The 57,671-nt window shown below is 47.6% G+C and carries 53 protein-coding genes (2 of these 53 cut by a window edge); 34 read left to right on the top strand and 19 right to left on the bottom strand.

What is annotated here, in order from left to right; translation table 11 throughout:
• On the bottom strand, nt 1-1,323 hold the 5' portion of the coding sequence (ftsY, locus tag M0413_RS09430) for a signal recognition particle-docking protein FtsY (RefSeq protein ID WP_249553924.1). The gene continues 198 nt to the left of window position 1, outside the view; the window shows 1,323 of its 1,521 coding nt (coding positions 1-1,323); the start codon lies at nt 1,321-1,323; its stop codon lies beyond the left edge, outside the window.
• Nucleotides 1,324-1,536: 213 nt separating this feature from the next.
• Here ftsY and rsmD point away from each other — a divergent pair, with 213 nt between their 5' ends.
• The gene (gene rsmD, locus M0413_RS09425; protein ID WP_249553923.1) at nt 1,537-2,184 is read left to right on the top strand and encodes a 16S rRNA (guanine(966)-N(2))-methyltransferase RsmD; all 648 of its coding nucleotides are present in this window, start codon (nt 1,537-1,539) and stop codon (nt 2,182-2,184) included.
• Nucleotide 2,185: 1 nt separating this feature from the next.
• Nucleotides 2,186-2,467: a DUF1145 domain-containing protein gene (locus M0413_RS09420; RefSeq protein ID WP_249553922.1), complete on the top strand. Its 282-nt coding sequence runs from the start codon at nt 2,186-2,188 to the stop codon at nt 2,465-2,467.
• Here M0413_RS09420 and M0413_RS09415 read toward each other — a convergent pair.
• Complete coding sequence (locus M0413_RS09415) at nt 2,415-3,416, bottom strand: GlxA family transcriptional regulator (protein WP_249553931.1); 1,002 nt, start codon at nt 3,414-3,416, stop codon at nt 2,415-2,417. The two genes, M0413_RS09420 and M0413_RS09415, sit on opposite strands and share 53 nt — an antisense overlap.
• A 97-nt stretch (nt 3,417-3,513) precedes the next feature.
• Between M0413_RS09415 and M0413_RS09410 the strand changes: the two genes are divergently transcribed.
• Nucleotides 3,514-4,050, top strand: a complete 537-nt coding sequence (locus M0413_RS09410) for a cysteine hydrolase family protein (RefSeq protein ID WP_144345301.1) — start codon at nt 3,514-3,516, stop codon at nt 4,048-4,050.
• Between the two features lie 69 nt (nt 4,051-4,119).
• On the opposite strand, the gene cymA is transcribed toward M0413_RS09410, so the two are convergent.
• The gene (cymA, locus tag M0413_RS09405; RefSeq protein ID WP_037423641.1) at nt 4,120-4,683 is read right to left on the bottom strand and encodes a NapC/NirT family cytochrome c CymA; all 564 of its coding nucleotides are present in this window, start codon (nt 4,681-4,683) and stop codon (nt 4,120-4,122) included.
• A 410-nt stretch (nt 4,684-5,093) separates the two neighbouring features.
• On the opposite strand from cymA, the gene M0413_RS09400 reads away from it, so the two are divergent.
• The 6 genes from M0413_RS09400 (at nt 5,094) to M0413_RS09375 (ending at nt 11,695) form a co-directional block, all read left to right on the top strand.
• Entirely contained in the window at nt 5,094-5,456 is a 363-nt protein-coding gene (locus M0413_RS09400; protein WP_047537921.1) for a hypothetical protein, read from the top strand.
• Nucleotides 5,457-5,546: 90 nt separating this feature from the next.
• The gene (locus M0413_RS09395; protein ID WP_249553920.1) at nt 5,547-6,002 is read left to right on the top strand and encodes a DUF2057 family protein; all 456 of its coding nucleotides are present in this window, start codon (nt 5,547-5,549) and stop codon (nt 6,000-6,002) included.
• 107 nt (nt 6,003-6,109) lie between these two features.
• Nucleotides 6,110-6,550 carry a hypothetical protein gene (locus M0413_RS09390; protein ID WP_047537915.1) on the top strand — a complete coding sequence of 147 codons (441 nt, stop codon included), beginning with the start codon at nt 6,110-6,112 and terminating at the stop codon, nt 6,548-6,550.
• A 219-nt stretch (nt 6,551-6,769) separates the two neighbouring features.
• Nucleotides 6,770-7,030 carry a heavy metal-binding domain-containing protein gene (locus M0413_RS09385; RefSeq protein ID WP_037423654.1) on the top strand — a complete coding sequence of 87 codons (261 nt, stop codon included), beginning with the start codon at nt 6,770-6,772 and terminating at the stop codon, nt 7,028-7,030.
• 21 nt (nt 7,031-7,051) lie between these two features.
• Nucleotides 7,052-8,542, top strand: a complete 1,491-nt coding sequence (locus tag M0413_RS09380) for an efflux RND transporter periplasmic adaptor subunit (protein WP_249553918.1) — start codon at nt 7,052-7,054, stop codon at nt 8,540-8,542.
• Between the two features lie 9 nt (nt 8,543-8,551).
• The gene (locus M0413_RS09375) at nt 8,552-11,695 is read left to right on the top strand and encodes an efflux RND transporter permease subunit (RefSeq protein ID WP_037423668.1); all 3,144 of its coding nucleotides are present in this window, start codon (nt 8,552-8,554) and stop codon (nt 11,693-11,695) included.
• A 72-nt stretch (nt 11,696-11,767) separates the two neighbouring features.
• On the opposite strand, the gene M0413_RS09370 is transcribed toward M0413_RS09375, so the two are convergent.
• Nucleotides 11,768-13,342 (bottom strand): CehA/McbA family metallohydrolase domain-containing protein, encoded by a 1,575-nt coding sequence (locus M0413_RS09370; protein ID WP_055647314.1) that lies wholly within the window; start codon nt 13,340-13,342, stop codon nt 11,768-11,770.
• A 189-nt stretch (nt 13,343-13,531) separates the two neighbouring features.
• Here M0413_RS09370 and M0413_RS09365 point away from each other — a divergent pair, with 189 nt between their 5' ends.
• Nucleotides 13,532-14,701 (top strand): ribonuclease T2, encoded by a 1,170-nt coding sequence (locus tag M0413_RS09365; RefSeq protein ID WP_249553916.1) that lies wholly within the window; start codon nt 13,532-13,534, stop codon nt 14,699-14,701.
• Between the two features lie 232 nt (nt 14,702-14,933).
• On the opposite strand, the gene M0413_RS09360 is transcribed toward M0413_RS09365, so the two are convergent.
• The 3 genes from M0413_RS09360 to plsB form a co-directional block, all read right to left on the bottom strand.
• Nucleotides 14,934-15,716 (bottom strand): VOC family protein, encoded by a 783-nt coding sequence (locus tag M0413_RS09360; RefSeq protein WP_037423677.1) that lies wholly within the window; start codon nt 15,714-15,716, stop codon nt 14,934-14,936.
• Nucleotides 15,717-15,848: 132 nt separating this feature from the next.
• The gene (mtr, locus tag M0413_RS09355) at nt 15,849-17,105 is read right to left on the bottom strand and encodes a tryptophan permease (protein ID WP_172588227.1); all 1,257 of its coding nucleotides are present in this window, start codon (nt 17,103-17,105) and stop codon (nt 15,849-15,851) included.
• A complete protein-coding gene (gene plsB / locus M0413_RS09350; protein WP_037423683.1) occupies nt 17,105-19,528 on the bottom strand; it encodes a glycerol-3-phosphate 1-O-acyltransferase PlsB in 2,424 nt (807 codons plus the stop codon). The genes mtr and plsB overlap by 1 nt, the downstream gene beginning before the upstream one ends.
• A 285-nt stretch (nt 19,529-19,813) precedes the next feature.
• Between plsB and lexA the strand changes: the two genes are divergently transcribed.
• The 6 genes from lexA to M0413_RS09320 all read left to right on the top strand — a co-directional run bounded on the left by lexA (nt 19,814) and on the right by M0413_RS09320 (nt 25,947).
• Nucleotides 19,814-20,434 carry a transcriptional repressor LexA gene (lexA, locus tag M0413_RS09345; RefSeq protein WP_037423686.1) on the top strand — a complete coding sequence of 207 codons (621 nt, stop codon included), beginning with the start codon at nt 19,814-19,816 and terminating at the stop codon, nt 20,432-20,434.
• Entirely contained in the window at nt 20,431-20,943 is a 513-nt protein-coding gene (locus tag M0413_RS09340) for a cell division inhibitor SulA (protein WP_037426610.1), read from the top strand. Before lexA ends, M0413_RS09340 begins: the two co-directional genes overlap by 4 nt.
• Nucleotides 20,944-21,348: 405 nt before the next feature.
• Nucleotides 21,349-22,890 carry a cytochrome c oxidase subunit II gene (gene coxB, locus M0413_RS09335; RefSeq protein WP_249553914.1) on the top strand — a complete coding sequence of 514 codons (1,542 nt, stop codon included), beginning with the start codon at nt 21,349-21,351 and terminating at the stop codon, nt 22,888-22,890.
• 9 nt (nt 22,891-22,899) lie between these two features.
• Nucleotides 22,900-24,492, top strand: a complete 1,593-nt coding sequence (ctaD, locus tag M0413_RS09330; protein WP_011624513.1) for a cytochrome c oxidase subunit I — start codon at nt 22,900-22,902, stop codon at nt 24,490-24,492.
• A gap of 1 nt (nt 24,493) precedes the next feature.
• Nucleotides 24,494-25,075 (top strand): cytochrome c oxidase assembly protein, encoded by a 582-nt coding sequence (locus M0413_RS09325; protein WP_011624514.1) that lies wholly within the window; start codon nt 24,494-24,496, stop codon nt 25,073-25,075.
• On the top strand, nt 25,072-25,947 hold the full coding sequence (locus M0413_RS09320; RefSeq protein ID WP_249553912.1) for a cytochrome c oxidase subunit 3: 876 nt from the start codon (nt 25,072-25,074) through the stop codon (nt 25,945-25,947). Before M0413_RS09325 ends, M0413_RS09320 begins: the two co-directional genes overlap by 4 nt.
• Before the next feature lie 28 nt (nt 25,948-25,975).
• On the opposite strand, the gene M0413_RS09315 is transcribed toward M0413_RS09320, so the two are convergent.
• Nucleotides 25,976-26,206 (bottom strand): DUF2909 family protein, encoded by a 231-nt coding sequence (locus M0413_RS09315; protein WP_037423704.1) that lies wholly within the window; start codon nt 26,204-26,206, stop codon nt 25,976-25,978.
• Between M0413_RS09315 and M0413_RS09310 the strand changes: the two genes are divergently transcribed.
• The 5 genes from M0413_RS09310 (at nt 26,151) to M0413_RS09290 (ending at nt 30,343) form a co-directional block, all read left to right on the top strand.
• Entirely contained in the window at nt 26,151-27,062 is a 912-nt protein-coding gene (locus M0413_RS09310; RefSeq protein WP_249553910.1) for an SURF1 family protein, read from the top strand. The two genes, M0413_RS09315 and M0413_RS09310, sit on opposite strands and share 56 nt — an antisense overlap.
• 67 nt (nt 27,063-27,129) lie before the next feature.
• Nucleotides 27,130-27,675, top strand: coding sequence for a redox-active disulfide-containing membrane protein (locus tag M0413_RS09305; RefSeq protein WP_089068793.1), 546 nt, complete (start codon nt 27,130-27,132; stop codon nt 27,673-27,675).
• Nucleotides 27,675-28,748: a COX15/CtaA family protein gene (locus M0413_RS09300; RefSeq protein WP_249553908.1), complete on the top strand. Its 1,074-nt coding sequence runs from the start codon at nt 27,675-27,677 to the stop codon at nt 28,746-28,748. The genes M0413_RS09305 and M0413_RS09300 overlap by 1 nt, the downstream gene beginning before the upstream one ends.
• 2 nt (nt 28,749-28,750) lie before the next feature.
• On the top strand, nt 28,751-29,653 hold the full coding sequence (cyoE, locus tag M0413_RS09295; protein ID WP_249553906.1) for a heme o synthase: 903 nt from the start codon (nt 28,751-28,753) through the stop codon (nt 29,651-29,653).
• Between the two features lie 60 nt (nt 29,654-29,713).
• Nucleotides 29,714-30,343, top strand: coding sequence for an SCO family protein (locus M0413_RS09290; RefSeq protein WP_249553929.1), 630 nt, complete (start codon nt 29,714-29,716; stop codon nt 30,341-30,343).
• A gap of 15 nt (nt 30,344-30,358) precedes the next feature.
• On the opposite strand, the gene M0413_RS09285 is transcribed toward M0413_RS09290, so the two are convergent.
• Entirely contained in the window at nt 30,359-31,405 is a 1,047-nt protein-coding gene (locus M0413_RS09285; protein ID WP_249553904.1) for a polysaccharide deacetylase family protein, read from the bottom strand.
• 22 nt (nt 31,406-31,427) lie between these two features.
• Here M0413_RS09285 and M0413_RS09280 point away from each other — a divergent pair, with 22 nt between their 5' ends.
• Nucleotides 31,428-32,801 (top strand): MATE family efflux transporter, encoded by a 1,374-nt coding sequence (locus M0413_RS09280; RefSeq protein WP_249553902.1) that lies wholly within the window; start codon nt 31,428-31,430, stop codon nt 32,799-32,801.
• Nucleotides 32,802-33,153: 352 nt separating this feature from the next.
• Nucleotides 33,154-35,091, top strand: coding sequence for an alpha/beta hydrolase family protein (locus M0413_RS09275; protein ID WP_144345314.1), 1,938 nt, complete (start codon nt 33,154-33,156; stop codon nt 35,089-35,091).
• A 66-nt stretch (nt 35,092-35,157) separates the two neighbouring features.
• On the opposite strand, the gene nfuA is transcribed toward M0413_RS09275, so the two are convergent.
• Together nfuA and M0413_RS09265 are read right to left on the bottom strand one after the other, a co-directional pair.
• Nucleotides 35,158-35,736, bottom strand: a complete 579-nt coding sequence (gene nfuA, locus M0413_RS09270; protein WP_037423725.1) for a Fe-S biogenesis protein NfuA — start codon at nt 35,734-35,736, stop codon at nt 35,158-35,160.
• Nucleotides 35,737-35,903: 167 nt separating this feature from the next.
• Complete coding sequence (locus M0413_RS09265; RefSeq protein ID WP_249553900.1) at nt 35,904-36,710, bottom strand: ComFC family protein; 807 nt, start codon at nt 36,708-36,710, stop codon at nt 35,904-35,906.
• 25 nt (nt 36,711-36,735) lie between these two features.
• On the opposite strand from M0413_RS09265, the gene bioH reads away from it, so the two are divergent.
• On the top strand, nt 36,736-37,527 hold the full coding sequence (gene bioH, locus M0413_RS09260) for a pimeloyl-ACP methyl ester esterase BioH (RefSeq protein ID WP_218737780.1): 792 nt from the start codon (nt 36,736-36,738) through the stop codon (nt 37,525-37,527).
• Nucleotides 37,528-37,588: 61 nt separating this feature from the next.
• Nucleotides 37,589-38,143, top strand: coding sequence for a hypothetical protein (locus M0413_RS09255; RefSeq protein ID WP_047537845.1), 555 nt, complete (start codon nt 37,589-37,591; stop codon nt 38,141-38,143).
• Nucleotides 38,144-38,200: 57 nt separating this feature from the next.
• Here the strand turns inward: M0413_RS09255 and M0413_RS09250 are convergent, their stop codons facing one another.
• The 3 genes from M0413_RS09250 to greB form a co-directional block, all read right to left on the bottom strand.
• Entirely contained in the window at nt 38,201-40,174 is a 1,974-nt protein-coding gene (locus tag M0413_RS09250) for an LTA synthase family protein (protein ID WP_218737779.1), read from the bottom strand.
• Nucleotides 40,175-40,389: 215 nt separating this feature from the next.
• Nucleotides 40,390-42,756: a Tex family protein gene (locus M0413_RS09245; RefSeq protein WP_218737778.1), complete on the bottom strand. Its 2,367-nt coding sequence runs from the start codon at nt 42,754-42,756 to the stop codon at nt 40,390-40,392.
• Between the two features lie 129 nt (nt 42,757-42,885).
• The gene (gene greB / locus M0413_RS09240; protein WP_037423740.1) at nt 42,886-43,401 is read right to left on the bottom strand and encodes a transcription elongation factor GreB; all 516 of its coding nucleotides are present in this window, start codon (nt 43,399-43,401) and stop codon (nt 42,886-42,888) included.
• Between the two features lie 376 nt (nt 43,402-43,777).
• Between greB and ompR the strand changes: the two genes are divergently transcribed.
• From ompR to M0413_RS09225, 3 genes are all read left to right on the top strand, one after another.
• The gene (gene ompR / locus M0413_RS09235; protein WP_037423742.1) at nt 43,778-44,503 is read left to right on the top strand and encodes an osmolarity response regulator transcription factor OmpR; all 726 of its coding nucleotides are present in this window, start codon (nt 43,778-43,780) and stop codon (nt 44,501-44,503) included.
• A gap of 40 nt (nt 44,504-44,543) precedes the next feature.
• The gene (envZ, locus tag M0413_RS09230) at nt 44,544-45,860 is read left to right on the top strand and encodes a two-component system sensor histidine kinase EnvZ (protein ID WP_037427393.1); all 1,317 of its coding nucleotides are present in this window, start codon (nt 44,544-44,546) and stop codon (nt 45,858-45,860) included.
• A gap of 116 nt (nt 45,861-45,976) precedes the next feature.
• The gene (locus M0413_RS09225; RefSeq protein WP_218737777.1) at nt 45,977-47,953 is read left to right on the top strand and encodes a methyl-accepting chemotaxis protein; all 1,977 of its coding nucleotides are present in this window, start codon (nt 45,977-45,979) and stop codon (nt 47,951-47,953) included.
• 68 nt (nt 47,954-48,021) lie between these two features.
• Here the strand turns inward: M0413_RS09225 and M0413_RS09220 are convergent, their stop codons facing one another.
• Nucleotides 48,022-49,299 (bottom strand): DUF5666 domain-containing protein, encoded by a 1,278-nt coding sequence (locus M0413_RS09220; RefSeq protein ID WP_249553898.1) that lies wholly within the window; start codon nt 49,297-49,299, stop codon nt 48,022-48,024.
• An 89-nt stretch (nt 49,300-49,388) separates the two neighbouring features.
• Between M0413_RS09220 and M0413_RS09215 the strand changes: the two genes are divergently transcribed.
• The 3 genes from M0413_RS09215 (at nt 49,389) to M0413_RS09205 (ending at nt 51,801) form a co-directional block, all read left to right on the top strand.
• On the top strand, nt 49,389-50,057 hold the full coding sequence (locus M0413_RS09215) for a response regulator transcription factor (RefSeq protein ID WP_037423754.1): 669 nt from the start codon (nt 49,389-49,391) through the stop codon (nt 50,055-50,057).
• Nucleotides 50,029-51,321 carry a sensor histidine kinase gene (locus M0413_RS09210; protein ID WP_249553894.1) on the top strand — a complete coding sequence of 431 codons (1,293 nt, stop codon included), beginning with the start codon at nt 50,029-50,031 and terminating at the stop codon, nt 51,319-51,321. Before M0413_RS09215 ends, M0413_RS09210 begins: the two co-directional genes overlap by 29 nt.
• Before the next feature lie 90 nt (nt 51,322-51,411).
• Nucleotides 51,412-51,801, top strand: a complete 390-nt coding sequence (locus M0413_RS09205) for a YgiW/YdeI family stress tolerance OB fold protein (RefSeq protein WP_037423760.1) — start codon at nt 51,412-51,414, stop codon at nt 51,799-51,801.
• Between the two features lie 97 nt (nt 51,802-51,898).
• Here M0413_RS09205 and M0413_RS09200 read toward each other — a convergent pair whose 3' ends face one another.
• From M0413_RS09200 to M0413_RS09185, 4 genes are all read right to left on the bottom strand, one after another.
• Nucleotides 51,899-52,375 carry a peroxiredoxin gene (locus M0413_RS09200; RefSeq protein WP_037423763.1) on the bottom strand — a complete coding sequence of 159 codons (477 nt, stop codon included), beginning with the start codon at nt 52,373-52,375 and terminating at the stop codon, nt 51,899-51,901.
• A gap of 90 nt (nt 52,376-52,465) precedes the next feature.
• Nucleotides 52,466-53,065: a hypothetical protein gene (locus M0413_RS09195; RefSeq protein ID WP_249553892.1), complete on the bottom strand. Its 600-nt coding sequence runs from the start codon at nt 53,063-53,065 to the stop codon at nt 52,466-52,468.
• A gap of 156 nt (nt 53,066-53,221) precedes the next feature.
• Nucleotides 53,222-53,971, bottom strand: a complete 750-nt coding sequence (locus M0413_RS09190; protein ID WP_037423769.1) for a competence protein CoiA — start codon at nt 53,969-53,971, stop codon at nt 53,222-53,224.
• A gap of 303 nt (nt 53,972-54,274) precedes the next feature.
• Nucleotides 54,275-55,195: a choice-of-anchor H family protein gene (locus M0413_RS09185; RefSeq protein WP_249553888.1), complete on the bottom strand. Its 921-nt coding sequence runs from the start codon at nt 55,193-55,195 to the stop codon at nt 54,275-54,277.
• 360 nt (nt 55,196-55,555) lie between these two features.
• On the opposite strand from M0413_RS09185, the gene M0413_RS09180 reads away from it, so the two are divergent.
• The 3 genes in view from M0413_RS09180 to M0413_RS09170 are tightly spaced (at most 1 nt apart) and all read left to right on the top strand, a layout consistent with a single transcriptional unit that may run on beyond the window.
• Nucleotides 55,556-55,858 (top strand): PepSY domain-containing protein, encoded by a 303-nt coding sequence (locus M0413_RS09180; protein WP_037423775.1) that lies wholly within the window; start codon nt 55,556-55,558, stop codon nt 55,856-55,858.
• Between the two features lies 1 nt (nt 55,859).
• A complete protein-coding gene (locus M0413_RS09175; protein ID WP_144345330.1) occupies nt 55,860-56,555 on the top strand; it encodes a response regulator transcription factor in 696 nt (231 codons plus the stop codon).
• Nucleotides 56,548-57,671, top strand: partial view of an ATP-binding protein gene (locus M0413_RS09170; protein ID WP_249553886.1) — the 5' portion only. Its footprint extends 241 nt past the window's final position; the window shows 1,124 of its 1,365 coding nt (coding positions 1-1,124); its start codon is at nt 56,548-56,550; the stop codon falls past the right edge of the window. Before M0413_RS09175 ends, M0413_RS09170 begins: the two co-directional genes overlap by 8 nt.

Raw genomic sequence — 57,671 nt, 5'->3', positions numbered from 1 at the left:
TTGGAATAGCTGCGCCTGGCTAATAGCATTTTGGCCAGTACTCGCATCTAAGGTCAGCATCACTTCGTGCGGCGCTTCTGGGTCGAGTTTCTTCATCACTCGCACTACTTTCTTTAACTCTTCCATCAGATGCGACTTGTTTTGTAAGCGACCCGCTGTATCAGCAATTAATACATCAATTTTTCGGGCTTTAGCCGCTTGCAGCGCATCAAAAAGTACCGAGGCACTGTCGGCGCCGGTATGTTGGGCTATCACAGGGATATTATTGCGTTGGCCCCAAACCTGTAATTGCTCCACCGCTGCTGCGCGGAAGGTATCGCCCGCGGCTAACATCACAGACTTACCTTGGCGCTGGTATTGCTTTGCCAGTTTGCCAATCGTGGTGGTTTTACCCACACCGTTAACACCGACCATAAGAATCACAAAAGGACCATGGGTATTTTCAGGCACTAATGGGATTGCCACAGGATCGAGTGTCTTTTGCATTTCATCGCGCAGCAGATCGTAGAGTGCTTCGGCATCCTTTAATTGCTTGCGCGACGCGTGTTCAGTCAGGCTCTGGATAAGGCGTGAAGTGGTTTCGACACCCACGTCGGCGATTAAAAGCTGTTCTTCCAACTCTTCAAACAGTTCATCATCGATTTTTTTACCACGGAATAAACCGATGAAACCGCTACCAATATTTTCGCTAGTACGCATTAAGCCGCGTTTTAGACGCGCGAAGAAGCTTTCTTTGGCGGGTTTGGCCTGAGGTTCGGGTTGTTGCTCAAGGGGTTGTTCAGCTTGGACCTGTGCAGCGGCAATTCGCTCTGCTTCTGCTTGGGCTTCAGCAGCCTGCTCTGCGGCAACTCTTTCGGCTTGGGCTTTTTCTGCGGCTAAACGCGCAGCTTGCTCTTCGGCAACACGCTGTGCCTCTGCTTGGGCTTTTGCGGCTTGTTCTGCGGCAACTCTTTCCGCTTGGGCATTTTCAGCGGCTAACTGCTCTGCCTGCGCTTGCTCCGCCGCTAAACGCGCGGTTTCGGCCGCCTGTTGTTCGGCTAAATGTGCAGCTTGTTCTTCGGCAACACGCTGTGCCTCTGCTTGGACTTTTGCGGCTTGTTCTGCGGCAACTCTTTCCGCTTCTGCTTTTTCGGCTGCTAATTTATCGGCTAACGCCTGTTCGGCTGCGGCTTTTTCAGCCGCGAGACGGGCTTCTTCAGCTTGCTGCTTTGCTAATGCTTCGGCTTGCTCGGTTTGCGATGGAGTAGAGACTGGGGTTTGCTCGACAACCTCATCTTGTGATTTATCTTTACGAAACCAGGAGAAAAAACCTTTCTTTGCCATGTGTAATTCCAGCGCTCTACTTCAGTGTTGAATTTAAAATAAGACCCTGCCGTTATACCAGATTACCGCGGCAATTACGCCCAAAAAGTCGGCAATTAGTTCTGCTCTATCAGCCTTCTCACCTTTTACTAGGAGTTTGATATAAAATAGTGGCCTTTATAAAGGTGGCATAGTCTACCACTTTCTTTCTTCAGGCAAAATCACGGGGGCACTTTGGCTAATAATCGTGCAAACAACAAGCAAGTGACCAAGAGTCAAACGGCCAACAAGAAAGCCGGTAGTGGCCAGGTGCGGATCATTGCTGGGCAATGGCGTTCGCGCAAACTGCCCATCCATGATTTAGACGGCCTGCGGCCGACCACAGATAGAGTCCGTGAAACCCTGTTTAACTGGCTTGCCAATGATATTGCCCACGCAAGGGTGCTCGACTGCTTTGGTGGCAGCGGCGCCTTGGCGCTTGAGTCCCTCTCACGCTATGCCAGTTACGCCAAGATTATCGAGTTGCAACGTCCAGCTGCCATGCAACTTAAAGCGAATCTCAATACCCTCAAGTGCGACAATGCCGAGGTACTCAACGCCGATACCTTAGTCGTACTGCAAAATGGCTGCGAGCAAGGGTTTGATGTGGTATTTATCGATCCGCCTTTCCGCAAAGGCTTAGCAGAAAAAACCATTCAACTGTTGGACAGCCAAGGTTGGCTTAATGATGGTGCGCTCATTTATGTGGAGTTTGAGTCGGAATTAACCCAAATGGCAGTCCCTGCGACTTGGCAACCGCTCAAAGACAAAACCGCAGGGCAAGTTAGCTATCGCTTATATCAATACCAAGCCGAAGACTCTCCGGCTAACACCAAGGAATAGCATGTCGTTACTGATCAATATGGGCAAAGCCATCACCCTAATAGCGTGGCTGATGATGGCTTATAACCTTGTTATGCCTTTTGCTGGCAATATCGGCATTATTCTCAATATCTTGCTCGGCATTACTTGCTTGATGCATTGCTTCCAAGTTGCCATCTTCCATATACTGTTTAAAAACCTGCTGACACTGCGCAAACAAGATTATCTGCAAGTGTTTATCTTCGGCGTATTTAGTTTATTGAGCTATCGTCGACAGGTGTTGGCGCAGGCGAAAGCGCACTAAACCTTTGCCGAAACGCGCTCGGGGTTAGGCCGGTAATACGGGTAAACGCTTTGCGACAGGCGCTCACATCCTCATAGCCAACTTGATGCGCTATGGTCTCGAAACTCAGAGAACTATTTTCGAGTAAGTCGCAGGCCTTTTGGATCCTGAGTTTTTGTAGGTATTCATTAGGCTTATGCCCTGTCGCTTTCACAAAACGTCGCAAAAAAGTTCGCTCGCCCATACAGCACTGCTGCGCCAAAACCGCAACACTCATCGGCTCACCATAGTCGGTTTGTAGGCGATTTTGCAGACCCAAGATCACAGCATCCCCATGATCTCGTTTAGGTAAAAACTGTTGGTAATAACGCTGTTCACGCCCACCGGTATCGATAACAAGGTACTTGCCCAGTTGGCGCATGACTTTCACATGACAAAACTGCGCGACTAACTCTAGCCCCAAGTCGAGCCACGACATCATGCCAGCAGCCGTGATGATATCGCCCTCGTTAACCATGATTTTTTCGATCTCGAGTTTCACCTGTGGATATTGGGTTTCAAACGTTTCCACTAATCCCCAATGGGTTGTCGCCTTGCGGCCATTGAGTAAACCCGCTGCGGCCAGCACAAATGCTCCCGCACAGGCAGAACAGAGAATAGCTCCTCGGGCATGTTGCTGCTGTAACCATAATCGCAATGAAGGCACTGCATTGAAGTAAAGCTCAGTCTCGATGCTCGGCGGGATAATCACTAACTGATAGCGATCTTCGAGATTCATCTCCTCTAGGGATAATCGAGTCACTGCAAAACTGCTTGAGCTTAGGGATTTATTTTCGTCAGCTAACATCAGCTTATTAGCCACCAGCAACATCTCTTCTAAGCCAAATACGGCTGAAGTTAAACAACCGGGTATGGCTAATATCGCCACTTTTAATGGGGATGGCTCGGCAAAATTTGTCAATTTAAGCACCATAGATGTCATTTCTGCCACTCTTAATGGCAATGAATCTACCGCAAACTCTCCTTCGAAGACATCTTTTGCAAGAGAAAACGAACAGGAGAAAAATATGTCGAGCTTAAACCAGATCCCAGAGAACAGCGCCTTAGTAATTATTGATGTGCAGAATGACTACTTTCCCCATGGGGCTTACCCACAATGGCAAGTCGATGAGACATTAGCGCGCACCTTGCACTCAGTGCAATGTGCCCAGCAACAGGCGATACCGATTATTCTCGTGCAGCATATAGCCGATACTGCTCAGGGTGACGCCCCCTTTTTTAACCCACACACTCAAGGAGTTGAAATCCATCCTGCGCTTTTAGCTGAGCTACCCAATGCCCCAATTGTGGTAAAACAATTTGCCGACAGTTTCGATGGCACAGAGCTAGCCAACTTACTCCAAGATATGCAAATCAAGCATTTACTCTTATGCGGTATCATGACTCAAAACTGCGTGACCCATACAGCGCTATCACCCGCGGCACAAGCCTATTCAGTGCAAGTGATTGCCGATGCCTGCACAGCTCCCACACAAATGGTGCATCAAATTTCGCTAAGCGCCTTGTCCCGCAGAGTGGCATTAATCAATAGCCAAGACTTATAAGACGAGAAAGCAAAAAGCCCTCGAAAGAGGGCTTTTTATTTGAATATCAAGCTATTGAAGCGCTAAACCTTATCCTTTTGGATAGGGGTGAGCAACACCTTTGTGGCAGTCCACGCAGGTCTTTCTTGCTTCAGGATCTTTCTTGAAGTTGTTGGTGTGCATTCTCACAGCCATTGGCTTCATTGTTTCAGGTTGATTTTCATAAATACGAGTATGGCAATGTTGACAGTTAGCAGAGTCATTACCACGGAAGTAAGCTAAAGCTTTGTCAGCTTGCTCTTTGCGGTTTTCGTCTAACCAAGCTTGAGTGTTAAAACCATCGATAGTTAAGAAACCATATAAGTCTTTAGATACGATGATTTTCTTGATCAAGTAATCCACTGGAGCATGTGGTAAGTGGCAGTCTTGACATTGTACGGTCACACCAGCACGGCCACCGCCATGGGCAGAAGCTAACACTTCATTTTTCAATGAGTGGTTGCTATGGCAGCTCATACAGAATGCGTCTTCACTCGTCGCATGTAAGGTTTGTTGGGTTGCAAAGTAGCCCACAACACCAATAACGATACCAACAACCAGTAGCGCTAGGATGGAATATTTCGCGCTGGGTTTAAATAGTGCACGCCAGTTCATCACTCTATCTCCGAAAATATGGTCAAAATTAGTTTTTATAAGACTATTTTATATTTTTTCATTTATTAGAAATTTGATTTCAAGCCTAAAATGCCGATTAATGTAAACTTAAAAGCGCAAAATGAGACTTAGCTCTAACTCTGAATAATACGACTCGCTAAAACCAGCTTAGCAGAGCATTAGGGTACTTCAACTCTCACTAATACATTCATCATTATGCTAAGCGACAAATGATTAAGTACTACCTTAAGAAGCTAAGGCAATGAAATCATTTTTAGAATACAAAAATGTGATCAAGACGACATTTAACCTTTGCTATAAAAGCCTGACGCCTAAAACTAAACTCAAAATGAAACTTTTTATGCAATTTGTTGGTCTTTAAGAGTAGGTACATTGGCAACGGTTTTTTTATGGCTAAGTTTTGGATTACCATAGCACTGTTATTTTCACTTATCGCTCAGTCGGCGATGGTGAATGCTATGCCAACTTCAGCGATGAATGACTTTCACGATATATCCAGCATGCAAATGGTTGATGGCAAAATAAATTGCACTATGCCCGATTGCCCCCCAGACGAATGCATGTTGCATTGCCAAGACTCTCTTACCAACCATTGCAAAACTCATTGCGTTGCACAGCTTTACCTCTCAACATCACAACCACAACTCGCGTTGATGAGTCATGCTAGTAATCGTATTACGAACAAAAGCTGGGCGATTCAAACCGCCGACCTTGGGTTGACCACACCACCACCCAACTCCGATTTGCTGTAACCGATCTTAATCATTAAATCGATTCAATCGCTCGCGAAGCTGCCACCACGATTTGGCGCTCACGCGAACACGCAAATTTTGGAGTTTATTATGAAAACGACCTTATTTAGTAAAATTTTCGTTGGCGTTACATTCATCATCAGTACTATTGCTATCAGCATGACGGCGAGTGCTGCGACCTTGAAAGGCACTGATACACTCAATGTGGTCAGCATTAATGGCCAAGCTACTAAATCCTTTAAACCAGTACAACTACCTGAAGGTAAAGTGCTAATTGAAGTAAAATATCAAGATCTATTCAGTTATCGCGCCGATGACAGTGGCACTTGGGTGAAGTCTGAGCCTCTATTCTTTACCCTGGATGTTGCACCGCAGTCGAATTACCAGATCAGCACTCCAACATTAACTAGCGAGGCTGATGCCAAACGTTTTATCAATAACCCTCATATACAGCTCAGTGTAGATGGTGCCACACCACTGCCACTCGTATTGCAAAATCACAGTCAGTTAATGGCAGAGATCTTGCGAAATCAAGTCGCTAGATAATCCAACCTTAGGAGCGATGAGCTGAGGCATTAACTAAAATGTGAGTTAACGCATTGCAGCATAATGCCTCTGTGCTAGAATCCAAGCGTTCATTATCTGGAATTATTATGCATCAAACACTTAGTCGTTATTTATTAGTCATATTCACTTTACTCGCATTGGTCGGGCAAGGTGTTGTGTCTAATGGACACGCTATGGTGATGCGCTCAATGGAAATGGGCGCTATGGTTCATAGCCTTTCCAACCAAGGAATGGATCACGCGGCAATGATGCAAATGAACACCGAGCACCACGCTGACGCCAGTGCAATGGCCAATACAAATTGCTGTAACGATCAAATGCTTCCCGGCGCAAAACAGCATTGTTGTAATGGCACCACGTCCTGTCTTAACGATTGTGGACATTGCTTGACGATCTCAGTTGCTGGTACGCTTTTCAGTCCACATCTTTGGCCCAGTGTGAGTCTGAGTGATACCCCTATGGCCACTCCTATGCCTCATTTCCACTCTATCTCTTTATCGTCGGCCTTCAAGCCACCGATAGCCTAGTCCTAGCCTCATTGTGCCCTTTTTTCAGGGCGAACCAAGCTAACTATTTATTTTGCCGTTTATTGTGGTGCCCTCTTCTCAAGCACCCAGAGTAAAGCTAAAACGTTGACTGTGCGCGATGCTACCCATGGCATCAATTTTGAGTATGCACTCAAGAAATAAGCTCAATCACGTTTTATGCACTCATATTCGGCCCTAAAACCCGATGGAGTGAATAATATGAAAACCTTAACTAATCTTGCCTTAGTTGCATTTTTAATGACCAGCACCAGTGTGTTTGCTACAGCAACACCCCATGAGCATCACCACAACAATGCCGCGCCACAGGAACAAGCTGTAGCCTATGTTTGCCCAATGCATCCCGAAGTTACAGGTAACAAAGACGATACTTGCCCTAAATGTGGCATGAATTTAGAGCCTAAAGCGACGACAGAAAAAATGGCTGACGGTGCAATGCACAAAGATCACGCGCACCACTAAGCTAGGCTGGAGATGAGGCATATGAACCAATTTTACAAAGTAAAAAAACCGTGCACTAAGGCTGTATTGATACTCAGTAGCCTTCTGCTGGGCACTCCTTGGTTAACCCAGGCTCAGCTTGTTGATCCTGCGGCTCAATCAGAGGCGGGGCATCAGCATAACAGCAATAGCGCCAATCAAGTCAAAACATATACTTGCCCTATGCACCCTGAAGTAGAAAGCCATGAACCCGGCCGCTGCCCTAAGTGCAATATGTTCCTCGTTGAGAAGGAAGAAACAAGCAATACTGCACAACATGAGGAACATCAAGCACATACACAAAATACCAACGCGGCTCAAGTGTTTGATACTCCAACGCCTAAAGCCAATAACTTAGTCAAAAATCAAAATTCTGGCGCAACGATTAAGTATGTGTGCCCAATGCATGCCCACATCATTAGTGATTTTCCAGGCACTTGCCCTATTTGTGGGATGAATTTAGAGAAGGTCGAAACAGGCGGCAATACGCAGGAAATTAACATTAATGTCTCTGGCGGTATGCAACAAGCACTTGCCCTTAAAGTCGCCAACGTTGAGCGCGATACCCTATGGAAGTTTGTCGAAACCGTGGGTCAAATAGACTATGACGAGAGCCAGATCAGCCATATTCATGCCCGCGTTACTGGCTGGGTTGAAAAGCTAATGGTTAAATCCATGGGGGATACCGTCAAAAAGGGGCAGCTACTTTATGAGATCTACTCACCCGATTTAGTCAATGCTCAGGATGATTATCTGCTCGCCTTAGATACAGCGAAAACCTCCGGTAGCCAAAGATACCAAGATCTGGTTCGCAGGGCAGGCTTAAGGCTGTCGTTCTTAGGGTTTAACGAACAACAAATCAAACAATTAGCCAGCTCACGCCAAACTCAATATCGAGTACCGTTTTACGCACAACAGGAAGGTGTTGTCGAAACACTCTCCATCCGTGACGGTATGTATATTGAGCCTTCTACTGAAGTCATGTCATTGGTCGATCTTTCTAAGGTATGGGTCATCGCCGATGTGTTTGAAAATGAACAAAGCTGGATTAAGGTTGGGCAAAAAGCCGAAGTCTCTGTGCCCGCGATGAATATCAACGGTATAGAAGGCACGGTTGACTATATCTATCCCGAGCTAGACCCTGTTACCCGTAGTTTGAGAGTGCGCGTGGTACTGAATAATACCGATGTCTCTTTAAGACCCAAGACACTCGCTAAGGTTTCGCTCTTTGGCGGCCCAAATAAGGATGTACTCGTGATCCCACAGGAAGCACTCATCCAAACGGGTAAAGAAAACCGCGTAATAGTCAAACAAGCCGATGACAGCTTTATCGCAAAAGCTGTCACTGTAGGCATGATGAGCCAAGGCAAGGCAGAGATAGTCTCGGGCCTAAGCGAAGGTGAACGTGTCGTCACCTCAGGGCAATTCCTGCTCGACTCCGAGGCCAGCCTCAAGGGCAGCCTAATGCGTTTAAGCAGCGGTCATCAGCACTAGGAGCGCATTATGTTGAAATATATTATCGAGTCATCGATCAGACAAAGACTTATGGTGTTAATTATCGCCATCATGGTTACTGTCTGGGGCGTGCAGGAGTTGCGTAAAACGCCGCTCGATGCCCTGCCGGATTTATCCGACGTGCAGGTGATCATTAAGACCCCTTATCCAGGGCAAGCACCAAAACTGGTTGAAGAACAAGTGACTTACCCATTATCGACCGCCATGCTAGCCGTCCCCGGTGCAAAAACCGTGCGGGGTTTCTCGATGTTTGGTGACTCTTATGTGTATGTGATCTTCGAGGATGGCACCGACATCTATTGGGCACGTTCGCGGGTGTTGGAGTATTTAAGCCAGATCAGCAGTCGCTTACCTCAAGGGGTACAACCCTCACTCGGCCCTGATGCCTCAGGTGTGGGCTGGGTGTTTGAGTACGCGCTGGTCGACCGCTCCGGCAACTTAGATCTCTCGCAACTGAAAAGCCTACAGGATTGGTATCTCAAACTTGAGCTACAAAGTGTTGCCGGTGTCTCCGAAGTCGCAACCGTCGGCGGTATGGAGCAGACCTATCAGATCGTGCTCGAGCCAGACAATATGGCGATCTATAAACTCGATATCGCCACCGTCAAAGAGGCGATAGAAAGAGCCAATAGCGAAGCTGGTGGTTCAGTGGTCGAAATGGCCGAAGCCGAATATATGGTGCGCGCCAAGGGTTATCGTCAAACATTAGCTGATTTTCGTGAAATCCCATTAGGGATTACTAGCCCTTCCGGAACAGCTTTACTACTCAAAGATGTCGCTACCGTGCGCAAAGGCCCCGCTGCTCGCCGCGGTATTGCCGAGCTTGATGGCGAAGGCGAAGTCGTGGGCGGCATTGTGGTGATGCGGTACGGTGAAAACGCGCTTTCCACTATCGATGCGGTTAAAGCTAAACTGGAAGAGTTAAAAACAGGTCTGCCTGAAGGGGTGGAAATCATTCCAACCTATGACCGCTCTCAATTAATTCAAAAGTCAGTCGACAACCTATTCAGCAAAGTCATTGAAGAAATGTTGGTAGTGGGCTTGGTTTGCCTATTATTTTTACTGCATGCACGCTCAACATTGGTCGCGGTGATTACTTTACCGCTGTCGATTCTTATTGCCTTTATTGTGATGAATAAAATGGGGGTGAATGCCAATATTATGAGTCTTGGTGGCATCGCTATTGCCATCGGTGCCGTGGTGGATGGTGCGATCGTCATGATCGAAAACCTGCACAAACATTTAGAGCACTTTAAAACCGAACATCAACGCGAACCGTCGGTTAAAGAACACTGGGAAATTGTTAGCGCAGCTTCTATCGAAGTGGGCCCTGCACTGTTTTTCTCACTGATTATTATCACCTTAAGTTTTGTACCCGTATTTGCGCTAGAAGCGCAGGAAGGACGCTTATTTGCGCCACTGGCTTACACTAAAACCTTTGCCATGGCGGCAGCGGCATTATTATCCATTACGCTAGTGCCAATTCTGATGGGTTACTTTATTCGTGGAAAAATTCCTAGCGAGCGCAGTAATCCCATCAGCCGAGTGCTAATTGCCCTGTATCAACCGTCGTTGAAACTGGTGCTGAAGTTTCCAAAAGTAACCCTACTAATTGCTTTAATGGCACTGGCCAGTGCTTGGTATCCCATGACACGTATGGGCAGCGAGTTTATGCCTGCGCTCGAAGAAGGCGATTTACTCTATATGCCAACGGCATTGCCAGGCATTAGCGCCAGCAAAGCCGCCGAAGTACTACAACAGACGGATCGTTTGATTAAAACCGTCCCTGAAGTCGCTCGTGTATTTGGTAAAGTGGGGCGGGCCGAAACGGCGACAGATCCTGCGCCACTCACCATGCTCGAAACCACAATCATGCTAAAACCCCACAACGAATGGCGTGAAGGCATGACCTTAGATGGCATCATTAATCAGTTACAGCAGACGGTAAAAGTGCCTGGCCTCACAAACGCTTGGGTACAACCAATTAAGACACGTATCGATATGCTATCAACGGGCATTAAAACCCCCGTGGGCATTAAAATTACCGGTGCAGATGTCAATGAGCTGCAAGCCCTAGGCACCAAAATTGAGGCTATCTTAAGCAAGGTCCCACACACTAAATCAGCCTATGCAGAACGGAGTGGTGGTGGACGCTACATCGACATTACGCCAAAACTGGATGTTGCCGCTCGTTATGGTATGTCATTACAAGATATTCAGGATGTAGTGCGTTACGCCATCGGTGGTATGGATATTGGCGAGTCCGTACAAGGTGCTGAGCGTTACCCTATTAACCTGCGCTATCCAAGAGAGCTGCGTGACAATATCGAGAAACTGCGTGAATTACCTGTGATCACTAAATCGGGAAATTACTTACCACTTCGCAATTTAGCCGATATCGAAATCACCGATGGTGCACCAATGCTCACCAGCGAAAACGGGCGCTTAATCTCTTGGGTATTTATCGATATTGAGGGCACTTCTATTGGGGAATACATTAACACCGCGAAGCAAGCTTTAAATGCCGAACTCAAAATGCCGCCCCGTTATAGCTACAGCTTTGCGGGCCAGTACGAGTATATGCAGCGGGTCGACGCCAAACTAAAGCAAGTCATCCCAATGGCATTAGGGGTCATCTTTATCCTACTGATGATGACCTTTGGCTCTACCATGCAAGCGAGCATGATCATGCTGAGTCTACCCTTTGCCTTAGTCGGCAGCACTTGGCTATTGTATCTACTGGATTACAACATCTCTGTTGCCGTCGCTGTTGGTATGATTGCCCTTGCTGGGGTAGCAGCAGAATTTGGGGTGATTATGTTGGTCTATTTAAATAACGCCATCAAACATCGACAGGAGAAAAACCTTTACCACAGCGTTGAAGACTTAAAAGAAGCCTTGATAGAAGGTGCGGTCATGCGGATACGTCCTAAAGCGATGACAGTTGCCACCATCTTCTTCGGCCTACTCCCCATTATGTGGGGTGCAGGTTCGGGTAACGATGTGATGCAAAAAATCGCCGCCCCAATGGTCGGCGGAATGGTAACAGCACCAATACTGTCGTTGTTTGTACTGCCGGCACTGTATCTTCTCATTTACTCGCGTAAATTAAAGCAAGACGCAGTTCACTGATAGTACAGGCATAAAAAATCCCCCAAACCATAATAGTCTGGGGGATTTTTATTCAACCGCATTTAAAAGGGCTTATTGAACCGTGTTAACAAACACAGGGTTAGAATAGAACCACAGGTCGTTATAGTTACGATCATTAATCTTGTTATACCAAGACTGTACCGATTCACCTTCCGCTTGATTAATCACAGCTGACTTCAAAGGATTACCTCTTTCCGTCAGATTAGCTTGGTTATAATCTAAATTAGTCCCACGCAGACGGAAATATTGATGCCGATCCGCGATAAAACTGTAACTCATACTGTAGTAGCCATCGGCATCTTTATGCCAGTCGGCACGAGTAAAGGTTTTAACGACTAAGGTTGAATCGTTTGTTTCTTTTCTGTAAGCCGCGGTCCCAGGCTCAGCACGCTGACCCACGTTACCCGCAATCAAGTCTATGTGGTTTACACCAGGGTTAATTCCAGCATAAATTTCATTACCTATATCGGACTCTTTATTATTCAACGCCGGACTTTTAAAGCGGATAGTGAGTGTTAACTTATCGCCAGGTTTAGCCACTAAAGTTTGTCCCATGGTAACGCTATTCTTATTGCCATTTTCAAGCTTAAAATCCAAGGCATCGATCAAATCACCAAACACAGAAAAGCTATTACCCGAGCGTAATCCCTTCAAAAGCGCTGTAGTATCTTTGCCATCGACCCAAGTGTAACTTTTCGCATATTCACCGGGATAATAACTACTAGCGTAGGGAGTACGTGTTTTGAAGTGGATATCCGAGTTACCCATGTTCCAAATTCGACGACCTTCACCCAATAATGCATCCCACCAGCCACCGACCTCAGCAACAACCGGATCGACGCCGCCGTACACTCCACTACTACGCTCACCATAGTCACCACGGTTACCACTGAACTGGCCACCGACAAGACCTTCAACCATAAAGAAAACATTCGGAGCAACATCGTTCAGCTCTCTAACATCTTGAATCGTATAACTGGATAAATAACGACGAGGATGATTTAGCATCCCGTAGCTGCTGTCTGGATAATGAGTCTCTAACCACTTCAAAGCAGCAATAGCATCCTCGTGAGTCTTATTTTGACGGGTATCCCCCGCAGCCGTCCATGCAGCAACATCTTTGGGATCAAAGTTCGTAATATCATTTTTACTACTAAATCTGTACTCAAAGGTCTTAACCGCAGACAGAACTTTGGCTTCATCACCTAAAATACCAATGTTAAAGTGCTCATGGGTTGGCATATCCCACTCAAAACTTGAATAAGCAATCTTGCCCTCATAGTTAGGCATGTTCTTCTTTAAACCGGGAATTTCATACTGAGTTAACGCATCGTAAAACAGTAACCCACCGACGTCGTTATCATCATTATCTTGACTGTTGTTACGCATATGATTTGATAATGAAACATAGTCTAAACCGAAGTCACCAAAGGCCCATTTTAGAATATCAGACTGGGTTTCACGAGCATCCTGCGAAACCGCAGTGTGAACGTGTAAGTCACCTTTTAGCCAACGCCCACTGGGCTCAATGGGTGTAGGATCAGTCTTATCAGAGTCAGAATTACAACCAGATAGCACTACTAGAGACGATAATAAAACAACATTGAGATTTATGACCTTATGCATGAATAACCTCTTTATATTCAAAAGTTTTAGCAATAAAACCCGAATATAAGTCGAATGCATGACACCCTAATGACACTGATGTTTGCGATCCATAAAATAAGCCTCTCAGTTTACAACGCTTATATGTACCATTAACGCAGCGCACCACAGAATTGACTCGACTCACTGCTGTAGAAAGGATGCCATCACATGACTAAGCCATCTTGTTTAATCATCAGCCAAATATGGCCACAAAGACTTTTCCTTAAAAAACGATTACATGTTTTACTCGCTTCGTTCAGTTTATGCTCTGCACTAATCATGTCAGCAGCACCCGCATATGCCGTCCCCGCCACAGGGGAATTTATTGCCAATAAACGCTGTGAGTTGTTTCAGTCTAAAAATAAACAAACCAATCCCGATGATTGGCAGAGCAATATCGGTGAACGTTATCCCGTTACGGAGATTTTAGGAAACAGCGTCAATCCTGACTGGATTCGCGTCCGCACCAATGCCATCAGTTCACCGTTACGCTGGATTAAAGGTGATTGTGGACAATACAATACCAATGTAGCGGCGGCAGAGACTTATCAGCCAAACTCAACCAAAGAGCCTACGCAAACCACTACAGCCTCTGATATCAAAGCCATCAATCGTGAAAGCCTAAAAGAACGAGGTACGCCGGAGAAACGCCAAGGCCATGTGTGTCAAATCGAAGATAATTATGACTCCCATGTGCTCGCCTTAAGTTGGCAAAGCACCTTTTGTGAACTCTATGGCAGTCGTAAAGCCGAATGCCGCGCCTTAAGCCAAACCAGTGATGCGCCTCAATGGCAACACTTTAGCCTGCATGGCCTCTGGCCTAATCGCCAGCAATGTGGCACTCGTTACGGCTTTTGCAGCAGCGTAAAACAACAACCGAGTGACTTTTGCGATTATCCTGAAGTACCACTCAATGCCTCTGTGCAAAAGAATCTGGAAGAAGTGATGCCTAGTGCTCGCTACGGCACCTGTTTAGAACGCCATGAATGGTGGAAGCACGGTACCTGTCGTAATCAAGACCCCAATGACTATTTTTTACTGGCGACTCAGCTGACGCAGGAAGTCAATGCCTCGACATGGGTACAACAATTTATCCATGAAAGAATTGGTAAAAAAGTCACACAACAAGAGTTGAATCAAAGCTTTGATACTAGCTTCGGTAAAGGTGCACACACTAAGATCACGCTTGATTGCGCCAAGGGACTCTTAAGCGAAATCCGGATTAATCTTCCACAAGAGATCAAGCTATCAGACTCAATTCCGAGCCTACTTGCTAAAGCACCCAAGGCGAAAAAGACTAACTGTCCGGACCCACTCTCTATCGACAAACCAAACTAACTTAACCTGAACTTGGGGTAACGTGTGTCGAAAAAACCTAAATCTAACAAACCAAACAAATGTCATAAACGATTGTTTTTAAAATACAATTCCTCCTGACTGAATGCGCAGATTTTTGTGCATATCAAGGCGCTCTGTCTAACCATAGCGAGCTATGGTTAGACAGAGCAACGCAGAGAGGCCCGAAAAGAGGCCTATTCAGCGGCGCTACTTATCCCTAGCTCAGGTTAACTTATTGGTTTTCATTTTGGGATAGGTGTATTACCGCGAAAGTAGCACCTTGGGCGTCAGCAATCACCGCAAAACGTCCCACATCGGGGATATCGCTTGGCGGCACGCATAGCTGTGCGCCCAGCCCCTGCGCCTTAGCGGCAAAAGCATCACAATCCGCCACCACAAAATAGGGCATCCAATGGGCGGGGATCTCGCCCCATTCCGGCATCATTTTCATCATGCCCCCCATAGACTGACCGTCAATTTGCCACTCGGTGTAATCGATGCCGGGCACATGACTGGGGAGCGCGGTCCAAGGAAACACTTGAGTGTAAAAACTGGCTTCGGCGCTAGGCTCACGGCAAGCCAGCTCCACCCAACACAGGGTATTTTCTTCGCCTTGGCGACGTGAGCCCGAGTGGTTTTTCGCTTGCCACAGGGCAAAGCGTGCCCCTTCGGGATCGCTCACCTGCGCCATCACGCCCGCATCCCCCACCACATGCGGTCCCATGTGTAATTGCCCACCCGCAGCCAGGATGGCGGCAACCGTCGCTTCGATATCCTTAACCGCAAAATAAATCCGCCAATGGCTAGGGATCTGTGGTTCCGACTCAGGGATTTGATACATGGCCCCTAAATCGTCCCCCTCCAGATTGAACAGCGAGAAATGACCATTAGGAATTGCCATTTCCACCGCATTCCAACCAAACAGCGCATGGTAAAAACCCTGTGCACCCTGCCAGTCATGGCTCGCCAATTCGACCCAACAGGCCTGTCCCTGTGCGTACTGAGTAATCCTCATTGCAGACTCCAATCAAACAGATAATGTGTTCGAGTTAAGCTGGAGTTTATGCAACTGTCCAGTTTTGGCGGTAAAAAGATGAATACAAAGAAAAAGCCCTCTATTTGAGGGCTTGATTTGCGAGCGAAATACTTAGGAGAACTGTGGTAATAAATTCGCCATCGCGAGTAGATGACAAGCACCCGTCACGACACCAAACAACACCACAAGGATAATTAACGGCGTGCCACCAAAGACCCTAAAACCTTGATGATTAGGGAAGAGTTGTCTCGACTTGTAGGCCATCAGCGCTGGCACGATAACAGCCCATACGGTTGCCGCTAAGGCTGCAAATCCAATGGCAATTAAAAAGCCATCGGGAAACAGCAAACCAAATATGGTGGGCGGCACAAAGGTGACAATCGCCGTTTTCATCCGGCCATAGCGCGTATCGTCGAATCCGAATAAATCGGCCAAATAATCGAATAAACCTAAGGTCACACCGAGGAAAGAAGACGCCACAGCTAAATTAGCAAATAGGGTTAACATGCTGTTTAACCAGCTGCTTTCCATTACTTTCGACAAGGCGCCGACTAACACACCCATATTGCCACCCTGGGCAATAATCTCACTAAACTGGCTGCGGGGAATATTGCCCATAGTGGCGACCAACCAGCAGGCATAAATAATCAGCGCGATAAAAGTCCCGACAAAAATAGCTTTGAAAATGGTCGATGAATCTTTGCCATAATACTTCACCAGACTCGGCACATTTCCATGGTAACCAAAACTGGCTAGACCAAATGGCAAGGCCGCCCACAGATAAGGCATAAAGCTTTGCTTTCCATCCGGTTCGAGCAACTTAGCCACATCGATCTCGATCAGCAAATTACCAATCGCGAGGAAGAAAGTGATGATCATCCCGCCGAGCATAATGGTCGTAATACGATCCACCGCCTTGGTACTGATCAACACGATACAGGCGAGCACGACAGCAAATACTAATCCGGCGACACTTTGAGGCAGTTCAATCCCCATACCTTGGAGGCTATGGTTAACAATCGAGCCACCACCACTGATGTAGGCGTAGGTTAAGATGTAGAGCACGAAGGCAATGGACACCCCATTCACGATGCGCCAAAACTGGCCTAAAGTTTCCTTGGTCAGGGTATCGAAACTCGCTCCCGGCTCGAAATGCAGGTTGGTTTCGAGCAGTAACAGTCCCGACATCAACATGCAAAACCAAATACCGAGTAACATCAGTACCGAGTAGCCAAACCACATGCCAGCGCCCACGACAGGCAAAGAAAACATCCCCGCCCCTACTGTGGTACCGGCAATAATCATGGCACCACCGAGCAAAGACTTGCCCACCGGCTTATTCTTCGCCGCATTCATATGGTTAGCCATTAAGCGATATGCTCCGCGGTCACGCTGGCGACAATCGTTTGCCTTACAGAGGCTCTGAGTAAGCTATTGGCTTGATCGCGAATGCGCTCAACATCAGATTTATCTTCCTTACCAGAGAAATAACCCAACTCTTTTAGCTTAACACTCAAGGTGTTATAGAGTTTCTTATCGTAAAATTCTGGTGCGGTAATTCCATGCAGCGCCCCTAAACGTTGGGCAAGCAGATGGCTTTCAGACTCGAGATCCGAACGCTCCATCTTAGGTCTGTGGGCCAGCAGATTGAAGATAATGGCATAGCGTTGCAAGGTCTCACTAACGCTGCCAGCCAACAATAACATTTGGCTGGTGTGCTCGGTCACAACCGACAACATATCGCTTTCCTGCACTAGACCTTGCTCAATAAACAGCTCGAGCACTTGATTCACGTAGCTTGGGAGATCTTTGATCCCCATAAACAACTCCGCCTTCAATAACGGATAAAAGTCGTTCACTATCCCAAGGATTTGCGCTCTTGAAATCTGTTTATTATTGATTAAACAGCTGGCAATTAATGACGGAATAATAAATAAGTGAATGATATTATTGCGATAATATGTCATTGACGTCGCTTGTTTTTCATCAATTGACACTATCTCACCCAAAGGATCGGCGTTGATGGAGAACTTGTTCAGCTCTAATCCTTGTTGTACTAAGTGCTTGCCATCACCTTCGGCAACCGACGTAAACGACGTGTAAGGCACACGCTTAAGCAGGGTCAGGTATAAATCTAACTGACGCTCGAGCAAACAACGCTCTAAGGCATTTTGCTCCGACGCCAACAACACTAAACTGGTCAAGGTAATAGAGCTGGCGGCAGCGGCGTCGTTAATCCGCGTCATCACCCGATTTGCTAACACGTTCACCGCTGGGGTTAACCAAGTCGGTTTTTGCTCAGGATCATCAGCCACTTCACTGCGCCAGTTAGGTGCCGTTTCATTCAAGAAATTTTGCAATGTAATCGGCTCACCAAAGTTGACATAACCTTGGCCAAAATTACCTAATTTACGAATAGCACCAAAGACTTGCCATACAGATTCTTTCTGTTTTTTCTTACCGCTTAGCTCTTTGTGATAGGTCGCCACTTCCATCACGTGATCGTAGCCTAAATACACAGGCACTAAGGTGACTGGGCGTTCGATACCACGCAACACACTGTTGATCGTCATAGCGATCATGCCCGTTTTCGGTGCCAATAGACGACCGGTACGAGAACGGCCACCTTCAGAGAAATACTCAACCGAATATCCCTTAGCAAACAGCTGATCGAGGTACTCACGGAACACTGCAGTATAGAGTTTGTTGCCGTTAAAACTACGGCGAATAAAGAAAGCCCCGCCACGGCGGAACAGCGGCCCCGCAGGCCAGAAGTTTAGGTTGATACCCGCAGCAATATGCGGTGGCACCATACCTTGGTAATACAGAATGTAAGATAACAGCAGGTAATCCATATGGCTGCGATGGCAGGGCACATACACAATCTCATGACCATCGTGGTGTAACTGCCGAATATGCTCAGCACCTTTGATGTTAATACCGCTGTAGAGCTTGTTCCATAACCACGTTAAAAAGCGCTCAGCAATACGTACGAGACTATCGGAATAATTTGCTGCAATTTCATCAAGATATTCAATTGCCGTTTCACGCGCTTGGGTTTCAGAAATCTTCTTGCTCGCGGCTTCTTCCTGAATCGCCTTACGTAAGGATTCAGATTTCAGCAAGGAATGGAATAACGCCTGACGATTAGGCAACACAGGCCCCGTCATCACCTTACGTTGGCGACGGAAATGCACTCTCGCTACTCGAGCCAATTTATGGGCAATGCCCATATCGGTTCCATGTTCGTCGGCCATGTAACGCAGCGATACCGCATTAGAAAATTGCACAAAGTTATGACGACCTAAAAATAAGATCATCAAACACTTGCGTAACCAAGTAGGGTTCTCGCGCTCAAGCACTGCCGCCTTCATGGTGTCGTCTTCTTTACCCGGAGTACGACCCCAATACAGACTCACAGGCACCAGCTGGATATCTAACTCTGGCTTTTCCTTATGGACGGCCAACAAACGCATAAAACATTCGAGGAATGGCTCATTGCTGGCGCGTTCACCAAATAAGGGCTTACGACCTTCAAGGCATACCACCCGTGGCGCCACAACGCCATTCACCACCAGCGGCTCGTAAGGGCTTGGCAAACCAAGTTTCGTGGTGATCTCGCTTAACGCAGCAATATCACTCAGGGATTCTGTTTTCATTACATAAGCAAGCGGTCTGGAGGCATCCAGATTCAGATCGGCAAAGGGATCCTGTGGCACAACAATAGTGTGCACTAAGTGCTTTTGGATCCAACGTAATGATTTCAACCAAAGAGAGTCTTGTTTAGGCATTATTCTTATGCAATGTAAGTACGTTCATTAGCCCCATAGAATACCAGATTCTAGAGAATATACCCAAACAACCTAAAGATGCAGGATTCAGCGGCTGATTTTAATGACTTAGTAACGCACTTTAGGCAACGCCATTTATTGCTGCCGTGCAAATGGCATTCACCCCATAGATGACGATTACGGTTATTTGCAGATCTAGCTGACCAAGTTAAAAGTGGTTAATACTTGCACTACAAATAATACTGTATATACTAACAGTAACTGTATAGAAAAACAGGAAAGACCATGAGACCGTTGACGCCACGCCAAGCCGAAATTTTAGAGCTGATTAAACGTAATATTGCCGAGACTGGCATGCCACCCACTCGGGCCGAAATTGCCACCCGTTTGGGTTTTAAAAGTGCAAATGCCGCAGAAGAACACCTTAAGGCATTGGCGAAAAAAGGCTGCATCGAGATCATGCCTGGTACTTCCCGCGGGATCCGTCTCCCTGTAGAGGAAGAAGATAACCGCGAAACAGGCTTGCCACTTATCGGCCAAGTGGCAGCGGGTGAACCTATTCTCGCCCAAGAGCATGTCGAACAGTATTACCAAGTCGACCCCAGCATGTTCCACCCTGCTGCCGATTTCCTGCTGCGCGTAAAAGGCGACAGTATGAAGAATATCGGCATCCTTGAGGGTGACCTGCTTGCCGTTCATAAAGTACAACAAGCGCGCAATGGACAAGTTGTTGTTGCTCGCGTTGATGATGATGTAACCGTAAAACGCTTTGAAAAAAAAGGTAATTTAGTCTACCTACATGCCGAGAATGAAGACTATTCACCGATTAAAGTCGATTTGAGTTTCCAAAGTCTAACAATTGAAGGGCTCGCCGTAGGGGTGATCCGCAACGGAGATTGGCTATGAACAAACTATTAGGTAATGCCCCGCGTCACCCCGGTTTATGGCTCGATACGGTTCGAGATACAGAGACCGACTGGCAGCATACATCAATAGTCACTATGCCAACTCAGAGCCAAGGGCGCCAAGAGCTGACACAGCTGAGCAAACAACTTGCCCAACTGAGCCAACAGGGAAGATGGATAGTGCTCATCAACCCACCTAGTATTGGCTACAAGCAGCTATTAGCAAACGCAGGTGTGCGCATGGATCGCGTACTATTGGTTCACGCAAAAGATGAGGTCGAAACCCTTTGGGCGATGGAAAAAGCCTTAACCAGTGGCACATCTAGCGCAGTGATTACTTGGATTAACGCCCTAGATACTCGCGATAATCGTCGCCTACAAATTGTAGCAAAGAGCGCACGTGCAATGGGTATCGTGCTTGAAGGTTCAACGAATGACCAACCTTCTAGCACCAATCTCACACAATCGGCTAAATTTACTCAACCCGCATTTTTCAGCTCTGTTCATTAAAAATTTTTCACACCGTATTTAGCCTTGAAAGCCGCCTCACCTGTGAATGTGAGGCTTTTTTTTGGCAATTTTTCAGACAATTAGAAAAAGAAGTGATCTTGATCAATTTTTAAACAGCAAGTATGTTTGATTTAGGCGCACATGATATATGGCCTGTTTAGGCAGAAATATCGCGTTATTTTCGAATATCGCTCGCCCACAAGAATTGAGAATAATGGGTTTATTCAGCAGTATGTGCCAGTGTGGCTAATAACAGCAGTAACAATACTTGATCATAAGTAAGCCGCCAACGCACGTTGAAGTCAGAAACACTTTTTTGGGAACTGAAGAGTTTGCATAGAGTTGAGACTTACTGTGTTGCTCTTCTTTGTAGTTGCTATTTGCAATTAGCAGAGGAGAAGTCTTGTGAAGCAATGGTTGTATTGTTTACTCGTGGTGCTATTCGCCCCACCGTTGGCCGCAGCAGACATGCGGTTCAATATGACGCCTGGCGTAACAGAAATCAGTGGCAAGGTATACCACCTGCACATGACGATTCTGTATATCTGCTGCGCGATAGGCTTAGTGGTTTTTGGCGTGATGATTTATGCCATGATCAACCACAGAAAATCCAAGGGCGCGGTCGCGTCACACTTCCATGAGAGTACAAAAGTTGAGATCGCTTGGACGATAATTCCCTTTATCATTCTGATCTTAATGGCGATTCCGGCAACTAAAACTCTGATTGCCATGGAAGACCCCAGCAATGCCGATCTCACGGTAAAAGTCACAGGATCGCAATGGAAGTGGCATTACAGCTATTTCGATCAAGATATTGAGTTTTACAGTATTCTCGCCACACCAAGACCTCAAATCGAAGGTAGTGAGGCCAAGGGAAAGCACTACTTACTCGAGGTCGATAAGCCCCTTGTCCTGCCTGTAAATAGAAAAATCCGCTTTCTGATGACTTCTGAAGATGTTATCCATTCATGGTGGGTACCAGATTTTGCAGTGAAAAAAGATGCTAACCCAGGGTTTATCAACGAGGCGTGGACCCGTATCGATAAACCCGGCATTTACCGTGGCCAATGTGCCGAGCTTTGCGGTAAAGATCATGGATTTATGCCGATAGTGGTTCAGGCACTGCCCGAAGCCGAGTTCGATGCTTGGGTTGCAGAACAAAAACAAGCTGCCAATGCCGCAGCGCAAGCCGCACAAGCCGCCTTATCGCAAACACTGAGTAAAGAAGAGCTGATGACTCAGGGTGAGCAAGTTTACCTTGGTCACTGCGCAGCCTGCCATCAACCTAATGGCGAAGGTCTCAAAGGCGTATTCCCTCATCTCAAAGGCAGCCCCATAGCTACCGGGCCGCTGAGCGGTCATCTTGAAATCGTGCTCAATGGTAAAACGGGTACGGCCATGCAAGCCTTCAGTAAACAATTAACGCCCCAAGAAATTGCCGCAGTGATTACCTATGAGCGTAATGCGTGGGGCAATAACACGGGTGATGCGGTGCAAGCCAAAGACGTTGATGCCCATAAATCCGGTGGCACCAATAGCGAACCAGTAGCAACGACTCAGCCCCCCTCAACCACCGATGCGCCCAAAGCAGCGACAGAGCCCATCGCCAGTGTCGATCCCGCGAGTCTTCCCACGCTCAGCCATGATGAACTGATGGCCGAAGGGGAAAAGACCTATGCCACAGTTTGCGCCGCCTGCCACCAGCTAACGGGTGCAGGTATGCCTCCCGCCTTCCCCGCCCTTGCTGGTAGCGTTATTGCAACAGGCCCAGTCGCCAATCACATCGATATAGTGATGCACGGTAAACCGGGCACGGCGATGCAGGCATTTGGCAACCAACTCACGCCACAACAACTTGCTGCCATCATTACCTATGAGCGCAATGCGTGGGGCAACAATACCGGCGATACAGTGCAACCCGCTGATATTGCACGCCATGGACAGTAGGGGATTAAGATGAGCACACTGACTCAAGATCAAATTGCCGCCCATGATGAACACCATCACGGTGCACCTAAAGGCATCATGCGCTGGTTACTCACCACCAACCACAAGGACATTGGCACCCTGTACCTATGGTTTAGTTTCATTATGTTTTTAACTGGTGGTGCGATGGCCATGGTGATCCGCGCCGAACTCTTTCAGCCCGGATTACAACTCGTTGAACCTAACTTCTTCAACCAAATGACCACAGTGCATGGGCTAATCATGGTATTCGGCGCAGTGATGCCAGCCTTTACCGGACTAGCTAACTGGTTAATCCCGATGATGATTGGTGCGCCTGATATGGCGCTTCCACGGATGAACAACTGGAGTTTTTGGATCCTGCCCTTCGCCTTTACTATTTTATTGAGCTCACTGTTTATGGAAGGCGGCGGCCCTAATTTCGGTTGGACCTTCTACGCACCACTCTCGACCACTTATAGCCCTGACAGCACAGCATTATTTGTATTCTCTATTCATATCATGGGGATAAGTTCGATCATGGGGGCCATCAACGTGATCGTCACCATAGTCAACCTGCGCGCTCCCGGCATGACGTGGATGAAGTTACCGTTGTTTGTCTGGACTTGGCTGATTACCGCCTTCTTGCTGATCGCCGTAATGCCCGTACTCGCGGGCGCCGTTACTATGGTGTTAACCGATAAGTTTTTCGGTACTAGCTTCTTCGAGGCGGCAGGTGGTGGTGATCCTGTGATGTTCCAGCATATCTTCTGGTTCTTCGGTCACCCCGAAGTCTACATCATGATTTTGCCTTCCTTCGGCATTATCTCCGCCATAGTTCCGGCTTTCAGCCGTAAACCATTATTCGGCTATTCATCCATGGTGTATGCCACGGCGAGTATTGCGATTCTGTCCTTCCTCGTGTGGGCGCACCATATGTTCACCACCGGTATGCCTGTGTTTGCTGAGTTGTTTTTTATGTACTGCACTATGCTGATTGCCGTGCCGACTGGGGTAAAAGTGTTTAACTGGGTAGCGACCATGTGGCGCGGCTCATTGAGTTTTGAAACCCCAATGTTGTTCGCGGTGGCCTTTATTATCCTGTTCACTATTGGCGGCTTCTCTGGCCTGATGCTCGCCATCACGCCAGCCGACTTCCAATACCACGATACTTACTTTGTGGTGGCCCACTTTCACTATGTGTTAGTCACTGGTGCGATTTTCTCCATCATGGCGGCGGCCTATTACTGGTTGCCAAAATGGACCGGCCATATGTACAGCGAAAAGCTAGGCCAGTGGCATTTTTGGTGCTCAGTAATTTCGGTCAACGTGTTGTTTTTCCCGATGCATTTCTTAGGTCTTGCGGGTATGCCAAGGCGTATTCCCGATTACTCGATTCAATTTGCCGATGTAAACCAAATCGTGTCGATTGGGGGTTTTGCCTTTGGTCTTTCTCAGCTAATTTTCCTCGTGCTGGTGATTAAGTGCATTCGGGGCGGTGAAAAGGCGCCCGCCAAACCTTGGGAAGGCAGCGAAGGCTTAGAGTGGACCCTACCCAGCCCTGCGCCCTACCACTCTTTCACCACGCCACCCGAGGTGAAATAACATGCAAGGCCAACCCCATCAGCCCAACATCAAGTCCAACCGTAAGCTCATCAGTCTGCTGGTGCTGGGCTGCCTTGGGATGTTTGGCTTTGGGTTCGCCTTAGTGCCGCTCTACGATGTGTTGTGCGAAAAACTGGGTATTAATGGCAAAACCTCTAATACTGCCAGCAGTTATCAAGCGATCACTGTGGACAAGAACCGGGTGGTAACGGTGGAGTTTATCTCGCAGGTGCAGACGGGCATGCCGTGGAAATTTGAGCCACAAACGAAACGGCTCGAAGTGCATCCAGGAGAACTTATTCACACGGCATTTCTGGCGCAAAACGTCTCGAATAGAGCGATCGTGGGCCAGGCGATTCCTTCTATTTCGCCCGGACAAGGCGCGGCTTATTTCAATAAAACCGAATGTTTTTGCTTTAACCAACAACACTTAGCCGCCGCGAGTCGCGCCGAGCTACCGTTGATCTTCTTTGTGGATCCTCAATTACCCGAGTCTATCCACACCTTAACCCTCTCTTACACCCTCTACGACATTACCGACAAGCAGTTAGCGTCTGCCATAGAGCAAGGAGCTGCAAAATGACCACTAAACATGAGACTTACTACGTCCCCGCCCAGAGTGCTTGGCCGATTGTTGGTGCTATCGGCTTGTTTTTAATCGCCTTTGGGGCAGGACATTTTGTACATCAACTCAAATCTGGCGCTTCGGGGGGCGGCTATATTCTACTGGCAGGCATCGCCGTCATCCTGTTTATGCTGGTTGGCTGGTTTAGAACCGTGATCAAAGAATCGATGACGGGCCTCTATTCCCATCAGATGGATAGATCGTTTCGCCAAGGCATGAGCTGGTTTATTTTCTCCGAGGTGATGTTCTTTGCCGCCTTCTTCGGCGCCTTATTTTACGCCCGCATGATCGCAGTGCCCTGGCTCGGCGGCGGGTCCAACAATGCCATGACCCACGAAGTCCTGTGGCCACACTTCGAGGCCGTTTGGCCACTCGTCACCACACCAGATGGTACCAAAACCGAAGCCATGCCATGGAATGGGCTACCGCTAATCAACACGATTGTGCTGCTGACTTCCTCAGTCACGCTGCATTTTGCCCATATCAGCTTAGAAAAGGGTAAGCGTTCGGCCATCACCCTCTGGCTGGGGCTCACGATTTTACTGGGAATTAGCTTCCTTGCTTTGCAGGCGGAGGAATATAGCCATGCCTACCATGAGATGGGTCTAACGCTCACCTCGGGCGTGTATGGCAACACCTTTTTCCTGCTGACGGGTTTCCACGGCATGCATGTCACCTTGGGCACTATCTTTCTATTAGTCTTGTTTTTCAGAGTGTTAAAAGGCCACTTTAGTGCGGATAAACATTTTGCCTTCCAAGCAGGCAGTTGGTACTGGCACTTTGTCGATGTGGTTTGGCTCTGCCTGTTCGTCTTTGTTTATGTGCTTTAAATATTTATTAAAACAATAAGTTGAAAACTTAAGGCGTGGGATTGAGACCAAGCAGTCCAGTCCCTAAAGCCACCAGCAAGAGCAGGATAACCAGTACAGAAAATATCACCCTACGGCCCAAATAGCGGCTCATTGGCACCGGGTGTTCAGCGGTTTGGTCGTCACCTTTAACCATAATAATTAAGGCTCTGCCTAGGTTAAAAATGATAAACAGCAACAGCAGTACTAAAACACACTTAAAAATGAGCGGGATGTTCATACGCTATCCTTATGTTTTTCTGGCCAAATTGATTTGGTTACCAAGATATATTTGGTTGCATAGGGGAGTGTCGTTACTACTGATATTGACTGTGGTGGTATTCGTGGTTTTGGTCAAGCTGGGTTTGTGGCAAATGGATAGGGCAGTTGAAAAAACCGAACTGTTAGCACAAATGGAGGCGAGACAATCCACTGCCACACTCAATCCCGAACAGCTCATCGCTGAATTGGCTAAAGGCAGCGTCACGGGCTACCGCTTACAAGTTCAAGCAAAACCCGCGAATCCACAAATCTGGTTGCTCGACAATCAGGTCTATCAAGGGCAAGTGGGCTATCTCGCCTTTCAATTACTGCAAATAACGTCAGCAAATCAGGCAAGTAATGCCGAGCAGCCTTGGTTGTTACTCGAACTCGGCTTTATTGCCGCGAAATCCCACCGAGATGCCTTGCCCGAAGTCAGCCCCATAGTCGGTGAACTGGCTCTTACAGGCCGCCTCTATCAAAAACAGATTAATCCCTTGAGCCATCATTTATTGGCAGAACCCTTCACCACGGAACAAGGCGAACGGATTCGGTTTCAAAATCTCAATCTACCCGAGATGGCACAAATGTTAGGACACCCTATCCTGCCCGCGGTGTTACAACCCGATGTCTTACCCCAATTACAACCAGCGCAGATCTTGCCTCATCCTTGGCAGCCTTTCCCCCTCTCGGCCCAAAAACATTGGGGTTATGCATTGCAATGGTTTGCCATGGCAACTGTGTTTGCTGGGTTGATGGGCTGGCAAGCAATGAAATACCTCAAAAAATCACGACAACGGCATCAAGCCGATAAGGAAGCGACTAAAACCGAGTAACAGATACCAGCAAGATTTTAATAAAAAACAATAAAACAAAGTATTAGGGACAATAAGAGGAGCAAATATGGACTCCCAACAAACAGCCAAATACCGCGCATTGGGGTTATTGCTACTGGCCTTTATCGCGCCTGTGGTCATCGCTAAGTTAGTGCTGAGCATGCATTGGTATCAAGGCGGCTCCACCAACCACGGTGAGCTCATCAGCCCAGAAACCAGTTATACCAGTCTTGGCCTTAACAATCCTCAGCCTAAGGAATGGCAACTGCTGTATTTATTGCCCGCAAAGTGCGATGAAGCTTGCCGCGAACGCTTGTATATCCTGCGTCAGAGTCATACCGCCTTAGGGCCAGATCAGGCACGTGTCGAACCGCTTATTCTTGTAAACCCAGACAGTGACTTAAGCGCATTAAGCAGCTTTAACTTTAACACTCAACCCGCCAGCCAAAGCCTAAGCCAATGGCTTGACCAACAACAGCTGATTATTGTCGATCCACTCGGCGCACTCGTGCTGCGTTACCCCCAAGTGCAAGGCAAGGCGGCACATTTAGCTCAGGGTAAGGCCTTGGTCGCGGATCTCCGTAAGTTATTGAAACTATCGAGGGTAGACTAATGCAACTGACTTGGCTTCTCCGCGTCACCATAGTCTTTACCCTGTTAGTAATTTTAATGGGGGCTTACACTCGGCTCTCGGACGCAGGACTTGGCTGCCCAGATTGGCCCGGTTGCTACGGCCATATCAAAGTGCCCACCCACGACCATGAGATCTCCCATGCCCAAACCCTATTTCCCGACCACGATATCCATCCCGAAAAAGCTTGGCTCGAGATGATCCACAGGTATATCGCGGGCGCCTTGGGCATCCTCGTCTTACTGGTTTTTATCCTCTGCCTAAAAACATCCCAAGCTCCCAAAAAACTGCCTTTGGCCATAGTGTTACTCATCATATTTCAGGCGGCGTTGGGGATGTGGACTGTGACGATGAAACTAATGCCGATTGTCGTGATGTTCCATTTAATTGGCGGCTTTAGCTTGCTCTCGCTCCTGCTATTGCTGTATCTGCGAACACGTCCGAGGCGAATTTTCGAAACCGCTGATATTCACAGTCAGCGTGTTGCGGGCGCAGGATTTAATGGCGCCCATGGTTCGCGGATAGGCACGAGCCTTAAATTTCTCGGCCAGAGCAAACATTTGCCGAAACTGGCGCTGTTGAGTCTGCTGGTGCTGATAGGTCAGATCATGCTTGGCGCCTGGACCTCCTCCAACTATGCGGCACTCGCCTGCACGGCTTTGCCGATTTGTGAAGGTAATTGGATGGATAACCTCGCCATTGCCGATGCGTTTTCCCCTTTCCAAGGGCAACATCCAAGCTTTGAATTTGGCGTATTGGATTACCATGCTCGCATGACCATTCATATCGCCCACCGCGTCGGTGCCATTATTACCGCCAGCCTATTGTTGTTGCTCGCCTATCGATTATTTTTCGGCACTCAGCTCAAGGCCCTAAGCCTGTTGTTGGTCGCCTTAGTGATACTGCAAGTCAGTTTAGGGATTTCAAACGTGGTGATGCATTTACCACTGGGGATTGCCGTTTCCCACAATGGCGGCGCGGCGCTGTTACTACTCACCTTAGTCGCAATTAACTATTTTCTTTGGCATAAGCCATCTTCAACATCGAGGGTTTAACCATGGCAAAACCGCTCTCAATCAGTAGTCACCCTAGTGTTAATGTGGCTTGGCGTGCCTATTTCGAGATGACCAAACCTAAGGTGGTGGCTTTAATGCTGCTCACCGTCTTAGTCGGCATGTGCTTGGCCATGCCAACGATATTACCCGTACAACCTTTGGTCGCAGGACTTTTAGGTATCGCCATGATGGCGGGGTCAGCCGCCGCCTTAAACCACCTGATAGATAGGCGAATCGACGGCATGATGGCACGCACTTACAATCGCCCACTCCCCAAAGGACGGGTCTCGGCGACGAGGGCGCTGCTGTTCGCGGCACTCTTAGGCAGTTTAGGTTTTGTAATCCTCTATGTTTTCACTAACCCGCTCACCGCTTGGCTCACCTTTGCCAGCTTGATTGGTTACGCCTTGGTTTATACCACCTATTTAAAACGGGCCACCCCGCAAAATATTGTGATTGGCGGTTTAGCGGGCGCGATGCCGCCTCTCTTGGGTTGGACGGCGGTGACAAATCAATTCCATGGCCATGCACTATTGCTCGTCATCATCATATTCCTGTGGACGCCGCCGCATTTTTGGGCGCTGGCGATTCACAGACGCGCAGAATATGCCAAAGTGGATATTCCCATGCTGCCCGTGACCCATGGGGTAGAATTTACTAAGACCTGTATCTTGCTCTATACGATTTTGCTGGCGATAGCTTGTCTATTGCCTGTGTTAGTCGGGATGAGTGGACCGCTCTACTTTGTGTGCTCAAGCATACTAAGCACCGGATTTATCTATAAGGCGTGGCAGTTAAAGTATCAGGATCGTGAAGGACTGGCGATGCAGGTGTTTCGCTTCTCGATTTATCATTTAATGTTGTTATTTATGGCATTACTGCTCGACCACTATCTTTGGGCGTAATGTGCAACGCTCGATGGGCATAGGACGGGCATGGCCTGAGGACAAAATATGCAACAAAGAATCTCCAACAAGATCTTAGTGATCGCGATTCTATTAATAGGATTGGGAGGGCTATTTGCAGTGAAGCTCAATCCACCTAAGCCCGTTGAGTTAGAGAGTGGTTTTTTGTTTCCAGAGGCCTTCGAGCTAGTGCCCTTTGAGCTTGTCGATCAACAGCAACGACCCTTTACCAATGCGAATTTGAAAGACCAATGGAGCCTATTTTTTATCGGCTTTACCTATTGCCCCGATGTCTGCCCAACTACCTTAAACAAACTCGCCGCCGCCTATCCTGAGCTGAAAAAAATTGCGCCCATTCAAATCGTGTTTTTATCCGTGGATCCGAAGCGGGATACCCCAAATAAACTCCTCACCTATGTGAATTTCTTTAATCCTGAGTTTAAGGCGGTGACGGGTGAGCAAACCCAAATCTTCCCCCTCACCCGCAGCCTAGGACTCACCTATGCTATGGTAGGTGAAGGAGAAAATTATCAGGTCGATCATAGTGCGGGCTATGTGCTGGTTTCCCCTCAAGGCACGCGGGTAGCGGTGTTTAAACCCGCAGTCACCTTAGGTAAAGCACCTCAGATTCTAAACGAGGCCTTAATCAGCGACTTCGATAAAATCGTCAACAGCTATAAACCTAAATAGCCATCGCAGATGAGACTATTCTTTGACCCAAGAACCGTCGTCTTTGGGTCTCACCCAAGGCTGAGAAAACCAGTAAAAACCATTGCGCGTCTTACTTGGTGCCGTACAGTTGTAGCGCGAGCGGCCAGCAGGCAAGGCTAAATCGGCTTGAATGCTAAACTCGTTTTCACTTAACCAAGTAGGTGTTTTAGCGCCTTGCCCTTGGATATAACACATCACTTGCTTGGCCGAAATATCGCTCATATCGAGCTTCACCTTAAGCTCGGGGCGCCAATTTCCGCCCTTAAGCTCAGGATCGCTAGGTGTTTGCTCAAGCACCGGCATATTGAGACTGTATAACTTGGCTTTTAGGCTCTTTAAATCCGCATATTGCCCCGCCACAGGGAAGCGCGGCAATGCCGTGAGTGGCGAATAAGGTCCCGCCGCCCCTGACTGTTGGCCAAAGGCAACAAAGCCGTTTTCGGTCAACATGTCTTGAATCGCCTGATTGTATTCGCCATAGGGATAGGCCAGCATTTTAAAATTCTGCCCAGTCGCCTCGCGAATCGCATTTTCGGTGTCCTGAATATTGGCCTTAATTCGCGCCAACCATTGGCTTTGAGATTCATTGTCCAGCCTGCGGATCAAATGCTCATGGGCCCAGCTGTGGTTAGCAATATCGGCCCCTTCCTTGGAGAGCGTGATGAGCTGCTCCCAAGTCATCATCTCGGTAAACTTTTGTTTAATAGGCTCAATTGCCACAAATAAGGTGTAGGGAAAACCAAATTCCTTTAGGATGGGATGCGCTGTGGTCGCAATGCTGCGATAACCATCATCGAAAGTAATCGCCACCGTTTTGGCGGGTAAATCTTGTTTGTTTTTTATCGCTTCGACCACCTGCGATAACGGAATCACCTTAAAGCCATCATTAGCCAAGAACTGCATTTGCTCACGAAATTGTGCAGGCGTGACGCTCGTCGCCGCCGGCGTGGTTTCTGACACATGGTGATACTGTAAAATGACCACAGCATGGGCCGAGAAAGTCATCAGCCCGAAGAGTGCCCATAACGCACGTTTAACCATAATGTGAATACCTCTGAAATCAATGACTACCACAAAATCCACCGCACTCGCGCTCCTGTTGAATGGCACCAAGAATCGCCAGCTGCTCGCGCTTGCCCTGCCGATGATCCTCTCCAATATCACGGTTCCGCTGTTGGGATTGGTCGATACGGCCGTCATCGGGCATTTAAGTGACGCCTATTATTTAGGGGGCGTCGCACTCGGGTCAACGATTATCACATTAATCATTTGGTTATTAGGCTTTTTACGGATGGCGACCACCGGATTGGTCGCACAGGCCTATGGCGCAAACGATACCGCGCGCCAATTAAAGTTGCTGGCCCAAGGCGCCATGTTAGCGACTGGGCTGGGTATCGCGGTGATCCTATTACAGATCCCAATACTGAATTTAGCGCTCGGCCTCTCCGAGGCGAGTGTGGAAGTGGAGCGTTATTGCCGAGAATATTTTCAAGTCCGAGTCTGGTCGACACCATTCGCCCTGCTCAATTTAGTGATGCTCGGCTGGCTTCTTGGCAGACAACAACCCAAGGCGGCCATGTGGCAGCTCATCTTCGCCAACTTAGCCAATATTATCCTCGATGTGCTCTTCGTATTAGGTTTAGGCTGGGGAGTCAAAGGGGCCGCACTTGCCTCAGTATGTGCGGATATCACCGCCTTTAGCGTTGCACTCTACATGGTATTACAACAGCTTAAGCTGTCGTCTCAATTTAAATTTGACCAATTGCGTGTCCATCTGACGTTTGCCGGTTACGGCAAACTGCTCAAACTCAATAGCGATATTTTTATCCGCAGTCTATGCCTGCAAGCTGCCTTCGCCTTTATGACCTTTCACGGTGCAGGCCTTGGGGACAATACCGTCGCAGCCAATGCAGTGTTATTGAATTTACTGCTATTAATCTCCTACGCCCTCGATGGCATCGCCTATTATGCCGAGGCCGAAGTGGGCAAAGCCTATGGTCAAAAGCGTGCGCAGCAATTGCATGAAGCCGTGGTGCTGGCTTGGTGTTGGTCTGCCATCACAGCAGTTGGGTTTACACTGATCTTTAGCCTTTGGGGAAGCCATATTATCGAACTGTTGACCAGTATTGATAAGGTCAGAACCACAGCACAGACTTATCTGATTTGGTTGGTATTGCTACCGCTTTGGTCTTTTAGCTCTTACCTATTCGATGGTGTTTATATCGGTGCGGCGCAGGGTAAAGTGATGCGTAATAGCATGATTATTGCGACATTTGGCGCCTTCTTTCCGACATGGTATTTACTACAATCGCTATTGCCTTCTGAGCAGGCTAACCATGCTCTGTGGGCGGCCATGACAGCCTTTATGTTAACGCGTAGCCTGACCCTTGCAGCACATTATCGCTTTAGTAAGACATTTATTGTTAGGGCGTGTTGACGTTTCGAGATTAGATTTTGTTCGTTCTGGCAAGCACGTGCTCGCGAAACGAGGAATGATGTGTAGTTATTCTACTCAAATGACGAGCGGCTCTTATGACCGAAAGTAAGAGCAAGTGCTTGCCAGGCGAACCCTTCGGGCAGCATTTGGCGGGCTTTTCTGCCGCGTTATCGTCCGTTTATGTAGAATAACTACACAGCACGGACTTTGCCTTGCATAAAAGCCCGCCAAATTGCTGCAAAAATAACCCTGAAATGTCAACACGCCCTAGCTAACTCAGTAAAGACAGTAGCTTACTTAGGTTTGACCGATTAATATACGCACAACTTTTGTAATATAAATGTGATATAAAATGAAAAGGATTTTACCTCTACTGCTCCTGTGGCTAAGCCTGCCACTGCTTGCCCAAACGGTACCACAACTTCCCGTCGAGGCTTTTGCTAGTATTCCCGATGTCAGCTCTGTGCAATTGTCACCCGATGGTAAAAAAATTGCCTCCATTGTTCGTGTCGAACAACCTAAACTCAAGGGAACCGTTGTCAGCATTCTCGATTTAGAAACGGGTGAAAAAGGCGTTGCAGTTCATACAGATAACCAAAAATTTGTAATGCTATCGTTAAGGTGGGCAAACAACACTACATTGTTAATAAAAGCTCAATTTCCAGCAAATCGTTATGGAACACCAACAACCGAAACCCGCCTAGTTAAGTACGATTTAACCACTCGAAAGACTTCGAGTGTACTCGCCCCTAGTGTTATCGATCGACTCAGTTGGATCCCACAACATCAAGGGCAAATTATCGATCTGATGCCAGATGACTCGGAACATATTCTGCTATCCCTTGATGGCATGGGCCAAAATGTAGGGGAAGACAGCGTACTCAAAGTCAATCTGTCACAGGGAAAGTCCTCCTACATTCAAAATGCTAAGCGTAATATCATCGGCTGGGTTACCGACAGGCAGCACAAGGTCCGAATTTCCATCTATAACGATGATACTGAATACCGCATCTACGAACAGCCCGAACAAAAAGCAGAGTCTCGCTTGCTTTGGAGCTTTAAAGCTTTCTCTGAAGAGAGTGTCTGGCCACTGGGGTTTGATGCCGACCCGAATATTCTGTACGTACGCGCCTATCACCAAGGATTTGAAGCTATCTTTAAGGTGAATTTAACCGATCCTAAGCTCACCAAGGAGCTGGTGTACGCCAACGAAAATACCGATGTCGAAGGCGATCTCATCTATTCAGAATTAAAGAAAAAAGTTATTGGGATCAGTGAAGGCGATGGCGAAGAGTATACTTTTTGGGATCCTGAATATGCGGGCCTACAAAATGGGCTGAAAGCGGTATTACCCAATGCCCACAACTACATCACCCAATTTAGCGCCAATGAACGCCGCTATATCGTCTACTCCACCAGCTCGACTCAGCCCGGCACCTATTACTTTGGCGATAGGGATGAGAAGGCGCTGTTTCCGATTGCTGAGAGATATAGCAAGCTCAGCAGCGAGCAACTCGCCGACACGCAATACTTAAGCTACGAAGCGCGGGATAAGCTCAAAATCGATGCTTACCTGACAGTGCCAAAGGGCCTCGAAGCCAAGCAACTGCCAACCATTATCTTCCCCCACGGCGGCCCCATTAGTTACGACAGTAATGACTTTGATTATTGGGCACAGTTTTTTGCCAACCGTGGCTACGCAGTATTCAGAATGAACTTTCGGGGTTCAGCAGGCTATGGCTATGAGTTTATGAAAGCCGGCCTAAAAAGCTGGGGGCTCGAAATGCAAAACGATGTGGAAGATGGCACGCGTTACCTAATCAATCAAGGGATTAGCGATCCGCAACGTATCTGTATTGTCGGCGCGAGTTATGGTGGTTATGCAGCACTAATGGGCGCCGCAATGACACCCGAACTGTATCGCTGTGCAGTCAGTGTTGCTGGGGTGACAGACGTGGCTTACCTGGTAAAATCCAGTCGCCGTTTTACCAATTACGAAGTCGTCAAAGAACAAATTGGCGATGACTTTAACGTCCTCTATGAACGCTCGCCCATCAGTAAAGCCGATAAGATCACCATCCCAGTATTACTACTGCATGGCGATAAGGACCGAGTGGTCAAGGTACAACATAGCCGCGAAATGTTTGACGAGCTAAAATCTCGTAAGAAAAACGTCGAATATATTGAGCTTGAAAATGGTGACCATTATTTGAGTAACAATGACCACAGATTAACCACCTTTAAGGCGCTGGATAAGTTTTTAGCAGATAACCTAAAAACTCAGTTGTAGCATCAAAGCCAAATATAAAAAACGCGACTCAAGGTCGCGTTTTTTTATTTAGCTCAACTCAAAAGCTTAAGCGTAAGAGTGCTCACCGTGTTGGTGATCGGTTACGTCACGCACACCCGTTAATTCACCAGGGAACATATCTAACAGTTGTTTTTCGATACCATCCTTTAAGGTGATATCCACTTGCGAACAACCGTTACAACCGCCACCAAACTGCAATACCGCAACGCCTTCTTTGGTGATCTCAACCAACATAATGTTGCCGCCATGGCTAGCTAATTGTGGGTTGATTTCTGATTGGATCACGTATTCGATACGCTCCACTAAAGGCGCATCACCCGCAACTTTACGCATTTTCGCGTTTGGCGCTTTAAGGGTTAATTGCGAACCTAATTGATCGGTCACAAAGTCAATTGAGGCTTCTTCTAAGAAAGGTGCACTCTTTTCGTCTACCATGGCGCTAAAGCCATTGAATGCTAATTCAATATCATCGCTTTCAACGGCATCAGGTGGACAGTAAGACACGCCACACTCAGCTTGTGCGGTACCTGGGCTTATCACAAATACACGAATATGAGTGCCTTCAGGTTGATCTGCTAACAACTTTACAAAATGGGCTTGAGCCGCATCGGAAATCGTAATCATGGAAACCAGCTCCGTCAGGGGATACCTGAGTGTTTTAGTAAGAATTAGCCGTATGATACTCCTAGTTACTCGCGCTTTGTAGTCCCTAGGGTAGCAAGTTCTGGAATTTTGCAAAATCCATCACGCTTTAAATGCAGCAACTTAACATGCAAACCACTAATGTATGACTATCGCGACTCTATGTTTTCACCTGCGATATCTTCCAACAAGCCTGGCGCTTCGGCTCGTGCAAGACACCATATTTGAACATGCACGTAACGCGCTTCGAATAACTGGGCGATTTCCGCAACCGTCGTGCCTGTCGTCACCACATCATCCACTAATGCAATGCGTTGATAGGCAAAATCAGCATTTAACTCAAAGGCATCCTGTAGATTTCTTCGCCGCTGCGCACCATTGAGTCCAGCCTGTGGGCGGGTATCCTGCCGCCGTGTTAATCCTTGATCAACTAAGGGCAACTGTAAGCGTTGCGATAACTCATGGGCGATTAACCATGCTTGATTAAATCCACGTTGGCGCAGCCGATTAGGGTGTAAAGGGACTGGCACTATGGCCTGCGGTAGCGTGATTAATCCTTGCTGTTCAAGCTGACCAATGCGCGCCACTAAGGCTTGGCACAGAATGGGTAAGGCAGCGAGTTGCCCCTGATATTTAATAGCCGCTATCCAAGGGCCAAAGCCTTGATGATAACTACAGGGTGCGATGACTTTTCGCGGTTGATGACGTTGGCATTCACCGCAATACTCGAGTTCAAGTTGCATGGATTTGCCACAACCTAAGCAAATTGGGCTGTGATACAAACCCGTTTGCAGGCATATCTGGCAAAATCCGGCTTCCGTTGAATTTAGTGATTGGTGGCACAGTAAGCAACGGTTAGGTAAACTGCCTGCCAAGTAACGCTGCCCCCAATACGAAACTAAGCGTAAAAACTTCGCCCCTTGCTGCGACCAAATCCATTTGCTATCGCCTGACATACAACATCCTATTAGAGGTATTTTAGTGAACGCTACAACGTCTGCTCATCATCCACTGCATATCGAAACCATTGGCCAAGGGCCAGATCTGGTGATGATCCACGGTTGGGGGGTTAATAGCGCCGTGTTTACGCCGCTCCATGAGCAACTGTCTGAGTATAGGGTGCACTATGTCGATCTGCCTGGCTTTGGCTTAAGTCAACCAATCGTAGGCGATTTATCGACTTGGGTGGATGCCCTAATCCATGCCTTGCCCGCCAATGCAATTTGGGCTGGCTGGTCACTAGGCGGATTAGTCGCCACTCAAGCCGCCATAAGCTATCCCTCCCATGTCAGAGGATTAATAACTATCGCGTCCTCGCCCTGTTTTATGGCAAGGGAGGAAGAAGCATGGCCCGGTATTCCGCCACAGGTGCTCAGCATGTTTGGCGAGCAGCTTGGGCAAAATTTACCTAAAACGATTGAGCGCTTTTTAGCGATTCAGGCCATGGGCAGCGAAACCGCCAAAGACGATATTAAGCAGCTGCGGGATTTAGTCTTGGCACGCCCGCTACCCAATGCTGCGGCCTTAACTCAAGGTTTGGATATGTTGAATCAAATCGATCTTAGGCCACAGCTGTCGGCGATACAGCAACCTTGGCTACGGATTTGGGGCAGGCTCGATGGACTCGTGCCCAAACGCGTGCAACCTCAAATGCCCACCGCAAGCCATATCACAGATGTGATGCTCGCCAAGGCATCCCACGCACCGTTTGTGTCCCACAGGAAAGAATTCTTGCAAGCAATCACACCTTGGCTGGCGCAATTCAAGGACTAGCGCTTTATCTTTGAGCAATAAATGGCTAGTATTTAACCATTAAGGCTACAAGGAATTTTTCATGCTGCTTGTCAGTAATTACCCCCAAGTTCCGCTAGCGACCACCAATGTCGCGACGGACTCGGCTCGGGTCGACAATCAGCTAAAACCAGTGGTAATCCCACCTCAGGCTGCGACTAAAGGCCATGAAGAACGCGCCTTTAACCCGCAAAATGAACGTACTGCTGACCAAGCTCAGCAACAGGCTCGATTACTTGAGCAAAATCAGCAACAAGTTCAACAAAAGCAGCAGCAACAGCAATCCTCGCAGCAACAGAGTCAACAACAGCAAGAAAAACAAGCTCCAGTTGTGGCTGCTGATCGCGCACTTCCTAAAACGCTTAGGGTGCCAGTCCGAGGTCCTGCGGCCTTGCAACGCAAGGATATTCGCTTAAAGGTTGGCCAAAACAATACTCCGCCAACAAATACTAATGCAAAAACCAATACCAGCGCCGCTCGTCAACCTATACAAGGGGAGTCACCTCAGTTTTATCAACAAGTTGGGCAACGTATTAGCCAATATTATGCACAGCAGACTCAACCAGAGGCCGAGCCCGCCATGTCGTCATGGATTTGATGGGTTATGGCGTGTAGAAATAAAAATGCCGCTGATTAAACGGCATTTTTTATGCGGTTATTTGCTCGAGTTACCCGAGCGATACAGCTCTTGCTGGTAGGCTAGGCTGCCCCACAGAGCCCAACTTAAGGCCTTTTTCTCTAGCGCCTGCGCCGCGGGCGCATAAGGCGTTAAGTGCTCAGTTTTTTCATCATATTGGAAACCTTGCGCCGCTTTCTCTGGCTGCAGGATCACCACATCCTTGCCTTCCATCAACGCAAAATTTTTGTCGTATTGCATCAGTGCACGTCCAGGCCAATCATCGCTGACCTGAGTTAAGTCACGCCCTAACATAGGGTAAGAGTCTGAAATACCAATCAAAGATAACAAGGTTGGCGGTAAGTCGATTTGACTCACGATACGGTGATCGCGTTTTGGTGCAACATTATCCCCAAGGATTAACCCAGGAATACGGAAACGCGATACTGGCACCAGATCCGCACCACCGACTCGACTGTCATGGTCAGCTACCACAATAAAGACTGTGTCCTTCCAGTAGTCGGCATTTTTGGCCAGCTTAAAGAACTCACCAATCGCATAATCGGCATATTTTGCCGCGTTATTACGGGTTTGTTTTGGTTGCTCATACAGCTCAATACGGCCATCGGGGAATTCGAATGGATCGTGGTTACTCGAGCTAAACACTAAACTAAAGAACGGTTTACCTTCGCTATGCAGACGCTCAAACTCACTATTTGCCTTACGCATTAAATCTTCATCAGAAGCACCCCAAGAGCCGACAAACGCAGGAGATTTATAATCCTTCTGATCGATAATGTCGCTAAAACCATTCCCGAGGAAGAAGCTACGCATATTGTCAAAATGGCTCTCACCACCATAGATAAATTGGGTGGTATAGCCGTGATTTTTTAACAATTCAGCGATACTGAAGAAACCCGTCTGGCTCTTGCCTAATTTCACCACCGCACGGGCTGGCGTAGGGGTAAAACCAGTCGTGACAGCTTCGATTCCGCGCACAGAGCGTGTGCCAGTGGCGTAGAGATTATCGAAATACCAGCCTTCCTGTGAGAGGGCATCGATATTCGGCGTTAACGGCAAACCGCCTAAACTCCCCACAAAACGGGCTCCCAGACTTTCTTGCAGCAAGATCACTAAATTTTTAGGCTTTCCGGTATAACTGGCTTGGTTAAAACTCAGAGAGGGAAGTTCATTTGAGGTAAACGCACTCTCAGGGCGACCGCTCTCCTGCCTAATGACCTTGATAATCTCATCTTTGTCCAAGGAGCCATACACCTTAGAAGCATCTTCCTCACTGCCCATTTGTTTGATCGCAAACACTAAAGAATAAGCGGAGTTGATCACTAAGGAGTTTACTAATGGATCATCGGCAAATGCCACCATCGCTGGGTTAATCGGTCTATGACCTAAGGTTGAACGCGCACCCAATAGGGTCAAAACGATAACCAGCACGGCTAACACCGGGCGCCAATACCAACGGGGGAAACGCAGGTTTTTACACAACTTACCGCTCAATACCCAGCCACCCCATAGGGTTGCGATACTCAGCACCACAGAAAAAATCAGCTCAAGCTTGCGTCCCGCCCACAGCATCGACAGCACTTCTTTGGGATAAATCAAATACTCCACATACAAACGATTAGGGCGAATGCCATATTCCTCAATAAAAGCGGGCGTCGACACTTCGAGGAATAAGATAGTCCAGAGGCCTATGGTTAGCCATAAACGCAGAATCCATTGCCATGCTCGGCCAATCAAATGATCGCCCGAAAATATCGCCGTACCTAAAGCAGCCACACCCCATAACCAACATAGGGTTGCAATATCGACACGAATACCTTGCAGCAACAAATGCGACCAACCGTCAACAGCGGCTACACGTTCGCCCTGCCACAGGCCTAAACTGATTCGGCTAGCGGTAGCTATAGCTAGAACTAACAGACTGAAAATAAGAATGACGCGAAAGGGCCCGTGGGCGCCCTTGCGTCCACCAGCAGATAAACCTGACTGCATGTATTACCCCAAAAACATTAAACGCACACTCAGCTTTGGAGTGTCAATTTGAAAAATTACCAGAAGTTGCTATATGACAACCGATCTGGCTTAAGGTTGCATTAAATTGCCGCCTTTATATTACCTGTCGTAGCAAACATGCAACAATTTTGTGATTGAGGGGTAAAAAATGTCGACTCGGGCACATGCTAACACCCGAGTCGCATCGAGATGACTTACTTTTTCAGCTTAGCGAAAGCATCAGCAAAGGCATTGCCCATCGCCGCATTGACAGGGGCTGGCTTGGGTGCTGACCGCCCAGACTGAGGTTGTGATGATTTGTGTTGTGACGCTTTGTGCTGATTCGGCTTGCTACCCTGATGCTTACCCTGCACTGGCGTGCGAGTTTGCGACTTACTCAGATCAATCGCCTCATCCAGACGCATACTCAGGCCAATTCGGCGGCGCTCCACATCCACTTCCATCACCTTCACTTTTACCACATCACCCGCTTTGACCACGGTATGGGGATCGGTAATAAATTTGTCGGTTAATGACGAGATATGCACTAAACCATCTTGGTGCACGCCGATATCCACAAAGGCACCAAAGTTAGTCACGTTGGTGACAACGCCTTCAAGAATCATCTCAGGTTTCAGATCCTTAAGCTCTTCAACCCCATCTTTAAACTTAGCGGTTTTAAACTCGCCACGGGGGTCGCGGCCAGGTTTATCTAGCTCGCTAAGGATGTCGGTCACTGTCGGCAGACCAAACTCAGGAGTCGTAAACTCCTGCGGTTTGATGTTGCGTAATAATTCTGAATTGCCGATAAGGCTCGCCACATCGACTTGTTTGGTCTTGGCAATCGTTTCGACCAACGAATAGGCTTCGGGGTGAACCGCTGACATATCCAATGGATTATCGCCGTCACGAATACGTAAAAAGCCTGCGGCTTGCTCAAAGGCTTTAGGGCCTAAACGCGGCACTTTTAACAGCTCTTTACGATTTTTGAAGGCGCCGTTGGCGTCGCGGTAATCCACCACGTTTTTGGCCAAGGTTTTATTTAAACCTGCAACTTGCGATAGCAAAGGCACAGATGCCATGTTTAAGTCCACGCCCACACCGTTTACGCAATCCTCGACCACGGCCTCGAGCGAGCTAGAAAGCTGGCTTTGACTCACATCGTGTTGATATTGACCAACGCCAATAGACTTAGGCTCAATCTTCACCAGTTCCGCTAATGGGTCCTGTAAACGACGGGCAATTGAGACCGCGCCGCGAATCGAAACGTCTAGCTCAGGGAATTCCAGCGCCGCCAGCTCTGATGCGGAATACACCGAGGCGCCCGCCTCGCTCACCATCACTTTGGTCAGCTGTGGTTGGCTATCCTTGAGGCTGGCGATCAACTCAGCCGCTAATTTATCGGTTTCACGGGAGGCGGTGCCGTTACCAATCGCGATTAACTCTACCTTATGCATTTGCACTAAGTTGGCGAGGGTACGAATCGACTTGTCCCATAAATTCTGTGGTGCATGGGGGAAAATCGTGGTGTGTGCCACCAACTTACCCGTGTTATCCACCACGGCGACTTTAACGCCAGTACGTAGACCTGGGTCTAGGCCCATGGTTGCCTTGGCGCCCGCTGGCGCGGCCATCAGCAAATCACCCAAGTTACGGGCAAATACGTTAATGGCTTCCGCTTCGGCGCGCTCACGCATTTGCGAGATAAACTCGGTTTCCATTTGCAGGGCAATTTTAATTCGCCACGTGGCAGTAACGACCGTTTTGAGCCACTGATCCACACTGCTATCGCCCAGCTTTAAGCCTAAATGCTCACTAATAATGACTTCGCAGTAACTGCCTTGACCCGCCTCTGCGCCAGGATCGGCATTCATCGATAACGACAGGAAGCCTTCATTACGGCCACGGAGCATAGCTAAGGCGCGGTGAGATGGCACTTTGGCCAAAGGTTCGTTGTGCTCGAAATAATCGCGAAACTTCGCGCCTTCCTTCTCTTTGCCGGCAATAACACGGCTCTCTAACACACTGTTTTGGCTTAAATGTTCGCGAACTTTACGCAGTAATTCCGCATCTTCGGCGTAACGCTCCATCAGAATGTAACGGGCGCCTTCCAATACCGCTTTGGTGTCGGCAAAACCCGCTTCCAGATTCAGATAACCCGCAGCCAATGCTTCAATATCGGCATTGCGATCCGCTAACAAGGTTTCGACCAGCGGCTCTAATCCCGCTTCAATGGCAATTTGGCCCTTAGTGCGGCGCTTAGGTTTGAAGGGAAGATACAGATCCTCGAGACGCGTTTTACTATCGGCGCCTTCGATTTCCCGTTGCAGCTCAGGCGTTAACTTACCCTGCGCTTGAATGCTGGATAAAATCACCTGACGTCTGTCATTTAACTCACGCAAATAACCTAAACGGCTGTACAGCGTGCGTAACTGGGTGTCGTCTAAACCACCAGTCGCCTCTTTACGATAACGGGCGACGAAGGGAACAGTGGCACCATTGTCGAGCAAATCTATGGTGGCAGTGACTTGATGCTCACGAACATTGAGTTCCTGAGCAATAATTTGGGCAATAGTCTGCATAAATAAAGTATCGTGCCTAACGGTTTGATTAATCCTAATTGCGCCCAAGATACCACAGGCGCAGTCGTTGTTTCATATGATGCGAGCGATTTGCCGCTGAAAATCGCCGAGAGTTTGATCTCGCGAGGTTTATTCCCCCTCGTCCGCGAGCGACGAGTCAAGCAAGGTGTCGAACGGCGTATAACGGATTTCGTTGATATACCATGTCTTTGGGCCAGAGGGCGTTTGCACCACCACTTCATCATCAACTTGTTTGCCAATAAGCGCCCGCGCCATGGGGGAATCAATAGTGATATAACCCAGTTTAGTATCGAGCTCATCTTTACCGACAATCCGATAACGCACCCGCTCACCCGCGTCGTTTTCAAGCTCAAACCAAGCACCAAAGTAAATTTTGCCTTCCTGCTGCGGAGAATAGTCGACAATTTTGAGTTCTTCGAGACGCTTAACCAAATAGCGAACACGACTATCTATCTGACGCAAAAGCCTTTTATTATAAGTGTAATCCGCATTTTCACTTCGATCGCCCTGCGCGGCGGCCTCTTGCACTTTGAGGGTGATCTGCGGGCGATATTCCTTCCACAGGTATTTTAATTCTTTATCTAAGGTCATCCAGCCTTGGCGGGTGATCAAATGCGCTTTCATGTTAAGACTCTATAGTTAACTAACAACGAGCATAATTTTAAACAGGCATGGCACTGATGATACTCAGAGTCGACGCCAAAGTTAAGGACTAGCAAAAAGCACCGCTGCCAGAAATGCCAATTTAGTTACAATTTCATATGTATAGTGAATATATTCAACGATTCCCATGCAATTTCATTTGCTTAGTATTAACATGAGTTGGCAATTTGTCGCATTCGACCGTGGTTGGCTTACATCATGAGCTAGTCGCTCAGATTGAATCCAGCTATATTAAGCGCATTCTTGGCAGATTCGTTTTCAATTTCAGCCAGTTAATCTTTGTTGTATGACGGCATAAAAAATAAAAGCAATAATCCGAGCAATTTAAGGACATCCCATGGGACAAGAAACCTCGAAAATCCTCGTTGTCGATGATGATATGCGCCTACGAGCACTACTCGAGCGTTACCTGATGGAGCAAGGCTATCAGGTACGCAGTGCGGCCAATGCTGAGCAGATGGACCGTTTACTGGAGCGAGAAAACTTTCATTTGATTGTGCTCGATCTGATGTTGCCCGGGGAAGATGGCTTATCTATCTGCCGTCGTCTGCGCCAACAGGGCAGCACCATTCCGATTGTGATGCTCACCGCCAAAGGCGATGAAGTCGACCGCATTATCGGCTTAGAACTCGGTGCCGATGATTATCTGCCAAAACCTTTTAATCCGCGTGAATTGTTGGCGCGGATTAAAGCGGTGATGCGCCGCCAAATACAGGATGTGCCCGGCGCGCCCGCGCAGCAAGAAGCCGAAATTAGCTTTGGCGAGTTTTCACTCGACCTAGCTACCCGTGAGATGTACCACGGTGATGAAGCCATCGCGCTGACCAGTGGCGAATTTGCGGTATTAAAAGTGTTAGTCACCCATCCACGGGAACCGTTATCGCGGGACAAACTGATGAACCTCGCCCGTGGTCGTGATTATTCGGCGCTCGAGCGCTCGATTGACGTGCAGGTATCGCGTCTACGGCGCTTAATTGAAAAAGACCCCGCTAATCCGCGCTACATTCAAACCGTGTGGGGATTAGGCTATGTATTTGTACCCGACGGTGCCGCCCGTCGATGAGCTGCTTTTGGCCTGTTGTTGACGCTTTTTTGGCACGACTATGAAACTTAAGTGGTGGCAGCGACTCCTTCCGCGCAGCGCCTTTAGTCAAACGGTACTGCTGATTGGTTGTTTGCTGCTGATCAATCAGCTGGTGTCCTATGTCACTGTCGCAGTGTATGTGTTAAAACCCAGCTATCAACAAATCAACCAGTTAATCGCCCGTCAAATCAATCTGTTATTTGTCGATGGTGTCGATATCGGCCGCGAGCATTTAACCATAGTCGATGCACTCAATGCCAAAGTCCGCGACGATGGCATGAAGGTGTATAACCAACAGCAAGCCCGTGAAGCGGGCATCGAACAAGCCACCTACTACGGTTTTTGGTCATCACAGATGTCGGAATATCTCGGTGGCGATGCCGAAGTCCGTGTCACCCACGGCAGTGTTTTGCAAATTTGGATCCGCCCACCGCAGGCGCCGTCTGTGTGGATTAAAGTGCCGCTGATTGGGCAAAATGTTTCCGACTTGTCGCCACTGACCTTGTACTTGATGGTGATCGGCGCACTCAGTGTTGCCGGCGGATGGTGGTTTGCTCGCCAGCAAAACAGACCATTAAGGCGCTTACAAAAAGCCGCGATCTCGGTGTCCCGTGGCGAGTTTCCCGATCCTTTGCCGCTTAAAGGCTCCAGCGAACTGGTGGAAGTGACCAACGCCTTTAACCAGATGGCCCATAGCATGAAGCAGCTAGAGCAAGATCGTGCACTGTTGATGGCGGGAATTTCCCACGATTTGCGCACGCCGCTGACCCGCATCCGCCTTGCCTCTGAGATGATGGTTGAAGAAGATCAATATCTTAAAGACGGTATCGTCAACGATATTGAAGATATGGATGCCATTATCAGCCAATTTATTGCCTATATTCGCCAAGATCAGGAAGCCAGCCGCGAGCCCGGGCAAATCAATAAACTCATTCAAGATATTGCCCAAGCCGAAGCCAACCGCGACGGTGAAATTGAAGTCGTGCTGAGCGATTGCCCCGAGGCCTTATTTCAAGGGCTGGCGATTAAGCGGGTGTTGAGCAACTTAGTTGAAAACGCCTTTCGTTATGGCTCCGGCTGGGTGCGGATAAGCTCGCAATTTGATGGCAAACGCATCGGCTTTAGCGTTGAAGATAATGGCCCAGGGATAGATGAATCACAAATTCCTACACTCTTCCAACCTTTTACCCAAGGTGATATTGCCCGTGGCAGTGTCGGCTCAGGGCTTGGGCTCGCCATCATCAAACGGATTATCGACCGCCACCAAGGCCAAATTACCCTCTCGAATCGCGCCGCAGGCGGTTTAAAAGCCCAAGTTTGGCTACCGCTAGAATAATCCCAAAATCATAATGACAACGCTGACATTTGATTGGTTCTGTCATATTTATGTCACGCGAAATTCATAAACTTTAGGCAGTTAACTTACCTTAAGTTTCCAATGAAGATTGCATCATGAAGATTTCGACCTTGTCACGTACTGCTTCAGCGCTGTTGTTATTGCTTGCGGGATTATTAGCAGCAGTAGTACTTTGGAGTAGCGATCAAAGACAGCAGATTGAGCAACAAACCCAAGTACTCCAAGGCCTGCAACAGGACTTTCTCGTAGGTGTGCGCCGCGATCTTGATGGCTATTTAACCAGCGGCAACGCGACCCAACTCGAAGAAGCCAAAGCCAAGCTGAGCAAAATCAAAAACCAACTCAGCGAACTCAACCTTGCCGCATCAGGTAATGCCGATGAGGAATTACAGGCCGGCCTGAATCAATTCATTCAAGACTTAGACACTAAATACCGCGCGGCGGGCAAACTCGCAGGTAACCCAAGACAACTGCTGGCCCACGCCGAATCCGAAATGCTCGACTATAACCGTAGGCTTGGTAGCTATGCCGACAAAGGCTTAGCCGTTAATGCAGCAATAGCCGAGCAATATTTGCAATTAAGCCGTGACTTTCCCAGCATTGTTTATCAACTGTCGCAGCTTACCGATGGCTATCTCATTGATAAAAATCAGCAACTTAAGAATATTCTCGACAGCACCAGTAAAGCGCTTAACCAATGGCGCGATCAACTCAACACCCTGCCATTAATCGGCGTATATGAACAACAGGAAGCCGATGAATTTGCCCTCGGCGCAAGTGAGCCAGAGCAAATTGAAGTGGGCGAAAATGATCGCAACGAGCTGTTAAGCCTTGCCAATCGATACAATAAAGAAGTCGCCAACACCCACCAATTGCTGCAAGCCAATCAGGAGATGCAAGCGCAATTAATTCAAGCGATTGGCAGAGTTGAACAGCAGCTCATTGCCCTCGGTGAAGCACAGGCCGCCAAAAACCAACAGCTCAAATATGAGTTACAAGTCATTCTTTATGCGATGGTTTCGATTATGGCGCTGTTTGCTATCGGCTATTTAATCCTGCAACAGAACCGCGTGGTTAACCCCCTCAAACGCCTCAATCAAGCCTTTATGCAATTAAGCGAGTCCAACAGCCGTGAACGTTTGGACATCAATCGCCGCTGCGAAACTGGCCAAATTGCAGGGCATTTTAATCAGCTACTGCATCGCTTTGAACAGGAAGATGAACTGCAGCGCCAACAAATGACTAAGGTTTCTCAATCCTTAAGTCAGCTGGTCGCGCGCATTACTCAACTGTCGCAGCACACCGAACACACTCAGACCATAGTCGCCGACACGCAGTCGCAAACCGAGCATATCCGTAGCCTCGCCAATGAGGTCAGCCATACCTCAGCACTGGTTGAACAAAGCGCAGCCGAAACCATGCGCCAAATGCAGTCGAGCCAAACTGAGGCCGAAGCGGTACTGAGTGCCACAGAGCAAACCCAAACGGCGGTTGGCCTTTGCCATGCCTCGCTCGAAAGCCTGAATAACTCAGTGGCAGATGTGGCAAAAATCATTGATGTAATTGGCAATATCGCCGAGCAAACTAATTTACTGGCACTTAATGCCGCCATTGAAGCCGCCCGCGCAGGCGAGCAAGGTCGCGGTTTTGCCGTGGTCGCCGATGAAGTGCGCAGCCTGAGCCAACGTACTCAGGTGTCGTTAAATGAAATTGTGAAAATCCTGCATCAGCTCACCCAATCTAACCTTGCTCTCGGCGAGAGTGTCGATGGCATTGCCCAAGCGACCGATAGCCAAAAACAGCGGGCACAGAGCCTATGGCAAATGGCACAAACCGTACAAAATCAAGCGAGTGAAATGGCCAATACCGCCAAACAAGGCTCGCTCAACGCCAAGGAACAGGTGGATTACCTCGATGAATTTGTTCGCAGCATGGATAACCTGAAAGACCAAGCGCAAACCAGTTCGCAGCAGAGCGAAGTCATCGCCCAAGAAGTGCAGCAAAGCGTGGAAAATATCGAAACCAGTTTAGGTATTGCCGACAGTCGTGTCGTGCCAATGCGCGCGGCTTAAGCTTAAGCACATAAAAATGGCAGCAAGAGATCAATCTCGCTGCCATTTGCAGGGGTCGTTAACAGGCATTAGTCGTCAATGCGACAACTGTGGATTTGCATGCCATCAAACTGACATTCCACATTAACCCATTTACCATCAAAGGTTGCTAATGAGGCATCACTAGCATGGTAACCCCACAGACTGTTCTGGCTCACCTTTCCGGTTAACTCCAGTTCATTACTCTGCTGTTCAAGATCAATTTCCTTCACTAGCCATTGGCCATCGGCTAATTCAACACCTTCAATTTGCAGCCATTTTTGATCAAGGGTTGCAAGGGTTAAGCCATCATCAAACTGGGTTCTCGCGTCGATAATAAAGGTAAAGCCATTGATTTGTAGCTGGTTATTGCTATCGAGCGTAGCTCGCCCTTCAAGCTCAAACTTGTTACCTAAATCGGGTAATGGGCCACCCGCATCTGAACTTTCAAAGTCGACCTCTTTGGCCCACAGGCCCTGCGCAGTAGATTGAATATCCACCTCTAGGCGCTTACCTTCCAGCAAATTGGTGCGATTACCATCTTCAAATTGAGTCTGTTCAGTCACATAGAGTCGTGTGCGGCTATTAAGCTCAAACTGGCTCTTGTCTTGGTTAACCCAAGTTACTGTGCCCTCTAACTCCATCTCGTTGAATGTCGGCACATCACTCGCATCTTCTACGTCGACTTCATGGGCCTTAAATACGGCGCCATCCTGTTGACCTTCAACCTCAACCCACACACCTTCGGCTAACTGCCCTTCTAACTCGGCATTGGCGTAATCGATCAAGGCTGAGCCTAGGCGGAATTGCTGCATAACTGGATCAAGCTCTGTTACTCGACCTTCAATTTCAGCAATTGCGAGATTAGGGAAAAGGTTAATCGACTCTACCTGCCATTGTCCGACCACGGTGGGGTAGCCATTTACCGCTACCCAATCGCCCTTTTTATATTGGCTAGCTGATGCAACGGCTAACTGTATGCCATTGACCATAATATTATGTTGATTGATGGCACTGATTTCACCGACCAGCGCAGGATCGACAGCAACCGTTTTAGCCTGCTGACCTTGGTTAACCAAATCTAAGCGCATCCCCACTTGAATAGCTTTGGCATCCAGTGGTTGTTGTTGATAACGAATATCTGCATTGGCGATATTAATCTTGTATCCATTCACAGTGATCTGCTGATGGTCTGCGGACACCTGGGTCACAGTCCCCATCACTTTAGCGGGTAAATTCGCGGGAGGTGACGTCACATCCGTTGATGAACCGTCGCCACCACAAGCGGTTAATAGTAATGCGCTAATACCTACTAAGTGCTTATTCATTTTTTTCTCCCTTATTTACCTTGTTAAATCAACGGCTGGCATCTTAGTATGGGAAACGTCAAGCAAACGTGAAGAAATGAAGATAAGTAATGAAAGTATTAATTGTTGATGACAATCATGATGTTATAGAAACAATCATGGACTATTTAACCCTCGAAGGCATTATTGCTGACTGCGCCTATCACGGTGAAAGCGCCATCAATTTAATACAGCAAAACCATTATGACGTGATCATTATGGATATTATGATGCCCAAATTAGACGGTATTCGTACGGTCAAAAAACTGCGCGAAGAGCTGTTTTGTAATACGCCGATTTTGTTCTTAACCGCCAGAGATAGCCTGCAGGACAAAATTGACTCCTTTACCTCGGGCGGTGATGACTTTTTAAATAAACCCTTCGCCATGGAAGAACTATGCCTGCGTCTACGGTCTCTGCATAACCGCGGGCCGCGTTTAGATGTAGGTATATTGCGCTTTGGTGAAATCAGCTTAAATGTCGCAACTCAACAAGTATGCCGCGCAGGTAAGGAAATCAAGCTGAGTAAAATCCAACGCACGATTTTGACGCTACTGCTCAAACATGCCCCCGCCATTGTGAGTAAAGAACAAGTTATCGATGCGGTTTGGGGTGACGAAGCCCCCTGTAGCGACGCGCTTCGTAGCCATATTTACGGCCTGCGTAGTGCATTGGATAAGGGCTTTACAGATTCCAAACTAGAGACGATTCATGGCCAAGGTTACCGACTCCTCCCCTAAGCCATTACCGAGCTTATACAAAAAAATTCGCCTAACGTTTTTAGTGCTAACGAGCCTAATGTTCGCGATTTTCTGGGGTTTGATTTATATCGCCGAAGAACAAATTGAGGTCATTAGCCTTGAACACAAACTGGCGACCGAAACCCGCGAATACCAAAAAAACTATCAACGATTTGGCGACAAAGCCCAGCTCCCCGATATCCACGAACTCACCACCTATTGGAGCAAAGAGTTTGTGCCGCAATGGCTGCAAGCTTACCAACAAACGGGTTTTTATGAGCACCAATTGGGCGCCGAAGATAAGCACTTTTTGATTTCGCCGCACCCATCAGGACAAGGTTTATTGTATGTGGTGTATAAGGATGATGCGGATGACTTTCTCGATGGGTATGAGGACAGACTGCATATTTTGATATCCCTCTTCGGGGTAGGTTTACTGCTGTTCATCATGGCCTATGGCTTATATTTTGTGCGGCTACTATCGGCACCATTTTTTGAAATTGAACGCAAAATCAATGCGCTGACGCCAGAGGAGCCGAGCTTTGTCCCTAGCACACCCTACCGTGAAACCCGCCATATCGAACAAACACTACTGGAAAATAAAGCCAAAATTGCCGCCTATTTTACTCGGGAGCAGGAGTTTAGCCGCTTTGCCTCCCATGAACTGCGCACGCCCATTATGGTGATCCAAGGCTCGACAGAATTACTTAAAAAACTGCCAAACAACGGGAACGAAGCCCAGCAGCGGATCGCCAACAAAGCCATTGCCCGCATTGATTACGCAAGCCAACAGATGAAAACCCTCACCGAAACCTTTTTGTTACTAGGTAAGGAACAAATTGAATCGCAACACTATGATCAAATTGATTTAGCCGCACGGCTTACGCAGCTATTAAGTGAAATGGCGCAGCATTTTGCCAAACACGAAATCCGCTATCAGCTCAGCGTTAACGAAAATACCGCCATTTGCGCACCGGTGAGTTTTGTGAACATAGTGATAGGCAACTTAATTAAAAATGCCTTTAACTACAGCAGTGGCGATATTGAAATCACGCTGAATAACAATCAACTAACCATAAAAAATCCGCTTAGCCACCACAGCGCCGAGCCCACGGGCTATGGCTGTGGTTTGATTATTATTGAACGGATAAGCGAGCGCATGGGGTGGCACTTTTCGGCCCAAAGCCTAGGGAATGACTATCTGGCAACAATCCAATTTATGGATAACGGCGAGCCACAACAGCATCTAAATGAATCCGCTTAAATTCTTCACAACTGCTTCACGCTCGTCTTGGCATGATACTCGCCGCAGATGAGTCGCCCAGCGGCGTAAGATTAGAAAGAGGACATTTAGATGAATAAAATCACCTTAAGCATGTTAGCAATCACATTGTCATTGAGTGCCTTGTGCAGCCAAGCTGGATTTCAACCAACAACGGGCGAACCCCAATTACGTGGCGGCTTTCAAGGCCCCAGCGCACGGCAAATCATTCATGATGTCGTCAGTGCGCTCAATGCCAGCGATGACACTCAAGTGGAGTTAACCGGCCATATCATGTCTTCAATTGGCCACGATGATTATATTTTCCGTGACAGCACGGGCGAGATTAAAATCGAAATTGACGATGATCTGTGGCTCGGACATACCGTCACGCCTGAAACCCAAGTCATTATTCGCGGTGAAGTGGATAAGGACTGGTCAGAAGTCACTATCGATGCCGACAGCATTCAACTCGTTCAATAACCGTATAAAAAAGCCAGCCTCATCTAGGCTGGCTATTGTTCTCGCTCAAGCAAGCGACACATCAGCCCCATAAGTTCAGGGGCATCCGCTTAACATCTTAACTTAAAGCCGCCAACACCACTTCGGCTTTGCTCACTTCAAATGACTTAGGCGCTTCAACATTCAGTAACGTTACCACGCCATCATCGATAATCATCGCATAACGTTGTGAGCGCACACCGCCAAAGCCTGCGGTATCCATCTCGAGTCCCAGCGCTTTAGTAAAGCTGGCATCGCCATCGGCTAACATCAGTAGTTCAGACGCATTTTGCGCTTCGCCCCACGCTTTCATCACAAAGGCATCGTTTACCGATACGCAGGCAATTAAATCAACGCCTTTGGCTTTAAACTGATCGGCCAGCACCACATAACCGGGCAAATGTGCTTCAGAACAGGTTGGTGTGAAAGCACCTGGCACTGCAAATAACACCACTTTTTTACCCGCAAACAGCTCGGTAACTTGATGATTTACCATGCCATCTTTTGTTAATTGGCTTAACGTAGCCGCTGGTAATTTTTGACCTTGAGCAATCATGTCTCTCTTCCTTTAGTTAACGTAACTCGCCCATACTAGCCCGAATCAGACAGGATAAACACCGAGAGAAAAAGGGGGGATTGACCATTATTACTTCCAACCAGATGATAGATTGATTCTTACCTTCAAATCCTCAAACTGTGACGGAACGCTACCAATATTTATAGTGAGGCTTAGTGAACCAGCATCGCTAGGAAAGAAATTAAAATATCGCATACTTTTTGTTTTAGCTGGCATTTCAATTGATGAAAACGGTACAGCTCGATCACTCACATCTTGGTTTTTATAGCTATATCTTCCATTCCACTCATATTCATTAGCCCATGATGCTTCTTTAAGTTCTTGCATCCTTTTGAAATGAGCATTTAAAGGAGATTTCCTGTAAAAAAAGGTAACGCCTAAATCATTTACAATTTTAAGCTCAACTTCGGTATCAAGCTCAGCAAAATCATGTTCATTATCACTGAATAGCTCGATACTTATAGCCGAAGTTTCATGAGACTTATAACCTTTTAAATCAAACTTATGCTTTGATCCAGTCTCAAAAGGAAAATCTGGCAAAGTAAGCTCGTACGTGATAAGTGGCCAATAACCATATGATTTAAAATCTCCATCCCCCTTATATCCGCAAGACATAAGGAAAAAGCACAAAGAGAGTAATATCCATTTTTTAATCAAAGCAAACTCCATGCTTCTAAATTTAACGTCCACCAAAATAAATTAGAGAACCCAAGATAAAACAAAAACATAATGTACTTTAGATTTGCCTACAACTTACTCAGGCTAAAGTGGCTTGGATGGGTGTCCACTTTCTTCTTTTGTCTACTCTTTTTCCTTTAAACGTTTTTATGCAACGCCTCCATAGCGAATCAAAAATTTGTCTTTGCTATGTGCTTGAATACAGAAAGAACTGAAGTCATTGAAGCGTTTTAGCTGCCAAAGAATACCCTTTCCAAAGTCAAGATATACAGGCTTAGTTGCGTTTAGCCACACTTGCTTTGGTCGTTTCCACTCATAGAAAAAATGACCAACATGGGTATCCTTCGTTAAGTACCCTATTTTATCGGATGAATGTATTTCGATTAGCTCCTCAGGTTGGTATTCAGAAATATGGAAGTAGATAAAGTGTGTTTTATGATTAGTATTTTGAACACCAATGTCCACCATTGAGGGATGATTTGGATCTGGCAATGCTGCCCTTAACTTCATATTTTTAGCTAGATTCCTACCATTTACGACCCAAATCATATCGCCGTAAAACTGTTCACGAGACTGTAGCTCCTTATGTGACATCGGTGAGTTTTGGAACTCTATTACCATACCATTAGGTAACTTGACGTCTGCTATGTGTTTTTCACCAGCTTCGTCAAAGTCGACAATCTCTTGATAGTCATTTGCCCAATAGTTTTTCCAATCTCTGTGCCACTGACTTTCATTGTCCCACCAGGGGTCACATGAATCTTTGCGTGCATGAGCCCAATGCCAGCGTACTTTAGTACCACACTTAGACAGCATTGGTTTACCACAAAACTGGCACAAACCTCTTACTTTTGGGGATGGTTCCTGTCTGACTCCGTTAACTAACGAGAATTTCATTTTAGCCTCTTGCTACACAACATTTGTATTGTTTGCATTCGCATAACTTCACCATCGACCATCAGACAAATCACTCACAAGCTACTGATTTAAAATTTGATTTCCACAATAACAAAAATCATTCTGGGTAGAAAGTGCACAAATGCATGATTGCTGTTTGTTTTGCGGTATGCATTTTGAAATAAAAAAGCAGCGTATCGATGGATACGCTGCCTTGTTAGGGTGAGACCGACTTCTTACTCTGCGTGTATAGTCAGTATGGCCTTTGATAAACTCAGTCACATTGCACATCAAAATCAAATCTTAAATAAACTCTTCACGTTTACGCAGTACAGCCAACAGTCCTAAACCAAGCAGAGCAAAGAAAGAAACTGCGCCGCCTTCTTCGACAATAATTACCTCACCAGAGCTATCGCGGTCACGACTTTCTAGCGGCAAGGCATATAAGCCATCGGTATCATCGGCGCTAATGGTCGCAACAATATCGCTATAACCAACCTCATAGACATCGATTAATACATCGTAGTGATCCGTTTGATAGCCAGTGTAGAGGGTCGTCAGTACTTCGTAATCATCCTGAGTCGAGTCACCGTAGATGGTAAACACATCGGTGGTGTAGTAATGCACCCAAGGGCCACCGTTACGGCTGAGGTATAACTCGGCAAACAGGTCGGCGCGCTCATTAAGATATGCACCAAACACATCTACATCGAAGGTCACGCTAAAGGTTTGATAAAACCCATCGTAATCAAAGTCTTCAAACAAACGGCTGCTGGCATCAAAAATCGCAAAGCTGTGATAAATAGGGGCGCGATAGGGATCTTCTGTGGCGGCGCTTGAACTGGGGATCGGCTGACTTGTATGTTTGGCGATCACTTGTTCGCGAGTCATGGGGGTTGCACCCATCAATTGTACTCGCTGAACATTCGAACCTTGTGCCGAGAAGGACGGTGCCAGCGATTTAACCGCAGCGGCAGTAGCTTCCGCTACACTTTGGGCGGGAGCCGACTGTTGCAATAGGCTTAAGGCTTGCTGCTCTTGCTTGACGGCTTGCTCGGCATCGGTCTTTTTCATCATACCAATACTTGCTGCACTAAAGGGCGCCAAGTTTGACTCGTCGCTCGGCTGCGCGCTCACCATTGTCGATGCCAGTAATGCACTGGCCAATACTACAGCCTTCACATAAGTCGTGGTTGCGATAACTTGTTGTTTCACTGTGTTCATCTTGAATACCCCATTGGATAATCCGCTCAAATTGGTGACATTAGAGGGCACTCAAGGTGAACATAAGCTGAACATTAAAATCTGCTGTATTTCAGAGCAACACTGCTGTTCAGCCTTAATTCATCTGCTGTGGTTAACACTACTAATATGTCACAGGATATGACTCCTGATATGTAAAGAGGTTCGATGAGGATTAACTCGATAAAATCTCACGAATCACAGTGAATTTTAAAGGAATTGTGTTTACCAATTGGCTGATCTCTATGTGTTTGTTATGGTGATGAGGTATTCTTAGTCGACTCGATAAGCTATCAAGCTCGCCACTTACTTAAGATCGCCGAACCTGTACGGGTAACAGATATGAAACTTGGTTTGACACTGACCCTAGTCGCTTGTTTATGTGCCTCCTTTGGCTGCATAGCGGGCAATGATAAACACGATGATCGCAATCAATCGCGCGACCAAGGCGTTAAGAATGAGCAGCGCCGCCTTGTGGTGAATAGTCCAGACCAAGCCGTGGCTATGGCGCAGCGTCAATATCGAGGCAAAGTGCTCAGCGTGCAGTCGAGCGGCTCAGGCTATCGCGTCAAAATCCTCAATAATGATGGCCAGGTTTTTTCAGTTTCGGTGGATGCCGCCACAGGACGCGTGTCGAGGAATTAATATGCGACTCTTACTCGTTGAAGACGACTTAGCACTGCAAGCCAACTTAAAACAACACTTGCTGGATGCCCATTACAGCATTGATGTCGCCAGCGACGGCGAAGAGGGCTTGTTTCAAGCCGTTGAATATAACTATGACGCAGCCATTATCGATGTCGGTTTACCTAAACTCGACGGTATTAGCCTTATCCGCCGCATTCGCCAAAAAGAGCGCGCTTTCCCGATCTTAATTTTAACCGCGCGCGACAGCTGGCAAGATAAAGTCGAAGGCCTCGATGCCGGTGCCGACGATTATCTCACTAAGCCCTTTCATCCCGAAGAATTAGTGGCTCGGCTCAAAGCCTTGATCCGCCGCTCGGCAGGTAAGGCAAGCCCAATCATCACTAACGGCCCCTTTAGTTTAAATACCAGTAGCTTAGAGGTCCGCAAAGGGGACGAACTCATTACCCTCAGCGGCTCTGAATACAAGCTATTTGAGATTTTTATGCTGCATCAAGGCGAAGTGAAATCTAAAACAGCACTCACCGAACATATTTATGATCAGGATTTTGATCTCGACTCTAACGTTATCGAAGTCTTTATCCGCCGTTTACGCAAAAAGCTCGACCCCGATAACCAATACAATCTAATCGAAACCCTGCGCGGCCAGGGCTATCGTTTAAGAGTCATTGCTCCTGAGCAAGGTACTGATGAGTAAGCGCGCGCTTGCCTGGCAGTTGCTCAACTCCTTAAAGACTCGGCTCGTCCTTAGCGCGCTGTTGTTTATATTGGTGCTGCTGCCGCTGATTGGGGTCGCCCTCAATGACGCCTTTGCTGAACAGGTAAAGAGTGCCGCTAAAAATGAGCTAAGTGCCTATGTATATTCAGTATTAGCGGTGACTGAAGTCGAAAATAAACGGATTTTTATTCCTGAATTAGTGCTCGAGAACCGCTTTAACCTTATTCAATCAGGCCTCTATGCCATAGCCACCACCGAAGATGCGGAGCATAAACAGAGCATCGTCTGGCATTCGCAATCCTTTATGGGCATCACGCCACCAGCACAGTTCACCATTCCGCCAACGGGCCAAAGTGCCTTCGATCAAATCGACCTCGCGGGCGCGCCACACCTTATCTATAGCTTTAGTGTGAGCTTTGCCAGCCTGAATGAAAATGTGCCGGTGACTATCCATATCATTAAAGATGAACAGGAGTTTCAGCAGCAGATAGCTCAATTTAATCAACAGCTTTGGACTTGGTTACTGATCTTAATTCTCGTGATGCTGATATTTCAGCTGAGTTGGTTGATTTGGACCATTAGACCACTGGCACGCTTTACCCAAGAGCTGCACGATGTGGAACAAGGTAAATCAACCCAGCTGAGCAGCCAGTACCCCAGCGAGTTACAAGCGGTGGCGAGGCAGCTCAATATCTTGCTCAATACCGAACAAACCCAGCGTAAGCGCTACCGCAACGCCCTTGCGGATTTAGCTCATAGTCTCAAAACACCACTGGCGGTGATTAAAAGTCAGGTGGATTTAAGTGAAGCCTCGAGTGAGCAAGTGTCGAACATCAGTCGCATCATCAGCCACCAGCTTAAACGCGCCCAAACTGCGGCGGCCGCCTCATGGCATTTAGGGATTAAGGTTGATGAGGTGGCCAATAAACTGCTACGCACCTTAGCCAAGATTTATCGAGAACCGCAAATTAACCTCAGTGGCGAAATCGCTGAACAAGCGGTTTTTAAGGGCGATGAAGCCGATCTCACCGAGATTTTAGGTAACTTACTCGACAACGCCTGCAAAGCCGCTAAATCAATGGTCAAATTAACCGT

The organism is Shewanella sp. 8A, assembly GCF_023475945.1.
GTDB lineage: Bacteria > Pseudomonadota > Gammaproteobacteria > Enterobacterales > Shewanellaceae > Shewanella > Shewanella xiamenensis.
Note: the sequence above shows the minus strand (reverse complement) of the source record. Positions and strands in the feature narration are given on the sequence as shown.

Bases quoted from the DNA above. Each gene is read 5' to 3' on its own strand.
- M0413_RS09420 (WP_249553922.1), top strand. From the start codon at position 2,186: ATGTCGTTACTGATCAATATGGGCAAAGCCATCACCCTAATAGCGTGG.
- M0413_RS09410 (WP_144345301.1), top strand. From the start codon at position 3,514: ATGTCGAGCTTAAACCAGATCCCAGAGAACAGCGCCTTAGTAATTATT.
- cymA (WP_037423641.1), bottom strand. From the start codon at position 4,683: ATGAACTGGCGTGCACTATTTAAACCCAGCGCGAAATATTCCATCCTA.
- M0413_RS09400 (WP_047537921.1), top strand. From the start codon at position 5,094: ATGGCTAAGTTTTGGATTACCATAGCACTGTTATTTTCACTTATCGCT.
- M0413_RS09395 (WP_249553920.1), top strand. From the start codon at position 5,547: ATGAAAACGACCTTATTTAGTAAAATTTTCGTTGGCGTTACATTCATC.
- M0413_RS09390 (WP_047537915.1), top strand. From the start codon at position 6,110: ATGCATCAAACACTTAGTCGTTATTTATTAGTCATATTCACTTTACTC.
- M0413_RS09385 (WP_037423654.1), top strand. From the start codon at position 6,770: ATGAAAACCTTAACTAATCTTGCCTTAGTTGCATTTTTAATGACCAGC.
- M0413_RS09380 (WP_249553918.1), top strand. From the start codon at position 7,052: ATGAACCAATTTTACAAAGTAAAAAAACCGTGCACTAAGGCTGTATTG.
- M0413_RS09375 (WP_037423668.1), top strand. From the start codon at position 8,552: ATGTTGAAATATATTATCGAGTCATCGATCAGACAAAGACTTATGGTG.
- M0413_RS09370 (WP_055647314.1), bottom strand. From the start codon at position 13,342: ATGCATAAGGTCATAAATCTCAATGTTGTTTTATTATCGTCTCTAGTA.
- M0413_RS09365 (WP_249553916.1), top strand. From the start codon at position 13,532: ATGACTAAGCCATCTTGTTTAATCATCAGCCAAATATGGCCACAAAGA.
- M0413_RS09360 (WP_037423677.1), bottom strand. From the start codon at position 15,716: ATGAGGATTACTCAGTACGCACAGGGACAGGCCTGTTGGGTCGAATTG.
- mtr (WP_172588227.1), bottom strand. From the start codon at position 17,105: ATGGCTAACCATATGAATGCGGCGAAGAATAAGCCGGTGGGCAAGTCT.
- plsB (WP_037423683.1), bottom strand. From the start codon at position 19,528: ATGCCTAAACAAGACTCTCTTTGGTTGAAATCATTACGTTGGATCCAA.
- lexA (WP_037423686.1), top strand. From the start codon at position 19,814: ATGAGACCGTTGACGCCACGCCAAGCCGAAATTTTAGAGCTGATTAAA.
- M0413_RS09340 (WP_037426610.1), top strand. From the start codon at position 20,431: ATGAACAAACTATTAGGTAATGCCCCGCGTCACCCCGGTTTATGGCTC.
- ctaD (WP_011624513.1), top strand. From the start codon at position 22,900: ATGAGCACACTGACTCAAGATCAAATTGCCGCCCATGATGAACACCAT.
- M0413_RS09325 (WP_011624514.1), top strand. From the start codon at position 24,494: ATGCAAGGCCAACCCCATCAGCCCAACATCAAGTCCAACCGTAAGCTC.
- M0413_RS09320 (WP_249553912.1), top strand. From the start codon at position 25,072: ATGACCACTAAACATGAGACTTACTACGTCCCCGCCCAGAGTGCTTGG.
- M0413_RS09310 (WP_249553910.1), top strand. From the start codon at position 26,151: ATGATAAACAGCAACAGCAGTACTAAAACACACTTAAAAATGAGCGGG.
- M0413_RS09315 (WP_037423704.1), bottom strand. From the start codon at position 26,206: ATGAACATCCCGCTCATTTTTAAGTGTGTTTTAGTACTGCTGTTGCTG.
- M0413_RS09305 (WP_089068793.1), top strand. From the start codon at position 27,130: ATGGACTCCCAACAAACAGCCAAATACCGCGCATTGGGGTTATTGCTA.
- M0413_RS09300 (WP_249553908.1), top strand. From the start codon at position 27,675: ATGCAACTGACTTGGCTTCTCCGCGTCACCATAGTCTTTACCCTGTTA.
- cyoE (WP_249553906.1), top strand. From the start codon at position 28,751: ATGGCAAAACCGCTCTCAATCAGTAGTCACCCTAGTGTTAATGTGGCT.
- M0413_RS09285 (WP_249553904.1), bottom strand. From the start codon at position 31,405: ATGGTTAAACGTGCGTTATGGGCACTCTTCGGGCTGATGACTTTCTCG.
- M0413_RS09280 (WP_249553902.1), top strand. From the start codon at position 31,428: ATGACTACCACAAAATCCACCGCACTCGCGCTCCTGTTGAATGGCACC.
- M0413_RS09275 (WP_144345314.1), top strand. From the start codon at position 33,154: ATGAAAAGGATTTTACCTCTACTGCTCCTGTGGCTAAGCCTGCCACTG.
- nfuA (WP_037423725.1), bottom strand. From the start codon at position 35,736: ATGATTACGATTTCCGATGCGGCTCAAGCCCATTTTGTAAAGTTGTTA.
- M0413_RS09265 (WP_249553900.1), bottom strand. From the start codon at position 36,710: ATGTCAGGCGATAGCAAATGGATTTGGTCGCAGCAAGGGGCGAAGTTT.
- M0413_RS09255 (WP_047537845.1), top strand. From the start codon at position 37,589: ATGCTGCTTGTCAGTAATTACCCCCAAGTTCCGCTAGCGACCACCAAT.
- M0413_RS09250 (WP_218737779.1), bottom strand. From the start codon at position 40,174: ATGCAGTCAGGTTTATCTGCTGGTGGACGCAAGGGCGCCCACGGGCCC.
- M0413_RS09245 (WP_218737778.1), bottom strand. From the start codon at position 42,756: ATGCAGACTATTGCCCAAATTATTGCTCAGGAACTCAATGTTCGTGAG.
- greB (WP_037423740.1), bottom strand. From the start codon at position 43,401: ATGAAAGCGCATTTGATCACCCGCCAAGGCTGGATGACCTTAGATAAA.
- ompR (WP_037423742.1), top strand. From the start codon at position 43,778: ATGGGACAAGAAACCTCGAAAATCCTCGTTGTCGATGATGATATGCGC.
- envZ (WP_037427393.1), top strand. From the start codon at position 44,544: ATGAAACTTAAGTGGTGGCAGCGACTCCTTCCGCGCAGCGCCTTTAGT.
- M0413_RS09225 (WP_218737777.1), top strand. From the start codon at position 45,977: ATGAAGATTTCGACCTTGTCACGTACTGCTTCAGCGCTGTTGTTATTG.
- M0413_RS09220 (WP_249553898.1), bottom strand. From the start codon at position 49,299: ATGAATAAGCACTTAGTAGGTATTAGCGCATTACTATTAACCGCTTGT.
- M0413_RS09215 (WP_037423754.1), top strand. From the start codon at position 49,389: ATGAAAGTATTAATTGTTGATGACAATCATGATGTTATAGAAACAATC.
- M0413_RS09210 (WP_249553894.1), top strand. From the start codon at position 50,029: ATGGCCAAGGTTACCGACTCCTCCCCTAAGCCATTACCGAGCTTATAC.
- M0413_RS09205 (WP_037423760.1), top strand. From the start codon at position 51,412: ATGAATAAAATCACCTTAAGCATGTTAGCAATCACATTGTCATTGAGT.
- M0413_RS09200 (WP_037423763.1), bottom strand. From the start codon at position 52,375: ATGATTGCTCAAGGTCAAAAATTACCAGCGGCTACGTTAAGCCAATTA.
- M0413_RS09195 (WP_249553892.1), bottom strand. From the start codon at position 53,065: ATGGAGTTTGCTTTGATTAAAAAATGGATATTACTCTCTTTGTGCTTT.
- M0413_RS09190 (WP_037423769.1), bottom strand. From the start codon at position 53,971: ATGAAATTCTCGTTAGTTAACGGAGTCAGACAGGAACCATCCCCAAAA.
- M0413_RS09185 (WP_249553888.1), bottom strand. From the start codon at position 55,195: ATGAACACAGTGAAACAACAAGTTATCGCAACCACGACTTATGTGAAG.
- M0413_RS09180 (WP_037423775.1), top strand. From the start codon at position 55,556: ATGAAACTTGGTTTGACACTGACCCTAGTCGCTTGTTTATGTGCCTCC.
- M0413_RS09175 (WP_144345330.1), top strand. From the start codon at position 55,860: ATGCGACTCTTACTCGTTGAAGACGACTTAGCACTGCAAGCCAACTTA.